Source organism: Actinomadura sp. NPDC000600 (assembly GCF_040492135.1).
GTDB lineage: Bacteria > Actinomycetota > Actinomycetes > Streptosporangiales > Streptosporangiaceae > Spirillospora.
On record NZ_JBEUPD010000009.1, the window covers coordinates 113,566 to 168,878 of the forward strand.

A 55,313-nucleotide genomic window follows, 5' to 3' on the forward strand; every position below is an offset into this window, starting at 1 on the left:
AGGCGATCGCCTCGCCCTCCCGGTCCTCGTCCGTCGCGAGGAAGAGCTCGTCGGCCTCGGCCAGCAGCTTCTTGAGCTTCTGCACCTGCTGGCGCTTGTCCGCGTTGACCACGTACAGCGGCTCGAACTCGCGCTCGACGTTCACGCCGAGCTTGGCCCACGGCTCGCCCTTGTACTTGGCCGGCACCTCCGAGGCGCTTCCGGGCAGGTCCCGGATATGGCCGATACTGGACTCCACGATGTAGCCGCGGCCCAGGTAGCCCGCGATCGTCTTCGCCTTCGCGGGCGATTCGACGATCACCAGGCGCGTCCCCACGCCGTTGCCGCGGCCACTGTTCGCGGTGCCGTTCTTGGCTGGCACAGTCGCTCCAACCTCGCTGTCTCGGTCCTCTGGTTCAGGCTCTTCCTACCGGCTTCGTACAACGTCGCGTGACGGCGTGTTTGTGCCCGCGCCCTCCGCCACCGTCTCGCGATCATCGCTGCCGCCCCCGCCGGGAGGCGGGATTCTCACCGCCGCGCGCCCCCGACAGGATTGCATGCCGCCGGACGGCGCGCGGACCGGGACGCCACGGTACGGTGCCGCACGGCCGGTAGACCAAGTAATAATGGTCGCAATGGCGGAGTACACCTACCTCGTCCTGTCACTGCCGCGCGGCACCACCCGTGACACCGCCCGGCAGATCATGACCGAGCACGCGGAGCACGGCGGCTGGGAACTCGATCGCTTGCGCCTGTACCCGGACGGCCGCCGTCGTATTCAACTGCGCCGCAAGGTCATCCGAGCCGTCCGTACGTTCTGACCGTTCCCAGCGGCCTGTCGGGAGCGTAGCACTGCGTACGGATTCCTTGACGTGACGTTACTGTGCCCACCCCCGCCACGCCCCCACCCCAGCCACGAGCCCGCCACCCCCTGCGGACACGGGCTTCGCCCCGCCTCCAGCCACGAGCCCGCCTGCGCGAGGACCAGCACCGCCGCCTGCCGTCCCCGCTCACCCGCCTCGGACACAGAACGCCCAGCTCGGGTTCGGCCCCGCCTTTGGCAGCCGGGACCTGCCTGTGTGTGGACGCGGCTTCGCCCGCCCCGGTCCGCGCCTCCGGGACGGGCGAAGGTCTTCCGCTGCCGGCCGTGCGGCCGACTCACCCGCGTTCTGACGGATCTAGCGGCGACCCACCCGGATGCGCCGCGCCAGCACCGTGATCCCGGCCGCCGCGGCCAGCAGCCCGGAGACCGCCGTCAGCAGCGCCGCGCCGGTCCTGGACTCCGGCGTGATCGTCTCCGTGGCCGCGACGTGCCGGGCCGGGCCGATCTCGCCGGGCACGTCCGCCGCCTTGGGGGCGGGCACGCCGTGGACGCCGGCCGGGACGACCGGCTTCACGGGCACCGGGAGCGTGACCGGCGTCCCGCCGTCCTGCCGGACGCGCTGGGCGGCCCCGGTCTTCGGCAGCAGGGCCGTCGCGCCCGTCTGGGACACGGCGTTCAGCACCGGCGACAGGGGCGCCGGCGCGCCGTCACCGCCGAGGGACGGGGCCGCGGTGCGCTGGTTCGGCGCGGCGACGGGGAGACTCGGGGCCCCGAGGCCGCCGACCAGCCCGCCGGCGAGGCCGCCGACCAGGGGCACGTCGATCGACGAACCGGGGCGCGGGGCGGTGCCCGCCATCCGTGAGGGGGAGGGCTCGTACCCGCCGTTGTCGCCGGGGTCGTCGCACTGGGGGGCGGGGGAGGCCAGGCCGATCACGGCGGCGCCGTTGCCGCACACGTCCACCGGGGCCTCGACCGGCACGTCCGCCTGGTTCCCGGAGCCGACGCCGCCGGTGCCGGACGTCGTGCCGCCGGAGCCGCTCGACCCCTTGACGGCCGCCTTGCCGGTGCATGCGCCCGTCGCCTGGCCGACGACCGCGACGGCGTTGCCGCACACGTTGACGGGGATGGAGATCGGGGCCAGCACCTGGTTCCCGCCCAGGACGCTGCCCTCACCGGAGGTGGTCTGCTGCGCGCCGCCGGTGCCGTTCTGCTTGACCGTCGCGCCACCCTCACAGGCGGCACCGGCCTCCCCGATGACCGCCGCGGCGTTGCCGCACACGTTGACCGGGATGGAGATCGGCACGTTGGCCTGGTTGCCGGACAGGACCCCGCCCGCGCCCGAGGTGGTCTGCTGCGCGCCGCCGGTGCCGCCGTTCTGCTTGACCGTCGCGCCGCCCTCGCAGGCCGCCACCGCGTTGCCGATCGCGTTGCCGCAGACGTTCACGGGCACGCTGATCGGGACGTCGGCCTGGTTCCCGGACAGGACGCCGCCCTTGCCGGACGTCTCCTGCCTCGATCCGGTGGATCCGGTGGTGCCGCCGTCCGTGACCTTGGCACCCCCCTCGCAGCCCGCGACCGCCTGGCCGATGACCGCGACGGCGTTGCCGCACACGTCGACGGGGGCGGAGATCGGGGCCTTCACCTGGTTGCCGGACAGGACGCCGGCCTTGCCGTCCGTGACCTGGCCGCCCGTGCCGGTGTCCTGGCCACCGGTGTTCTTGACCTTGGCGCCGCCCGTGCAGCCCGCCTGCGCGATGCCGAGGACGGCGACCCCGTTGCCGCAGGCGTTCACCGGGACGGAGATGGGGGCGTCGACCTGGTTCCCGGACCCGACGCCTCCGGTGCCCGAGGTGGTCTGCTGCGCGGCGCCGCCGCCGTTCTGCACGACCTTCGCACCGCCCTTGGACGTCGCCTGGGCGATGCCGAGCACGGCGACGGCGTTGCCGCTCACGTTGACGGGGGCGGAGATCGGCGCCTTCACCTGGTTGCCGGACAGGACGCCGCCGTCGCCGTTGGTGACGTCGGCGAAGGCATTGGCGGGGACGGCGCTGACACCGAGGGCGACGAAGCCCGCGGTGAGCATGGCACGTGATGTGCGTCGCATGATGCTCCTTAGGGGAGTTTGGTGGAGATGAGACACGTGTGTCTCGGGGGAAGGCCGTGCATGAGGGCACGGCAGGAGACCGGATCGGCGCGCCCGAGCCGCACGGGCACACGTCCGGAGAGTGGGATCAGGGACTAGTCGGGCGCGAAGGACGGCTCGTCCGCAGCGGTGCGGACGGCCGGCAGCACGGCGCCGAAGACCTGGCGCAGCGATGCCTGCCGGGGCGCGGGGACCCACGCCCCGGCCGCCGGGAACCCGACGGCGATGCCGGTCGCGATGAAGCCGCCGGTCACCGAATGCGTGCCGGGCCTTTCGGGGGCCGGCATCGGCTCGGGCCGGTGCTGGACGGCGACATGGCGGACCTCATGACCGGCGCTCGGGCGAAGCCGGGAAACGCTGCGGGACACGTGCGGCCGGCGGTGCGTCCCAGGCGCGGCCGCGACCTTGGTCACGTGCGGCCTGGGCTTGCGCTTGACCACGGGCTCGACCCGTACGTCCGCCTTGGGCGGCGACACGTCCCGCGGGGCGTTCTCTTCACGCGGCGGCGCCTGCGTCACCGCGCGCACGACCTCGACCAGCTCGGTGACGCCGCTCGCCTCCCGCACCGGTGGACGCTCCTGGACGGTCTGGACCGCGTCTCCCAGCACAGGCGTCTTCGCGACGACCCCCGTCACGAGCTCGGGCGGCTGTTCGTCGGCGTGCGCGGACTGCGCCGCGCACCCGAGGAGCCAACCGGCGATCAGCAGCCCGCCGAGGACCAGCAGGCGCCGGACGCAGGGGCCGACGGCGACGCGGCGCGGCAGGGCGGAAACCGCCCCTACCCGCGCCGCGCCACCTGCCACCGGACACCCTCCGTTGCGACTGCTCCGTCCTCAACGAATGGTGACGATAGCACCACGGAAAGCTCCGGGGATGGCAAATTCAAGAGCGATCAAGGAATTTGTCGAGAACCCTGACTCCGAAGCGCAGTCCGTCCACGGGAACGCGCTCGTCCACCCCATGGAACATTCCGGAAAAGTCCAACTCTGGAGGCAATTTAAGCGGCGCGAAACCGAAGCACCGCATGCCCAGCGTGGAGAACGCCTTGGCGTCCGTCCCGCCGCTCAGGCAGTACGGCACCGGCAGGGCGCCCTCGTCCTCCGAGGTCAGCGCCGCCTCCATCGCCGCGACGAGCGCGCCCTCGTAGTCCGTCTCGACCGCGCGGTCATGGTGGATGAAATCCCGCTGAACGTCCGGACCGAGAAGTTCGTCCACCACCGCGAAGAATTCCGACTCATGTCCGGGAAGGAATCGTCCGTCCACCTGAGCCGTGGCGGTCTGCGGAATGACATTCGCCTTATAACCGGCATCCAGCCGCGTCGGATTGAGCGTGTTCCGCAGCGTCGCCCCGATCATTCGCGCCAGCGGCCCGATCTCCTCAAGGCACTTTTCCGGACGTTCCGGGTCGAATTCGACGCCGTACGCCATGCACGCCCGCTCCAGGAACGCCCGCACCGACTTGGTCAGCCGCACCGGGAACTCGTGCGCCCCGAGCCGCGCGACCGCCGCCGCGAGGGCGGTGACGGCGTTGTCCGGATGCACCATCGACCCGTGCCCGGCCGTCCCCTTGGCGGTCAGGTTCATCCACGCGATGCCCTTCTCCGCCGTCTCGATGAGGTACATCCGCCGGTCCCCGGGCACCGTCAGGCTGAACCCGCCGACCTCCCCCACCGCCTCGGTGCACCCCTCGAACAGCTCCGGATGCTCCCGCACCAGCCAGTGGGCGCCCCACTTCCCTCCGGCCTCCTCATCGGCCAGGAAGGCGAGCACCACGTCCCGCGGCGGCCTGCGCCCCTCCCGCAGCCGCTGCCGCACCACCGCGAGGATCATCGCGTCCATGTCCTTCATGTCCACGGCCCCGCGCCCCCAGACGCACCCGTCGGCGATCTCCCCGCCGAACGGATCGCGCGTCCAGTCCTCCTTGCGCGCCGGCACCACGTCGAGATGCCCGTGCAGCAGGAGCGCGTCCCGGCCCGGATCCTCCCCCTCGATCCGCGCGACCAGGCTGGCCCGCCCCGGATGCGATTCGAAGATCCGCGTCTCGAGCCCGACCTCCTCGAGCTTATCCGCGACGTACTCCGCGGCCGCCCGCTCCCCCGGCCCCGAGTGATCACCCGGGTTGCTGGTGTCGATCCGGATCAGCTCCTGGCAGAGCCGGACGACCTCGTCCTCGGCGGTCGGCTGGTCGACCACAATGATCACCTCGCGTCCTCGGCTACCGTCCCATGGTGCCCCGCCGATCGACTTCGCCGCGACTCGCCACCTTTGGTATGGTGAACTCCGCCGCCGCAGCCGCGCTGCGGCCTGCGACCGGTCCGGGTGGCGGAATAGGCAGACGCGCTAGCTTGAGGTGCTAGTGCCCTTTACGGGGCATGGGGGTTCAAGTCCCCCCTCGGACACATCGCAACAAAGTGGGACAGACAGCAGTCTGTCCCACTTTTGCTTTTGAGGTGAGGTGGGCCGACCGGATGCCGGCCCCTCACGGACCGCCTGGCCCGCGCGGGTCGGCGGCATCTGTTCCGAGCTGCCGGGGTGCTTCTCGTCCTAGTCGGTCTCGCGCGATGCGGTCGCGCAGGCTCGGTGGCTTCATGCCGAGCGGGCCGGGCTCCGGCGGAGCGAGGGGGAGGCGTTCCGAACCCACCACACCCCTCCCGAAAGGCTTCCTGGGCAATGGCGGGTTCTGGTCCGGGCCCGACGCGGAGGGCGCGGTCCAGACGCCGGATGTGCGCCGGGACGGCCGAGTGGACCTGGTCCGCTCGTGACGGGGGAGGAACCAGACGGCCGCGAGATTCAACAGCAGACCGCCCGTCAGGCTTGCCAGGGGAGCGGCTCGTGGCTCCCATCCGTGCCCGTACAGTGCCGTCGTGACGAGCAGCATCTGCGGGTTGGCCGTCATGATGACGAGGAATCCGACGATGAGCAGGCGGCAGCGCTGAAAGGCGATCTGTATCTGCCCTGCGGCCAGCGCGGTCGCGGCGATGAACAGGTAGGGGTTGGGAGAGGCGGCGAGGTCGTCGAGTGGGGCCTTGACCGTCGCCATGCCCGTGAGCGCGACCTCGGCCGCACCGATCAGCATCCCGGTGCTGATCCCGTAGGTGATGCCGCTGAGCGGCCGTTCGTGCGCACCCTTGCGCCTCAGGTCGCTGACCAGGAACAGGACGGCGGGGAGGGCGAGCGAGGGGGAGATCGCGGCCACCAGCACCGGATCCGCCGGCACCCGGTCGAAGGAGTCCGCGCCGTCGGCGGCGTCGGCGTAAAGGACGATGGCCGCGGCGGCGAACGCCATGCATACCGCTTCACGGAGGCCGAGCCGTTCGCCCAGCCCGATGCCCGCGATGAGGGGCAGGAGCGCCAGCCCGGCGAGCATCGCAGGCTGGACGGCGGACAGCGGGAGCGCCGTCAGTGCGGTGTACTGCAGCGCGAATCCCACGCCGACGACGGTGAAGCCGATCGCCCAGGTCCGGCTGGAGAGCATCGCGGCGGCGAGCGCGAAGGGCCGAGCGCCGTACAGCGAAGGCATCCGGTTTGTGGCGGTCTTGAGGAATGCCATGCCGACGAAACAGGCGCCGGTCGACAGGAACGCGACGATCGTCGCCCAGTGCCCCAGTTCCATGCTGCGCGTCCCCTCGCCATTGAGGTTCCGGGAGCGGGCACCGGGCCGGGGACCCGGTAACGGAGCCCCTGCCCTTGATCACGCCGCGGAGGCCGGTCGCGGCGTGACGCGGCGCGATCGCGGCAATGCTCGAGGATCGAACCTGGACGATCATCTAGCCTGCCCTCCCGGCACCCTTAACCTACGATGGTGTCGGTTATTCGGACGGTAGCACCCGCGGTCGGCGACGTGAAGACGCGAAAGCAGGGCGCCGCAGATGCCGAGAGCGCTGACATGAGGGATGCCGCTGGCTATTTGCATCCAGTGGCCGGCGTTGGAGGCTCAGCCCGTCGGCCGGTCACGGCACGTCGCGATGCGTGAAAGCATATTCGCAACCGACATTACTGTCAGATATATCCACACCGACGCGCGCTCGTCGGGCAACTCGGCCAGGGGCGCCCCCGTCGTCAAAACGCCGGACCGGCGGCGCCGGCCGGCGGTGGCTCGCCGCCCGTTCGGTCGGGAGAACGGGCGGCGATGCGCGGCGGGTTCAGCTCCCCCACTCCTGGAATGCGGCCACGTGCCGCTGCGAGGTGGCGATCAGCCGGTCGTAGAGCCGCTTGACGTCCGCCGCCTTGGCATCCTGGGCGGCCTTCCGCATCGTCGGGAGCTGCGTCTTCTCGGCCGTCGCGCCGACCTGGAGGGCGGCCTGCTCGTTCGCCGACCCCTGGGCCAGCAGCCGGTCGTACTCGGCCTTGACGTCCGCCGAGGCGAACTGCCCGGCACTCCTGCCCTCGGTGGGATCGCTGATCCCGTACCGGTCGAGCAGCGTGCGGACCGCGCTCAGGTGGTTACTCTCGGCCTTGGCGATCCGGTCGAAGACGCGCGCGTCGTAGCGTGCGGCGAACGCCGTGTACAGGTCGTGCGTGAGCTTCTCCTCCTCCGCCTGCGCGGCCAGAGCCGTCTTCTGCTCGGCGGTCACGGTGCCGCTGGGCGCCGTCAGGCAGGTCCCGTCACCGGGGCCGCGCTCGGACCGCCCCATCCCGTCGCCGTGCTGGAACCGCCCCATCCCGTCGCCGTGCTGGAACCGCCCCATCCCGTCGCCGGCTCCCCGCGGGCGGGGGTCGGCGGCCTGGCTCGCCGCGGGCGGTCCGCCGGGTCCGCCCGGCCCGGCCCCGGCCAGGACGGGCGCCGCGACGGCGATCCCGCCCAGCGCCAGCGCACCGCCGGTGGTGAGCGCGATGGCCGTCTTTCCGATGCGCTTCATGGCCTCTCTCCTGTCTTCAGTCGGTCCCTTTCGCCGTCGTCTTCAACCTGCTCCTGCGCTCTGCAGCCGGGATGTGGGACATGTGGAGACCGTATGGAGCTGCGGGAACACCCTCTGGTCCCTGGCAGGGAACGGGCGCCGCGGGGTATCCAGGAGGTGTGAGAGGCGTGCGGCGGAACGGCGGCGGGAGCCTGAGGCGGCGCCTGTTCGCGGCCTTTCTTCTGGTGGCGCTGACCTCACTCGCCGTCCTGACGGCGGCGGCTCTGATCGGCACCGACCGGGGGCTCGGCGCCGCCCGCCAGTCCGAGCGGGAGCGGACGGCCGAAAAGGCCGCCGCGGCGGCCGCCGCCTCCTACACGGCGGCGGGCGGCTGGGCGGGAGCCGACCTGCGGGAGGCGCGCGCCATCGCCGCGGGAGCCGGCGCCGGCCTTTTCGTCCGGGACGCCGAGGGAAACATCATCGCCTCGCCGGAGAATCCGGGTCCTGCCACGCGGCCTGGTGGACGACCGGGGGGTGGTCACGGCCCGGGCCTCGGCGCCGGCCAGGGCACGGTGGCGAAGCCCGTACGGACCGCCGGCAGGACGGTCGGCTCCGTGCGGCTGGCGTTCGGCGCCCCTGCGGCCTCGTCCGGGCGGGACGTCGCCTGGGCATGGATCCTGCCGGCCGCCGCCGCGGCGGTGGCGGCCGCGGCGGCGGCGAGCTGGTACGTGAGCCGCCGGCTCACCCGGCCGCTGGCGCGCCTGGCAACCGCGGCGCGGGCGCTCGCCGCGGGCGACCGCTCGGCCCGCGCCGGGGCGAGCGCGCCCGGTGAGCTGGGCGAACTGGTCACGGCCTTCGACCGCATGGCCGACGAGCTGAACCGGGCCGAGCTCGGCAGGCGGCGGCTGGCCGCCGACGTCGCCCACGAGCTGCGCACACCCCTGGCGGGCCTGCAGGCGGGGCTGGAGGAGCTGCGGGACGGGTTCACCGAACCGGATCCGGCGCGCCTGGCCGCCCTGCACGACCAGTCCCTGCGGCTCGGCCGGATCGTCGGCGACCTCGCCGAGCTGTCCGCGGCGGAGTCGGCCGCCCTGTCACTGCGGCCGGCGGACGTCGACATCGGCGCCGTGGCGCGCGAGGCGGTCGCCGCCCGCCGCGCCCAGTTGGACGCGGCGGGTCTCACCGTGCACACCGGCATCGCCGACGGCGTCGTGATCCGCGCGGACGCCGACCGGATCCACCAGGCGCTCGGCAACCTGCTGTCCAACGCGGCCCGCTACTGCCGTCCCGGCGACTCGGTGACGGTGCGGGTCCGGGCGCAGGGAGACGAAGCCGTCATCGAGGTGGCCGACACCGGTCCCGGCATCCCCGCCGCCGAGCGCGCCCACGTCTTCGAACGGCTCTGGCGGGGGTCGTCCGGGCGCCGGGTCGCCGGCTCGGGCATCGGCCTGGCCGTGGTGCGCGAACTGGTCGCCGCGCACGGCGGCACGGTCACCGCCTCGTCACCGGACGCGGGCGGCGCGACCTTCACCATCCGCCTGCCCGTGCGCCGGTGAGCCGCCCACACGTTGAGCCCGTGCCGGGCCGTGCTACGTGTCGCGCTTGAGCCCGAGGCGGTAGCCGACACCGAGCACGGTCTCGACGACGCCGGCGCCGGCCGGACCGAGCTTGCGGCGCAGGTTCTTCACGTGCGAGTCGATGGTCCGCTCGTAGCCGGCGAACTCGTATCCGCGGACACGGTTGACCAGCTCGTACCGCGAGTACGCCCGTCCCGGGACGGCCGCGAGCGCGGTGAGCAGGCTCCATTCGGTCGGAGTGAGGTCGAGCGCCGCACCGTCCAGGGCGGCCTCGTGCCGCTCCTCGTCCAGCAGCAGCCGCCCGTCGCCGTAGCTCGCCGCCTTCGGCGCGACGGTGCCCCGGGCCGCGCGGTTCAGCACCGCCTGGACCCGCAGCACCACCTCGGTCGGGCTGAACGGCTTGGTCACGTAGTCGTCGGCGCCCGACTCCAGGCCCCGGATGCGGTCCTCGACGGCGCTGCGGGCGGTCAGCACGACCACCGGGACCTCGCCGTCAGCGCGGGCCGCGCGCAGCACGTCCAGTCCGTTGACGTCGGGCAGCCCGAGGTCCAGCACCATCAGCCGGACGGAGCGCTCGGACACCAGCCGTATCGCCTCCGCACCCGATCCGGTCGTGACGACCGCGTATCCGGCACGTTCCAGATAGCGGCGCAGGAGCTCACGGATCTCCCTCTCGTCCTCCACGACGAGCACGCTGGCGGTCATGCTTCCTGACTAGCTCGGGCCGGGCGGTTCCGCGAGAGACGAAGGGCTCGCCCCGGACGGGACGTTCGCCTCCTGCGGGCCCGGCGCCCGCACAGCGAGCACAATGATGCCGGTCACTAGCGTGCTCCGGCCGTTTCCCGGCCATGGCTATGGCGCACGCCCCGGCGCGAGCCCGGCGAGACTCACGGCGCGTTCGCCGCGGCCCGCGAGGACCATGGCCACCGTGAGACGCACACTCCCCCGGTTGTTGCCGCTGGACCCCCAGGCGTCGTTGGCGAACGTGTAGAGGTAGCCGCCCTTGCGCACCCGGCACCGCGTCCCCGCGCCGATCGGTATGCGTTCATGGTCGGTGATCTCGCCCTTGACGCTCACCGCGTCGTTGGCGACGACTCCCACGAGCGACATCCACGGAAGGCTCACCTCGCGGCGTGCCCCGATCGAGTGGGCCGCCCGGTTCCCGGTCGCCGCACGGAAGAGCCGCTCGACCCCGCCGAGGAGGGTTCTCGCGAGGCGGAGGCGCTCGGTCAGCGGGTTGAAGCGGCGCAATCCGCCGGTGCCGGCGGGACTCGACACGATGCCGCCGTCCAGCCACGTGCCCTCGGCGGTGAAGTCGTACTCACCGGCCTCCAGATAGAGCCCGGTCTCGTTCCACGGCTCGCCGGCGAACACCTCGACGGTCTCCGGGCGCCCTGGGGTGAGGACCCTGGTGGGCCGGTAGGGCCCCGTCGTGATGTGCGGCGTCCGCTGCCGGTCGTACACCGACCGGTGGACGTCCGGGTCACGCGTGCTCGGGTCGATCTTGGGAACCGCGCGCGGCCGCGGCTGAAGCGCGATCTCGAGCAGCGGCCGGAGTCTGAGGTCGGCCAAGGGCTGGGCGACCGCGATCATGCCGCGGTCGTCGTCGTGCAGAAGGTCGAGGGGATCGGGCCGGATCTGGTCCAGCATCGTCCTGCGGAAGCCGAGCGGGAGCTCACCGCCGCGGACCTCGTCGATCATCCACTGGAGCGCACCGTCGCTCAGGCCCGTGCGAGGGTGGCCGCCGCCCACGTCCTTGTGGCTGCCCGGGAACCACACCTGCTTGACGTCCTGCCCGCTGGTGAACGGCTCGGCCCACAGTGTCGGGACGTAGGGGCCTCGGCGCTCGTCCATCGCCACCGCGTGCCGCGCGTGCTTGATGTACGGGTTGAGCTTCAGGTCGTGAAAGTCATGACCTCGGGACGGGTCGAGCAGGTTGAGCCAGCCGAGGTAGTCGGGGACGCCGAGCGAGCCGACGGTGTCCCACACTCCGACGAAGTGCACCGGGATCCGTTCCCGGTCGTCCGGGTCGTACTGGAAGGCCAGGCCCTGCCGCCATCGCCGGCCGGTACCGCGCTTCCGGTAGCCGTGATCGTAGATGTGCTGGATCCTCCCGCGGACTGCCGCCTCGTCCAGCGCGGTGGGGTCGATCAGCCCGCAGGCCGAGATCATGCCGGCGAGGCTGCGGGCCGTGTACGCGCCGCGGCTGAAGCCGAACAGCCAGATGCGGTCGTCCGGGCGGTATTCGCCGACCAGCCAGCGGTACGCCTCCAGCACGTTGTCCGACAGCCCCAGCCCGAACGCGCCTCCCAGCAGCCTGTTCCGCAACGTGCCCACACCCGGCTGATAGCAGGACAACTGCCGGTGACCATCCTCGTCCGTGCGGTCGAGGGCGTTGTACAGCCGTCGCACGTTGGTGACGGAATCCATCTCCGGCGTGTTCCATGTGCCGTCGCAGCACACGATGAGATGACGCATGCCGTCCTCCGTAAATGGCATCATCGGTCGCGGAAGCGTTTCTCGAAGAGCTCGACCATTCCGGCGATCACGCCCTCGGGCGAAGGGCTGTAATGCGGAACGGCCCACCGGGTGATGGCGGCGTCGATGACCGTGGGGCGGCCCGAGGCCAGCGCCGCGCTGAACGCTTCCTCGAACTCCTCCAGCGTCTCCACGCGGTATCCGTCGGCGCCGCATGCCCGGGCGTACGCGGCGAAGTCCGGATTCTCGAATTCGACGAGCCCGGACTCGCCGTAGGTGGCGACCTGGAAGATCTTGATCAGCTTGAACTCCCGGTCGTCGAAGATGATCCAGATCACGGGGACGTCCTGTTCGACCGCGGTCATCAGCTCGAAGCCGGACAGCGAGTAGCAGCCGTCGCCGCAGCCGACGACGACGGTCCGGTCCGGCTGCGCCAGCTTCGCCCCGATGGCCCCGTTGACGTGCCCGGCCATCGGTCCGAACGAGCCGGCCTTGCGGAAGTTCTGGCCGTCCTCGAGCTCCACGTAGTAGCCGAGCCAGGCCAGGTGCGCGCCGGCGTCGGCGAGCAGGATCGCGCGCGGTGGCAGCATCCGGCCGATCGCCTGCGCGAGCTCCCCGGGATGGATCTTCCCGGTCAGGTGGACGATGTGCCGCGCCTCCCAGTCCCTGCCGTCGACTTCGGCGGCCGGCACCTCGCCCACCTTCTCCTCCAGGGCGTCGGTCAGGGCCGCCACCGCCGGCCGGGCGTCGGACAGGAGTTCGTGGTCGGGCCTGAACGCCTTGCGGAACTCGACGTCACTGATGTTCACGTGGATGAGCGTCTTGCCGTCGAACAGGTCCGGGCGGTAGTTGAACGTGGCGTGCTGGTTGAGGGAGTTGCCGATGCACAGCACGACGTCGGCCTCCCGGAACGCCTTCCAGGCGCTCGCATGGCCGCTGTCGGCGAAGACGCCCACCGAGAGCGGGTGCCCCTCGGACACGATGCCCTTGCCGTCGAGCGTGGTCAGCAGCGGGATCTGGAACCGCTCGATGAGCCGCCTGACCTCCTTCCCCGCCCCGCTCCGCACGGCGCCGAACCCCACCAGCGCCACGATGCGCCTGCGGTCCGCGATCGCGTCCGCCAGGACGGTTGCGATCTCCTCCACGCGGGACGGGTCGGGAAGCACGGGCGCGACGTCGAGCCGGACGGGCCGGGTCTTCTCGACCTCCGCCCCCCGTTCGGTCAGATCCTCGGGCACGTGGATGTGCACCGGACCCGGTCGCCCGGCGAACGCGGTGTTCACCGCCTCCTCGACCACGTCGCAGGTATCGGCGGCATCGGTGAGCAGGAACGACTTCTTGGTGGTGGCCGCGAACATGGCCTGCGAGTCCGGCGTCCCGTTCAGGCCGGAGGTCTCGTTGAGCGACCCCCACCCCTGCCAGTGCCGGGAGGCGTATCCCGAGACGGCGAGGACGGGGTAGGAGTCGGACAGCGCCACGGCCAGGCCGGAGAACAGGTTGAAGGCCCCGGGCCCGGCGGTGGCGAAGCAGAAGCCCAGCCTGCCGGTGTACATTGCGTACCCGCACGCCATGAAGGACGCGGCCTGCTCGTGCCGTGCGATGACCGGCCTGATCCGATCCGAGTGCTTCAGCGCCAGCATGAGACCGGCGGCGTTCTCCCCGGCACCGCCGAAAGCGGCGCCGACGCCGATGTCCTCCAGGCATTCGACGATGGCCTCGTAGACCCGCATCGTCCCCGTCCCCCTTCCGTCAGCCGGCCGCGACCGCGGGCCGCCCGCGCCGATTCACGCGGGCCGCCCGTCACCTGGCGTGCCGTGCCACCGCTCCGCATGCCGGGCGTGCGCGTCGGTCGTCCCGTTCCTGAAGAAGCGTTCGTAGTATTCGGCCTCGATATGGTGCGTTTGCAGCCATACGCCGGGCACGTAAATGGCGTCAGCATGTGCCGGGAACCGCCCGTGCGTGTCGTGTATGTACGTACAGACGTCGCGCGCGCAGTCGATCACCCGCTGGTCGTACGCGCTCGCCTCGGCCAGGTACCGCTGCCCGTAGTCGCCCTTGTAGATGCGGGCGAAGAGGTCCTTGTCGGCGTAGACGCCGTCCGGTCCGAACTTCGCCGCGACGACGGCGTCGACCGCCTTCCGCATGGACGGGTAGTTGGGCGGGCAGGCGGCTTTGATGAGGTGCTCTCCGCCGACCCTCAGCCCGATCGGATGGGAACGCGCTGAGGCGTACTTCGGCAGGGGAATGTGCCAGCGCAGGACATCGGCCGGACGGAAGCGCGGCGTGACGAAGTCGAATCCCAGCATCCGGCCGTAGGTGCGGGAGAACTTCGGATCGCCCAGCGCGATGAGCGGGTGGATCGTGGCGTGGATCCAGGCGCCGAGGCCCATCGCGTCCGAGACCAGCATCATGTTCTGCAGGAGCAGGTCGGCCTCGATCTGGGTGCGCATCGGCCCCAGAGCGCCGAGCGTCAGTTTGATGTCGGGGTTCAGGAAGCCGTTCCGCACCCATTTCCGCACGCCCGCCGGGCGGTGGAAATTGCGGTCGTCGAGGATGACGGGCCTGGCCCCGTCCGGCTGGGTGAGCAGATACATCAGCGCGTTGATGTACTGGTGGGAGAGGTCGACGACCGGCAGGAAGACCGTGGTTCCCGGAATGTTGGACAGGAAGCGGTTGGAATCCAGATAGGCCGGGAAGTCGCGCTTGCCCTCCGCGACGTCCAGCCGGTGGTCCAGGACCTTCACCTTGGCCTCGCGCGCCCGCTCGACCAGCGCGGCGGCGTCGAACGGCCGGTCCGGGGCGGGCGGCAGCTTCCGCAGGTAGTAGGTGCCGGTGTCATTGATCATGAAGAAGTGGGTGCCCTGCGCGTTGTCGGGGCTGCCCGCCGTCCGCCCGGCCATGGTGAGGTTCGGCTTGGCCATGATCGACGTCCCGTCCCGCGGGTCCTCGAACAGGCGGTCCGGCATGGTCAGGCCGGAGCAGCCGGTGAGCGCGATCAGCACCGCCTCCTCCAGTTCCTCCAGCGGCATCGGCCGGTGCGGGGAGCGGTAGCTCATCGAACCGGCGGGGACGTCGGCGCCCCGGCTGACCCGGTGGGTCCGCCGCCTCCAGATGGTCTCCAGCACCGGCTGGGATCGGAGGGCCTCCAGGCCCCGGTGACCGGTCAGGTGATCCACGGACATGTCGCTCTCCCTCTCAGCCGTGCCGGACGCCGGGCGCGGACCCGTCCGCGGCGGCCCGCCGCCAGGGCGCGAACGCGCTGGCGGTCCTGGGCAGGACGGCGGCCAGTTCGGGGCAGTGGCGCAGGATGACGCTCGTCATGCCGTTGCGTTCGATCCAGTCCATGCCGAGCGGCGTGTAGATCTCAGGCCGGAAGTCGACGGTGAGGAACCGGTCGCTCTGCAGCCGGCGGCTTGCCATGAGGATGAAGACGCGGAAGGCCGTGTCGCTGAAGCCGAAGCCCTCGGGCGGATTCTCGGCGAAGAGGCCGACCATGGTGTCGATCTCGTCGACCGTCCGGTACAGGTCCCGGAGCCGGGCCACCGTCTCCGGGTCGGTGCTCACGTCCTCGAAGCGCCGGACGCGGGGCTTGTGCAGGCCGGTCCGGAAGTCGTTGTAGCGGGGGACCCCGCGCCGGCGGGTGCGCACGAGGTCGACGACCGACAGGTCGATCACCTCGCCGTCCCGTTCGAACGCCTGCAGTGCGCGCGGGTAGTTGTACAGGGTGATGGCACCCGGGTTGGCGATGCCGAGCGAGTAGAGAGAGTCCGTCAGCCCGACGTCGCGCATGACACCCTCGGTGGCGCTGCCCTGGAGATCGGTGAAGCCCAGGGTGCGGAGCGTCCGGCCGGATCCGTGCCCGGCCAGCTCGAAGTCGTCCGGGATCAGCGGGTGCATCCGGTAGACGGTGACGAAGTCCTCGGTGAGCGAGTAGGGCGTGCCGTGGTGGTCCGGCAGCGTCTCGGGGATGCCGGTGAGCGCGTGCTCGTCGACCAGCCACAGCCCCAGCCGGGTCAGCCAGTTCCGCGGCGGGCCCGACCAGTTGGCCGTCAGCCCGATCTCGATCAGGTCGGTGGCGAGGATGGCCGGGGTCCACTCGATGGTGTGGATCTTGGCGATGAGGGCGGAGACGATGAGCCGCGCGGTGTGGTAAATGCTCTCCTCGTCCATGCGGGGGTACTCGCTCCGCAGGGCGTCGCACACGGTGTTGTGCTCGCGGGCGAAGAGGGTGTGCATGGCGCTGAGGCCGAGCCACCAGTTCTCCCTGAAGCCGGTGAGCGGGATGCCGTCCGCGCCGCTCGGCAGATGGCCGTTCTCCAGGCGCAGGGCGGCGCCCCCGTCCGGCTCTCGGAGGGACCGCGCCATGGTCTCGTCGCCGCCGTAGACCTCCGAGCCGTCCCACCAGTGGGAGGCGGTGTTGGAGAACAGGATCGGCGGCTGCCCGGCCGCCGGTCCGCCGGGCTGGACGCCCTCGTTGTCCGCGAAGCGCATCACGTTCTCCGCCTCTCCGCCCGGGCTGTTGCGCCATGTCATGCCGGGAGGCAGCGGCACCTCGACGTTCTTCGTCCCGCTCGCGTACCGCTTGTGCGCGACCCAGTCGTGCACCTGGAACTGGATCCACGCGGCGGCGATGATGTTCAGCGACCGTGCCGGGATGAAGGACCTGCGGTGGAGCAGTTCCCTGCTGACGGCCACCGGGTTGGGCTCGTCGAAGAGATGCGGCTGGTAGACGGGGGCGAGATTGCGGCCGAAGGGTGAGCCGACGGCGCCCATCGTCGGCGCCGAAAGGTCGTTGCAGCTGCCGTCGTAGCTGCGCCTGACCCGCATTCGCTCATCGACGGGCGGGGGCACGGGGTGAGCGTCCGGAGGGGCCTCGCGGGCCTCGACGTCGATGAGGTTGCGGCGGCGCAACTCCTGCCGGACGGCTTCGAGGTTGAGGAGGCCCGCCGGCGTGGGCAGCCTGTGCCAGGGAACGCGCTTGTTGAGCACGCGGAAGCCGGCCTGGAGGAGCCCCGCGGCGACGGCGTTGCGCTTCGGGGTCGGCGTGCTGAACCGAAGCCCCCGGCGATGGGCGCTGGACGCCTCGTACACGGCCTTGCGGGCACGGTTCATGTTGCCGAGCGGCCGGAACTCGTCCGTGGTGTTCCAGGGGTCGAACGCGAGCTCGTCGACCCGGGCCGCGATGGTGCGCGCGTCCGCGGTGTCGAGGTCCTGCCTCGGGATCGTCAGCGTCCCCACCACGACGGGCGGTGCGTCTTCGTCCGCCCAGTCGGCGGCGCCGTCCTCGATGGGCGTCCGCCGGGGGTCCACGTAACGCTGCACGGCCAGTTCGAAGCTGATGTCCGCCCCGGCCAGCCGTGCCGAGATCTCGCGCGTCAGGTAGTCGGGATCGGTCTGCGACGGTGGAGGCGCCGGCGCCGCTCCCGCGGAGGGCCGGAGCCGGTAGCGCACCGGTCCGGCGTCGCCCCACAGGATCGCACCGCGGCTCCAGTACGTCTCCATCGCGAGGCTCCGCACCCTGTGCCGGACGCCCGCGGTCACGTTCCGCCGCATGCGCGTGGCGGTGGACCATCCCACCGCCACGGGCAACTTCACGAACAGCGCCACGCCCTTGCGCAGACGGGTGTTCGCGCCCGCCATCGCCTGCGCGAACGCGACGAACTCGCGCGCGTTCCGCGCGTGCGAGACCGGGTAGTTCGTCATGAGGAGGTCATGGGCCTCGTCGGGGCCCGCCTGGATCCGCAGTGCCGCACCGCGCAGGTCCGGCGCGAAGTCCGGTTGCCGCGCGCCGCCCGCGTTGGACAGCCTGACGACGACCGGGTAGGAGGCGCCGGGCCGCGCGAAGCCGGCGCACAGGTCGTCGGGAAGATCGGGACGGAACGTCAGCCTGGCGTTCTCGACACCGAGGATCGCCTTGGCGTGGAAGGCGCGCTCGATCCCCGCCGCGCCGCCGCGCTTCTTGATCTTCAACTGGACCCGCATGATGTCGCGGGCGAGCTTCTCGAAGAGCACCCGCTCGACCTCGGGGCCCCCTCCCACGTAGCGCTCGTACCCGCCCGCCGGGGGAGCCTTTCCCACAGTGCGCTCGTGCCGCTCGGTCTCGTACATCCGCCCGCCGCCGATCATCTCATCGAGCCGGAATTTCCCCTTTTCGTCAACGCCGATCCTCACATGCGGCGAAACGGATTCGAATAACACTACGGCAAGATCCTGGAAATCATCCTTTAGATGCACATTTAAACTAAAGACCTCCACCGCATTACCCAAAGGCCGGCATACGCCAGCAACTGTGCACGGGGTTCGACGGCGCCAGAACGCCCGCGCACACGAACTCGTCGGTCGGCGGAACTGCGGGCAGCCGCCGTACGTCCCAACTGGGAGACTCCTGATGTCCTGGAGTGGAATACATGGCAAAAGACCGGATATCTCTCGGCCTTGCACTCTTCGGGCTGGCCGGGCTCTGTGCCCTGGTGGCCTGGTTCTGGTGGCCGGATCTGTTGGGGAAACTGGCTCTGTGGTTCGGCGCGGCGTCCTTCACCTGGAAGGGCTTCCGCGCCTTGCTGGGTAAGGCCAGTCCCTCGCGGGTACCGGCCGCTGCCCAGCCGGACCCGCCTGCTCGGCCTGCGCTCGACACTCCGGGCCCCGACGAATCCCTGCGTCCGCAGGGGCTGCCCGAGGCCCCTGCGCCTCCGTCCGCTCCCCGGGACGGCGGGATGCGATACCCCGACGCGTCCCCGCCCTCCGCGCATGCGGATCACGCAGTCAGACAGGCGGTGCGGGGCGCCGCCGAAGACACCCTGCACAGCATGCGGCGGTTCGGGGCCGTGCTCGCCTTGGTCCTCTTGGTGCCAATGACGCTGGCCATGGCCATCGGGGGGATCGTCCTGCTCAGCAAAGGCGACGTGCCGATGGCCGGTGTCATGTGCGCGGTGGCCGGCTTCCTGGTGTGGTACTGCTGCGGACCGCTGCGGCGCTTCTGGAAGTCAGGTGAGACCGAGGTGGATGACTTGAACGCTGTTGTCGACGGTTCGGACGAGTGACGCCGGCCATTCGCCGTCGCCGCGCCGAGCGGCACCCCGTTCAACTGGTGGGACGCCAGTCCAGGACGGGGGCGAGGGAGCGGAGCATCGCACTCGGTGGGGTCAGGCCCATGACCCGGTTGCGCAGGGCGACCGCGGGGCGGCGGCTCCATTGGGCGACGGCGCCGACGCGGCGCGAGCGTCGGGCGATCATCTGGCTGCGCGGGCGGCGTTCCCGGTCGTAGGCGTCCAGCGCGGCCTCGACCGTCGGGTGGCGGTCCAGGAGGGCCGCGAGTGTGACGGCGTCCTCGAGTGCCTGGCAGGCGCCCTGTCCGAGGTCGGGGGTCATCGCGTGGGCGGCGTCGCCGAGCAGGGCGGTCCGGCCGGAGACGAAGGTCTTCAAGGGCGGCAGTTCGTACAGATCGTTTCGCATCACGGCGTCCTCGTCCGCCTGGTCCAGCAGCGCCGGGATCGGATCGTGCCAGCCCGCGAAGCGGCGCCGCAGCTCGGCCAGCTCCCCGTCCGGGCTGCGCTCACCCGCCGGCGTGCCGGCGACGCCGAACATGTAGATCCGCCCGTCGGGCAGCGGGGCCAGCCCCATCCGTTCGCCGCGGCCCCAGCTCTCGCCACCCGCGCGCAGCCGTGCGCCGGGGTCGACGAGCAGCCGCCAGGCGGTGTAGCCGGCGTAGCGCGGTTCGGGGGCCTGCGGCCACAGTGAACGGCGGACGGCGCTGCGGATGCCGTCGGCTCCGACGACCAGGTCGGCGCGGGCGACGCCGGAGTCGTGCGCGACCTCGACGTGCCGCCCGGCGGCCCGTACTCCCCTGACCGTGACCCCGGTTCGCAGGGCGGCGCCGGACGCCGCTTCGTGCAACAGCGCCAGGAGGTCGGCGCGGTGGATCATGACGAGCGGGCCGTAGCGGCGGGTCATCTCCTCGGTGTCGGTGCGCGACAGCCACTTGCCCGACGAATCGCGGATGCCCGCCTGCGTCTCGCTCATGGCCCGCGTCCTGACCTGCTCCCCGACGCCGAGCGCGGCCAGGGCGCGCACGCCGTTGGACCACACCGACAACCCGGCGCCGACCTCGCGGAACTCAGGCGCCCGCTCCAGGATTTCGACGCGCCAACCCCGGCCGGACAGGGCGACGGCCGCCGCCAGCCCGCCGATGCCGCCGCCGACGACGATCGCCGTGCGCTGCTCACCCATCGCCTACCCCTCTCTCTACACCTGTAGCGGACATCAGCTACTCTACATTTGTAGAGAGGAACGGGAGAGACAGTGACGGAGAACACATCGCCCCCCTCCAGGCGCGAGGAGCTCGCGGACGCGGCCATCACGACCCTGGCCGAGGCCGGCATGCGGGGCCTCACCCACCGGGCGGTCGACAAGGCGGCGGGCCTGCCCGAAGGCTCCTGCTCCTACTACTTCAGAACCCGCCAGGCGCTGCTACAGGCGGCGGTCGAGCGGCTCGAACAGGTGGACACCGCCGAGCTCACCGCCCGGCCCGCACTGTCAGGCGCGGACGCGCCGGGGCACGAAGGGGTGGCCGAGGCGGCGGCCCACCTGGTCGAGCACTGGACCACGGCCGGACGCGAGCGGATGCTGGCCCGCTACGAACTCGCCCTGGAGGCCACCCGCAGGCCCGAGCTCCGCACCGTGCTCGTCAGGGCGGGAGCACGGTCCCGACAACTGGCCGAAGCGATGCTCACCGCCATCGGCGCCCCCGCCCCGGCAGTCCAGGCCCCGCTGCTGGTGGCCTACCTCGACGGCCTGATCTTCGACCATCTCGCCGGCGCGGGCGCCCTGGCCCTCACCCACGCCGAACTCAAGGCCGCACTCCTCGACCTCCTGCACGCCTTCACCACGCCCGGCCCGTCCGGCTCAACCGCCGCCACCGGGCGCGCGGAACGCGGCGCAGGATGATCCGCCGGCGACCGGTGGGCGCCGGCACCGGCACGGTGGGCGCCTGCCTTGCGGCCCCCGCCTGTGATCGGGATCACTCTCTCGACTGTCACGCCGAGGCAGGCCGGCCCGTCTGTTCGCCGTGAGTACGGCAGCCCGGCGTCCGCCGGGACGGACAAGGGAGTGATCATGCGGGTTCTCATCGCGGGAGCCACCGGGGTGATCGGCAGCCGGTTGGTTCCGCTGCTGACCGCCGTGGGGCACGAGGTGCTGGGTCTGGCCCGGCCGGGAAGCGACACCGCCGCCCTGGAGGCGGCGGGTGCACGGGTGGTGGTCGCCGATGCGCTGGACCGGGACCGGATGCGGCGGGCGGTCCGGCGAGCGGCGCCGGAGGCGGTGGTGAACCTGCTCACCGCGATCCCGGCCGAGATCGATCCCAGGCACCTGGCGCGGGACTTCGGCCCCACAAACCGGCTGCGCATCGAGGGCACCCGGAACCTGATCGAGGCGGCTCCCGGAGCCCGGATCATCAGCCAGGGGTTGGCCTACGGCTACCAGCCCGGCGAGGGCCCGGCCGACGAGGACGCCCCGCTGTGGCGGACGGGCACTCCCAAGCAGTTCGTGCCGGTACTGGATGCGCTGGACGAGCTGGAACTCCAGACCACTCGGGCGGACGGGCTGGTGCTGCGGCTGGGACACCTGTACGGGCCCGGCTCCATCTACGCCGCGGACGGATCGTTCGTCCGGCAGGTGCGGGCCGGGAAGGTGCCGCTGGTCGGCGGCGGGAACGCGGTGTTCTCCTTCATCCACGCCGACGACGTGGCGACCGCCGTGGCCGCCGCGTTGGACAAGCCCGAGGTCGCCGGCGTGGTGAACATCGTCGACGACCAGCCCGTGCCGTTGCACCGATGGCTGCCCGAGATGGCCGCCGTCCTCGGCGCCCCGGCACCGAAGAAGGCGCCCGCCGCCCTGGCCCGGCCGGCGGTCGGGACCTGGGGCGTGGCGTTCATGAACCGGCTGCGCGGCGCCGCCAACACCCGGGCCCGGCTGCGCCTGGACTGGCGCCCTCGTCATCCGTCGGTGACCGAGGGGTTCGCCGCCGAACACGGCGGCGGAACGGCCCGGGCGTCCGCCTCGACGTCGATCCGAGGAAACCGGTGATGAAGGCTGTGCCGAGTGCGCTGCTCGTCCCCCTGGCCGCCCTCGCGTCGGCGGCCGCGATCGTCACCCCGGTCCACGCCGACGCGGTCTGTGACGACTGGTGCCAGGCCGCCTGGGTGCAGCAGCGCGCCAACGCCCTACCTCGAACCGCCTTCTACGACGTGCCCAGCCCGCTGCCGCAGGCACCGGCCGGAACCATCATCCGGCGACAGGTCACAACCGGCTACACCGTGCCCGCCGGGACCCGCGCCACCCGTCTGCTGTACCACTCTCGCACCTCCAGAGGCCGGGACGTCGCCGCGGCCGCCGTCGTGCTGACCCCGTCCGGCACTTCCCCGCAAGGCGGCTGGCCGGTCGTACTGGACGCCCACGGCACCAGCGGTATGGCCCGTGACTGCGCCCCGACCTTGATGAGGGACCTCTACCACGGCGACCAGATGGCGCGTTTCCTGGCGCGGGGCTATGCCGTCGTCGCACCCGACTATGCCGGGCTTGGAACCGACGGCGCGCACGCACTCGGCGACAAGACGGCCGCCGCCAACGACGTCGTGTACGCACTGCGGGCCGCCCGCGCCGCCGTGCCGGCACTTTCACGCGGTTGGGTCCTCTGGGGGCACTCCCAGGGCGGCGCCGCCGCGCTCGCCGTCGCCGAACGCCAGATGTGGCGCCCCGTGGGGGGCTACCGCGGCGCGGTGGTGACCTCACCCGCCGCGAACCTGAGCAGGATCGCCGGGCATGCCGCCGCCCGGCCCGGGCTGGGCGGCTTCATCGCCCTGATCGCCTCCGGCGCGTCCGTGAACGATCCCATGATCCAACCCCGGCGGCTGCTCACCGCCGAGGCGCTCGATCGCCTCGAGGCCACCCGTTCCGGCTGCCTGGGCGTAGTGAGCGCCGTCTTCCGCGACTTGACCGGGCCGGAGCTGGTGCGTCCCGGCGCGTTGACCGAGCCGCGCTTCGCCCGCTTCCTGAAGGCCAACAGCACCGGCACCCGGCGCGTGGCCGGGCCGGTCCTGCTGCTCCAAGGCCGAGCCGACAGCGTCGTACCCGCATGGATGACCGACGACGTCGCCGCGGCGCTCCGCCATACCGGCTCCAGGGTCGACTACCGCACCTACCCCGGGCTGGAGCACGACACCTACCCCGGTCAGACCGTCGGTATCGACGACGGCGCCATGCCCGACATCCTCACCTGGATCGCCGGCCGATTCGCCGGCGGAACGGGCGCGTCGCGGTGACCGTCGCGGCGGCTCCATCGCCGGCCCGTGAAAGCCCTCGACGGCCGAGCCGCCGACCAAGGAGGGAGTACGAGGTGGATGAGACCTTCGAAGAACACCGGCGGCTGCTGCTGGGCCTGGCGTACCGGCTGCTGGGCAGCATGTGGGATGCCGAGGACGTGGTGCAGGAGGCCTTTCTGCGCTGGCTGCGAACCGACCGTTCCCAGATCCGCGAGCCACGCTCGTACCTGGTGACGGTGGTGTCCCGCCTCGCCCTCGACCAGCTGCGTTCGGCGCGGGCGACCCGCGAGGCCTACACCGGACCATGGCTCCCCGAACCGGTGGACGGCCAGGCGTTCGGACCGCTGGAGACCGCCGAAATGCGTGACACGCTCTCCTACGCGACGCTGCACATGATGGAACGGCTGTCACCGCCCGAACGGGCGGTGTTCGTACTGCGCGAGGCCTTCGACCTGCCCTATGACCAGGTCGCCGAGATCCTCGGCAGTCCCGCCGCGACCTGCAGGCAGTGGCACCACCGCGCGGTCGCCTACCTGGCCAGGGATTCCGAACGGTTCACCGCCGAACCCTCCGATCACGCCGAACTCCTCACCCGGTTCCTGGCCGCGGCGCGGGACGGCGATCTGGCCGCCCTGACGGAGCTGCTGGCCGAGGACGCGATCGCCTACAACGACGGCGGCGGAAAGGTCCGTGCCGCTCTGCGCCCGATCACCGGACGCGACGACGTGCTGGCGTTCGTGATCGGGCTGCTGTCCCGCTTCCCACTGCAGGAGGTCCACCTGACCCAGGCCAACGGCGAACCGGCGATCTGGACCGTGATCGGCGGGCAGCGGCAGCTGGCGACCTTCGACGTCCGTGCCGGACGCATCCACGCCATCTTCGGTGTCCTCAACCCCGACAAGCTCACCCGTATCCGGACCACCGCCTGTTCATCACCGCGACCACGCCACCGCGCTCCCTGGTGATGCCGGCCACCGGTGCCCCTCGGCTCTGAGCTACGCCGCAGGACGAGGACGCAACGACAGCGACCAGAGAGGTCAAGATCATGGAAGCCAGGATGTTGGGGCGCACCGGAAGGCGGGTCGGAGTGATCGGGCTCGGAGCCTGGCAGCTCGGAGCCGACTGGGGGCGGCTGGAGGAGTCCGAGGCCCTCGGCACGCTGCACTCGGCGCTGGAGTCGGGAGTGGACTTCGTCGACACCGCCGACGAGTACGGGGACGGGCGCAGCGAGCAGATCATCGGCGAGTTCCTGCGGTGGTGCGCGCGGACGGGAGCCCGGAAACCGACCGTGGCCACGAAGATGGGCCGAAGGCTGCCCCAGGAACCTGAGAACTACAACGCCGCCAACTTCCGCGCATGGACCGACCGCTCGCGCCGCAACCTCGGGGTCGAACGGCTCGACCTGGTCCAACTGCACTGCCCCCCAGATCCCGTGTACGCCTGCGACGAGGTGTTCGACGCCCTCGACGCCCTGGTCGCCGACCAGGCCATCGCGGCCTATGGAGTCAGCGTCCGCACCTGCGAGCAGGCGCTGGCCGCCATCGCCCGCCCCGGTCTGGCCACGGTCCAGATCGTCCTGAACGCCTTCCGCATGAAACCGCTGGAGCGGGTGCTGCCGGCCGCAGCCAGGGCAGGGGTCGGCGTCATCGCGCGCGTCCCGCTCGCCAGCGGGCTGCTCTCGGGGCGGTACACCGCCGCGACGGTCTTCGGCGCCGACGACCACCGCTCCTACAACCGGCACGGCGAGGTCTTCGACGCCGGTGAAACCTTCTCCGGCGTGGATTTCACCACCGGTCTGGAAGCGGTGGAGCGCCTGCGTCCGCTGGTGCCCCAGGGGACGTCTCTGGCTCAGTTCGCGCTGCGCTGGATCATCGACCAGGAAGCGGTCAGCGTCGTCATCCCGGGTGCCCGCAACGCCCGGCAGGCGCACGGCAACGCCGCCGCGGCGGCACTGGCCCCACTGGATCAGGACACGCACAGGGCCGTACAGGAGGTCTACGACCAACTGATCCGCCCACAAATCCACCACCGATGGTGAATGCCGGCAACGATTCATTCGCCGGTGCGGCCCGGGCTGGTGAACGCGAAGACGGACAGCGGGTCGTAGCCGGAGAAGAGCAGGCGGATGACGACGATCGCCATGGCCTCCAGGTGGCGCGCCTGCCTGATGTCGCCGGCGTCCAGCGGCTCCGCGCCGAGGTCCGTGATCAGGGCACGTGCCGTGGCCTTGCCATTCTCGTCACCGGCGAAGGGGACGGCCAGAGGCCGGTCGTCGAAGACCGGCGGCCGCATCCGCCATACGGCGGCATGCGCCTGGTTGAAGGCCTTGATGACGTGGGCGCCGGGGGACAGCCGGGCCACCTCCTCGGCCATCGAGGCACCGCCCTCGTAGGTGACCTGCGAGAAGTCGGAGACGTCGACCGCGTTACCGCAGTCGATCACCGTCTTGCCGGCGAGTGAGCCTTCGGGGGCGCCGGCCGCGCGCAGGGTCTCCTCCACCCCGGCGAGGCGGACGGCGATCAGGACGGCGTCGCCGAACTCGGCGGCCTCGCGCAGCGTTCCGGCGCGGGCGCCGATACGTTCTGCGAGGTCGGCGGCCTTCTCGGGCGTGCGGCCGCCGATGAGCACGTCGTGTCCGGCCGATACCCAGCCGGCCGCCAGCGCTTCGGTCATCATCCCGGCCCCGAGCACACCGATCTTCATGACAGTCCTCCTGTGAGGTTCGAGGTTCTGTCCGAAGACGCTAGAAGGCCGTGGGGAACCAGCTGGTTCCCTACGCGGAGGCGGCTGCGCGGGCCTCGAGCAGGGCACCGGTGTTGTCCTCGGCCCACCGGGACAGCGCAGCCAGCGGTTCGAGAAGGCTGCGGCCCAGCTCGGTGAGGCGGTACTCGGTGCCGGGCGGAGCCGTCCGCAGTGCGCGCCGCTCGACGAGGCCGTTTTCGCCGAGTCGACGCAGCGTCTGAGTCAGCATCTTCTTGCTGATGCCGCCGACGTTCTCACGCAGTTCGGTGTAGCGGGCCGGGCCGCGGCCCAAAGCGACCACGACGACCACCGACCAGGTATCGGCGATCAGGTCGAGCGTGGTGCGGGCCGGGCAGTCGGCGAGGAAGACGTCATAGGCGACCACTCCGGAATCGTAGGCACGGCCCGCCCACCGGTCCAGGAGTCCATCAACACGAGGTCGGAGGCGCGGGCGCGGACGTCGGCCCGGGTGCGGCCGGGGTGGTCGGCGGCGAGGAACCGGCTGCCTATGGCCAGACAGAAGGCCAGGAGGCTGCGGGCCTCGATCTCGTCGGGGTCCGAGCAGAAGGTGCCGATCAACTCGCGTGCCAGGGCGATGCGCTGGTTGTCGACGCGGCGCAAGCGTTCGGAGACCGCCTCGTCACGTCGCGCCCAGTCCCTGACGGCCAGGTCGATCGGCAGCAGGCGGTCGCCTGAAAGCGTCAACCGGCCGGCGAGTCTGATCTTGGCCCGTGCATCGCCGTCCTCGTGTGCCACGCGTGCCAGGACGTCGTCGACGCTCTCACGCTCCCAGACGTCCAGCATCGCCTCCAACAGCGCGTTCCTGTCGGCGAAGTACCCGTAGAACCCGCCCTTGGTCACGCCGAGCCTCTTGGCGATGGCCTCGACGCGCACGGCGTCGGGCCCGCCGGCGGCCAGCGCCCGCAACCCTTCCTCGATCCACGCGCCCCGTGGCGTGCGAACGGTTCCCATATGTGATCCACTTCATTCGAGGATGATCTATACGCCACCGTATAAATCAACTTAGGCTCGTTTTATACGCCAGCGTATACTTGGCCTCGAGGAGGAGACCATGTCGCCACGACTCCCGCACACCGAACACACCTCACGCCCGTGGCGGATCCACGAACTCACCCCCGGTTTCCGGGTGGAGGACGTGTGGCGGTATCGCACTCCAGGCGCCGGCCCGGACGACTTCCCCGTGATGCTCGACGCGCTCGAGGCGCTCGCCGGACCCGCGAACTCTGGTCTCGCGGTGCGGGCCCTGTTCGCGGCCCGCTGGAAGCTCGGCGCCCTGCTCGGCTGGGACAAGCCCAAGCAGAGCCTGGGTACGCGGGTCCGCTCGCTGCGGGAGGTCCTCCCGCCCGACCTTCCCGCCGCCGGGGACGGCCACGCCGTCCCCGGCACTCCTTTCAAACGGCTGTACATCCTCGACGACGAGTACGCCATGGAGTTGGCGAACAAGACCGTGCATACGGTCTGCCACCTCGGATGGGTGCAGGCCGACAACGGCGACTACGAGTTGCGCATGGCCGCACTCGTCAAGCCCAACGGAACGTTCGGGCGCTTGTACATGGCCTGCATCAAGCCGTTCCGGTACCTCATCGTCTACCCCCAGATGACCCGGCAATGGGAACGCGCGTGGCGCGACCGCCACCGCCTCGTCCCGAACGCCGGCAACCGCACGGCCCGACACTGAGGGGAACGGCAGTGCCCCACGTGCGCATCACACGCGGCGGCGTCGATGTTGCCGGGCGCCGCCGCAGTTACACGCTGGTCGCGCCTCCCGACGCGATCCCCGGCGGCCCGCTCGTCCTCGTCTTCCATGGCTCCGGGCAGAGCGGCGGCAAGTTCCGCGCCTTCTCCGGCGGTTCCTTCGACTCACTGGCCACCGCGGCAGGGGCCGTGGTCGCCTACCTCGACGGTTACAAGGGCCAATGGAACGACGCGTGCGCCGACAGCAGTGTCGGCGCACGCGTCGAGGACGTCGACGACGTGGCCTTCGCCACGGCCATGGTCGGCGCGCTGGAAGGCAGTCACCGCATCGACCGCTCGAAGGTCCAGGCGGTCGGGTTCTCCAACGGGGGCGGGATGGTGATCCGGCTCGTCCACCAAGAGCCCGGCCTGCTGGCCGGCGCGACCGTCATCGCTGCCACCCAGCCGGCGCCGGAGAACTTCCTGCTCGGCGCCGTGCCCGCCGCCCCGCTCCCGATGCTGCTGATCCACGGGACGGACGACCGGCTCGTTCCCTACGGCGGCGGAATGATCGGTGGAAGGATGCACCGATTGGCCCGGTGGATGTTCCACACCGGCGGGCGGTTCCTGTCGGCACCGCAGACCGCGGCCTACTTCGCGGCCCGCAACTCGATCGACCGGCCGCCCGGGACGCGGAAGCTGCCGCACAGTGTCCGATCCCATACCGGATCGCGAACCACCTCGGTCACCGCCACGGACTACCGGCAAGCCGGCACGCCACCGGTCTCGCTCTACACGGTGCACGCCGGGGGCCACACGGTCCCCGGCGTGCGGCCCGCCCCACGCGTCATGGGCCGAACCTCCAGCCTGAACACCGCCGAGGCGGTCGCGGAGTTCTTCGGCCTCGTACGCCGCTGAAACCACTCGCGCCGGTGATCCCGACTAACATTCTCTACCGTACGGAAGTTCACGGTATGGGCCGGACGGATCGGCGGGCATCCGGCGACTCTGCGGGTTCGCGCCTCAGAGGGCGAATGGCAGGTGCTGTTCAATGCACACGACAGAGCTGACAGAGGCCTGCATCGATGATGCGAGCAACGTTCTGGTCGCACCTTCGACGCTTCAAGGCAATGGCTCGATCAGGGATTTCTTCGGGTCCCCGATCACACCGGAGGACCTCGATTCCGGTTCGCCCGACCTCGCTCAGAAGACGGTCTACTTGTGCGGCGACGTGTCAGGGATCAGCGCCCGCCGACTGCGTGCGGCGGCCCGGGTGTTCGTCATCCGGGAGCTGTCGCGCGGTTGCGATGAGGGCATCGACGAGCTCTGGACCGTCATCGGCCTCGGCCGAGTTCCCATCCGCGTGCATGGCGCCGGCGTTTACTACCGCCGCTTCTTCGACCCCGGAGCCGATCACTTCGGGCGGATCTCCACGGAGCACGCGTTCCAGTCGCTGACGGAGTCCACCAAGCCCGGGACAGCCCGTCGCAGCGGAATCTATCTGACGCCCGTCACCCGTGAAGGCGACGAGCTGCATTTCCGCCTGCTCCGGTGCTCCACCAATCTCTCGGGGCCGACCGAGGGCTTTCGCCCGACCGACACGCACATCGTCGAGGCTCTGAACCGGGAGGCGGCCGCCGTCTTCCGGAACCAGGCGCCGCTGAATCACGTCCTCGCTCAGATCTACCACAACACCCCCGCCACGACCGAGCGCAAGCAATCCAAGGCCAAGATCTCGGCGCATGCCGACAAGACCAAGGACATGCCGGTCAACGGCATCATGGCCTTCTGCACGTTCTATGACCGGCTGGACGAGCTGCACCCCCTGCCCGAAGACGCCTTCGACTACGGCGTGAAGGGTGCCAGTGGGCTGACCAGGCTCAACTTCCGCCTCAAAGAGCCGACCGAAGGACGCGACGAGGCCGCGCTCCCCTCGCAGTTCAGCCTGACGCTCTATCCCGGCTCCGTGTTCCTCATGCCGCTGTCCACCAATCGCCTGTACACGCACGAGGTCCGCCCCTCGGGATTGGACGCCGAACTGCTCCCGACCCGCCTTGGATACGTGGTGCGCTGTTCGAGCGCCGAAGCCGTCCACAAGAACGGCCAAACGTTCCTCAAAGCGGGCGAAGGGCTGGTGAAGCTGGAGCCGCCCACACCGGCGGGCATGGACGAGCTGCGCAGGCTTTACGCCGAGGAGAACAGGACCTCGTCCTTCATCGATTACGGCGACGAGTTCCTCTTCAGCATGAACCAGGGAGACTACGTTGCCCCCCGGATCTAGGATCTCGGACGAGATCCTCTCGTACACCTTGGCGACCGAGGATGATCTCTTCGCGGAGCTGTCCGCGTCGGCACGCCTGGAAGATGTCGGAAAAGGCCGGCGCGGCGCGACGCTCACCAAGGTGGACGAGGCGGAGGGCGTGCCTCTCGTACGCACCACCACTCGATACGACAACCCGACACAGCGTTTCCGGGCGGTGCACGAACGGCTGGCGCAACGAATCCGAGAACGCGCGGCACTTCCGGTCGGCTTCAACAACGCTCTCATCGAGAGCTACACGAACGCGTACAAGACCATGGGCGGCCATTCCGACCAGGCCCTCGATCTGGCCGACGGATCGTTCATCGCCGTCTTCTCCTGCTACGAACGTCCCGAAGCGGACCCGCCGAGGAAGCTGATCTTCGAATCGAAGGAGTCCGACGGCGAGAAGTTCGAGATCCCCCTCGGCCACAACAGCGTCGTCGCGTTCTCTGTCGGTTCGAACCGGCGGCTCAAGCACAAGATCGTGCTGAACACGCCTGCCCAGGCGACGGACAACCAATGGTTGGGCGTAACCTTTCGCACGTCGAAGACCTTCGTCCGGTTCCGCGACGGACACGCGTTCCTCCCGCAGGGTGCGCGCCTCACGTTGGCCGACGACGAGCAGAGGCGCGAGTTCTACCGGCTACGGCGCCGCGAGAACAACGAAACGGACTTCGTCTATCCCCCGCTGACGTACACCGTCAGCGAGAGCGACCTGATGCCGCCCGCCTGACCCCTCCATGTCCGGGTGCGCGGTGGCCCGCCGTCGGCCACCGATCGGAGGACGCCGCCCAATCCGGGTCGAGATGAACCTCGACCCGGATTGCTGCTTCCGGCCCCGCGGTCGCTCAGGCCGCGCCCTCGGCGTGCGCGATCAGCAGCCGGGCGACCTCGTCGGGCTTCTCCAGCGCCACCGAGTGCCCCGCGGCCCGGACCGTCTCGTCCCGGCCGCCGGCCGCCTCGGCGATGTTGCGGCCGGAGATCGGCTGCGGGTAGGCGTGGTCCTCCTCGCCCGCGATCGCCAGGACCGGCACCCGGCACCCGGCGAGCTCCTCGACGAGGCGGCCGCGGTGGACGACCTGCCACGCGCAGTCACGGATCGTCGGCTTGAGGGCCGCCATCGACGCCCGCCACCGCTCGATCAGCGGACCGCCCGCGGCCAGGCTGGCATCGCCGAACATGATGTAGAGGAGCGTGTCGATCGCCCGGGCCGCCCCGCCCTCCTCTCCGAGGCTCTCGACGAGGGGGGCGAACTCGGCGAGCTTGTACTCCTCCTCGCACGAGGAGCCGAGCGCGGCCACCGTGCGCACCAGTTGGGGATGGCGCGCGGCCAGCCGGAGCGTGACGAACCCGCCCATCGAGTTGCCCACGGCGTGCACCGGGCCGACGCCGAGCGCACGGATCAGCGCGGCGGCGTCCTCGGCCAGCGCGTCCATCGACAGTTCGCCGATCGAGGCCGCGGGGGAGCTGGCGCCCTGGCCGCGGTGGTCGAAGGCGATGGTGCGGTAGCCCGCACCGGTGAGCATCCGCACCAGCGGCTCGAACATCGCGCTGTCGAAGAACAGCGAGTGGCTGAGCAGGAAGACCTCGCCATCGGCGGGGCCGTTGTCGTCGTAGGCGAGCCGGGCGCCGTCGGCCTCGACGTACCGCATGTGGATCAACTCCCGTCCAGTGGGGCGGTGGGACCGTCCCCGGCCTTGTCGCCGAGCTACCGCCATGCGTTGGACGTTAGTAATGTGGCCCTGAGCAGGTCTTACGGCTCCGCGCAACCGGCTGACGGCAGCGCGCAGGCCGCGGGCCGGGAGGTAGCGATGGGCCCGCCGGGATACGTCACAGCGGAAGCGGACACCGACGCCGTCCCGCGCGCGAGCCGCGTCGCGTTCTGGCGTGACCACGTGACGCAGAACCACGGGCGGCTGGACTTCGGTTTCCGGGACGCCGACCGCTTCGCGGGCGGCACCCGCGTGCAGCGCCAGGGGGACCTGCAACTCGTCGACTTCTGGTCGACGGCGATCGCGTACGAGCGCCTGCCCAGCGGATACGACGGCGACGGCGCCGACAGCCTGCGGATCGTGCTGCCGACGTCCGGTTCGATCAGCGTCGTCGGCCGCGAGGGCCATACCCGGATCGGGCCCGGGACCGCCGCCGCGGTCTCGATGAGGCTGGGCTTCCGGCTCGAACAGGACGGGTACGCGCGCGCCCTGATCCTGTCCTGCCCTGTCCGTCTCTGGACCGCGCCCGTCTCGGCGGGCCTGGTCCTGTGGGAGCTCGGCCACGGCGCGGGCGCGGTCTTCCGCACGATGCTGCGGGAAGCCTCCACCCAGGCGTCGACGCTGGACCGGTCGTCGTTCGCGTCCATCGTGGAGTCCGCCGTCGGGCTGCTGTCCCGCGGCACGGCGAGCACGGAGGACGACGTGCTCCTCCAGGCGCGCGCGGTCGCCCGCCAGTACTGCGACGACGCCGCCTTCGGCCCGGGCGAGCTGGCCCTGCGGCTGGGCTGGTCACTGCGTTCGGTCCAGTACGGGCTGCGACGCGCCTCGACCAGTCCCGCCTCCGTCATCAGGGAGGCCCGCCTCGAACGAGCGGCGAGCAGACTGCGGCACCCCGCCTGGGCGGCCCGCACCGTCAGCTCCGTCGCGCACGCTTCGGGCTTCGGGTCGCTCAGTGCCTTCAACGCGGCGTTCCGTGCGCGGTACGGCCTCACCCCGGTCGAGTACCGGGGCGAGGCCTGATCCCGTCGAACGTCGCGGTTCCGCGGGCGGCAGCCGAGTGGATCGGGGAACCGCCCCCGGCCAAACCCACTGGAACCTATCCGACATTTCGGTCATCTCACTCACTGACCAGGCAAGATTCACGTGGGGGACCCGAAGATGACGCACAGTACAAGCCGCCGATCTCTCGTCGCGCTGGCAGGGGCCGGGCTGATGCTCGCCCTCTCCGCCACCGGGTGCCGCATCGACGTCAACGCGGGCGGCCTGGAACCGAGCCCGGGCGAGACCGGGCAGGCGGTCCCCCGCTCCGCGTCCTCCCCCGGCGACGGCGGCGAGAAGCCCGCGTCGCCGCAGGCGGGCGGCGGCGACCCGGCCGTCTGCACGCCGCGGCAGCTGATCGCCGAGGTGCACGAGCAGCCGTCCGACTCCGAGGAGAAGGTGCTGGCGATCCTGACGCTGTCCAACAAGTCGGACCAGCGCTGCCTGCTCCCCAGGGGCTGGGCGCCGCTCGGGCAGGGCGGCGCGGGCGGCGCGTACTACGCGCCTGTGGAGGGCGCCCGCGAGGCCCACCCGGACGCCGGCATGAGGATCATCGTGCGCCCTGGAGCGACGGCCTACGCCGGGCTGAAGTGGGGCACGAGCCCGGACTGCCCGTCCGCCGGCGGCTGGGCGGTCTCGTGGGCCGGCACCTGGCTCCCCGCCGAGGTGACCTGGCAGAACGGACCGCGCGACATCTGCCCCGGCACCTTCACCCAGGGCACCCTCCAGCCCAGCCCGAACAACGTCAGCTACAGCTGATCCATGGCCCGACGGCCACCGTGCATGTGACCCAGGTCATATCCGCGGTCTTCAACACCTCTTCTAGGGTCCGCGTATCCCCCGTGACATATCGGCCGGTGCGGCGAAGGGGTGTTCCTCAATGGCGGAGTGCAGCCGGCAGGCGGCATGCGGCGGGCGGGTGTAAGGGTGGCCCAGCTCTGGAGGCTGGGCCGCCGGCCCGCCGCCCGGCAGGAGGCTCCTCCCTCCCTGCGCAGCGAGCAGGACGTACGGCTCGCCTATGACCGGCACGGCCAGGAACTGCTGGGTTTCGCGTGCAACGCCCTCGCCGACCGCCAGCTCGCCGAAGACGTCGTCCAGGAGACGTTCGTCAGGGCATGGCGGTCCGCCGCCTCCTTCGACCACCGCCGCGCGAGCCTGCGGACGTGGCTGTTCGCGATCGCCCGCAACGTCGTGATCGATGTCGGGCGGAACAAGGCCGCGCGCGTGCCGCTCGCCGCACCGGCGGACGCGGGCGAGCAGCAGCGCGACCCGCGCGACCCGTTCGACCAGCTGCTGACGCGCATCGAGCTCGACGAGGCGCTGCGCCGCCTGTCACCCGAGCACCGCCAGGTCGTCCTGGAGGTGTACCTCCTCGGACGCACGTGCGCTGATCTCGCCGATGACCTCGGCATCCCGGCGTCCACGGTGCGCAGCCGCCTCTACTACGGAGTGCGCGCCCTGCGCGGGATCCTGGACGAGAAAGGATGGCTGGCTCCGTGAGTCCCTCCTGCCACGCGATCCGCGTCGAACTCACCGAACTCCTCCTGCTGGACCGGCCGCTGCCCGCCCCGCTGGCCCGCCATCTCGGGTGGTGCGCCGGCTGCTCCGCCGAGGCGGAAGGGGTGCGCCGGCTGATCAGGACCTTCGAACGCGCCGAGCCCGTCGTCCTCGACGTCGACGTCCGGGAGCCGCAGCCAGGGGCGCCGAGGCGCGTGCGGCGGCGGGTCGCGGCCGCGGCCGCCGGGCTGGTCCTCGCCGCCTGCGCGGTGCTGACGACCGTGCTCCCCGGTGACGGCCACGGCAGGCCGCCCGCCGCGGCGGTCACCCTGTCCCGGCCGGAGCCGATGGTCGAGCACAGCTGGGGTACGGAGGTCCCGGTGTCCCTGTCCGGGCTCCGACCCGGACAGACCTACCACCTGCTGACCGGTGACGCCCAAGGCAGGCGCCAGTCGGCCGGAACCGTGCGGGCGGGCAGCGGCGGCACGCCCATGCGCACCCGCATGGTGACGGCGATGCTCCGGTCGCAGATCACCACACTGCTCGTCCAGGACGAGAGCGGACGCATGGTCGCACGGCTGCCCGTGACGTCTCCGTCGCGCACGCCCGACTGACCGGACTCCCCGGAGACCCGCGACCGAGTCAGCGGGTCTGCTCCGGCCTGCCCATCATCTTCCGCGCACGGCGCCCCGCCGTGTGCTGCCCCGCCCTGCCATCCGGCACAGATCCCTTTCATGGAGGTTCATCCGTGTTCTCAGTCAGACACGCCATCGGCGCGGCCACGGTGCTGGCGACCGCGGGAGCCGCCGTCTTCGGCGTCACCGCCGCGGCCGGCGGATCGCCCGCCGCATCGCCGCACGGGGCCCGTCCGGTAGCGGCCGTCAAGGCGGCGGACCCGGCGCCGCTCTCGGGCCGGGACCGGGTCTACACGGCCGACCAGAGTTCCAACACGGTCACGGTCATCGACCCGGCCGCCGGCAGGACGCTGGGCACCATCCGTCTCGGCGACCAGCGGCTGGGCGCGACGCTCAGCCCGCAGTACCTCTCCAACTCGGGCGTCCACGGGCTCGGGTACTCCCCGGACCGCCGGCGCCTGGGCGTCGTCAGCGTGGCCAGCAACACCGTCGACATCATCGACACCGCCACGAACAAGGTGCTCAGCCACACCGACGCCGGCCGCGCCGCGCACGAGGGCGCGTTCACCGCCGACGGCGGCGAGTTCTGGGTCGCCGACCGCGGCCGGGACACCGTGACCATCGTCGACGCCGACCGCGGTGGTGTCGCCGGACGCGTCACCGTCGGCGCCGGCCCGTCGAAGGTCCTGATGAGCCCCGACGGCGAGCTCGCCTACGTCAACCACATCAGCGCACCCGAGATCACCGTCGTCGATGTGAAGTCCCGCAAGGTGACCGGCCGCATCACGGGACTAGCCGACGTCTTCTCCTCCGACGCCGCCATCTCCCCCGACGGCAAGGAGATCTGGGCGGCGCACAAGCGCGCCGGCAAGGTCAGCGTGATCGACGTGGCCGCACGGAAGGTCAAGGCCGTGCTGGACACCGGCCCGGACACCAACCACCCCAACTTCGCGACCAACGCGCTCGGCTCGTTCGCCTACCTCACCGTCGGCGGCCTCGACCAGACGCTCGTCTACGAGCGCACGGCGTCGGGGGCGCCCAAGTTGATCAATCGGGTGCGCAACCACGGGCATGCTCCGCACGGGTCCTGGCCCAGCGGCGACGGGACGCGCATGTACGTCGGCCTGGAGAAGTCCGACGCGGTCGACGTCATCGACACCACGACCAACAGGGTGATCGACACGATCAGCACCGGCCAGGAGCCCCAGGCCGTCCTCTACGCCCCCGGGGCGGTGCCCAGCCCGGACTCCGCCCCTGGACTCGGACGCCAGGGACTCGGGGAGCGGGTCCGGAACGTGCCGACCGTCCTTTCCGACGGCTCGGCCGGGGACGCGATGCGGCCGGGCGGCAAGGGCCGTGTGCTGGAGGCGACCGTCCGGCCGGTCGGCGGGCTCGACATGGTCCAGTTGCAGGCCCGCGACCTCAGGCCCGCCACGACGTACCAGGCGTACGCCGTCGGGGCGTCCGGGCGCGAGACTCCGCTGGTCTCCTTCACCACCGACGAAGGCGGCAAGGCGCCGCAGGTGCTGTCCTTCTCCGCGTTCACCGGGAAGCGGATCGCGATCAAGCCGAAGGGAAGGGCCTCGGCTCAGACCCTGGCGTCGTTGAAGCGGATCAGCACCGGCCACGAGCACAACGCCGCGGGCGGCCGCGACGCCGACCCGGCGTCCCTCGTGTTCTGCTGCTGCTGAGACGAAGGTGAGCGCCCGTGGAACGCACACGCCCCACCGCACGCCGGAACCGGCTGCCCGGCCTGGCGACCGCCGCGGCCATCGGCGCCGGGATGGTGATGCCGCTGTCGGCCCCGGCCTCCGCCCACGTACGCGTGCTGTCCGAGGGAGCCGAGGCGGGAAAGCCCGCGACGCTGCAGTTCCGCGTCCCGAGCGAGAAGGAGTTCAGCACCACGGTCCGGGTCGACGTCACGCTGCCCGAAGGGGTGACCGCCGGCTCCGTCCCGGTCGACGACGGCTGGACGATCAACCGGACGGGCGGCGGGAAGGGCGGTCCGCACGTCGTATGGACGGCCCAGGCCGGCCACGAGATCAAGCCCGCCGATACCCATACCTTCACCGTGCGCGTGAATCCGCTGCCGGACGAGGCCGTCCTGCGCTTCGACACGGCGCAGACGTACTCCGACGGATCGGTCGTGAACTGGAACCAGCCGGCGACCGGCGGGCAGGAGCCCGACTTCCCCGCCCCTGAGCTGGTGCTCGACCCGGCGGCGGTGAGCGAACCGCCGTCATCGGGAAGCGGGCCGGAGGGCGGGCCGCACCCGGCGGTGAGCGAGGGGTCGGGTCCCTCGGCGGCACCCCAGGTGAAGACGGCTGCGGACACGTCCGATGGGCAGGACATCTCCCTCGTCGTCTGGGCGGTCGCGGGCACGCTCGCCGCCGTCGGTCTCATCGCCCTAGTCCGGCGGCTGAAGCGACCGTCCACCGGCCGGCACGGCTGACGACCACCGAAGATCCCCCCACGCGTTGAGCCCGGCCACCCCCCAGGTGCCCGGGCTCAACCGCGCGGAGCGCCGCGACCCGGTCAGGTCAACCACTGCTCGGGCAAGGTGGGTACCAGGGCGTGGAGCGACTCCGCGGTGCGTCCGCGAAAGGTGATCTTGGCGGCGGTCCCGGGGCGCCGCCTCGGCCACGGATCCTTCTCCGACTCCTCCTCGGTCAGGACCATGGTGTGTTCGAGATGCACGAGGACGTCCGGGGCCAGGAACCAGCGATCGGGCGCCATGGGGACGATCCAGTCGTAGCAGGGCACGGCCGAGGACAACGCCAGCTCCTCGAAGCGCCCGGCCAGCTCGGCGATCTGCTCTTCCCGGAGCTCCCCGTGAACGATCAAGCGCTCGTCGTGCCACCAGTGCTCGCGCAGCACCAGGTCCATCAGCGCCACCGACAGGCGGTCGGTGAACGGCAGCAGCCGAGAGTAGTCGGCCCAATGCGTCTGGAAGGTCGGCGGGTCGTCCAGATGCATGTCTTCGAGGCGCACGTAGCGTTCCCAGACCCCCTGGTTCTCCGCCTGGTACATCAGCGCCCGCGTGTCCGCGTAGATGGAGAAGGCCTCAACGCCTATCAAGGGGTGCATGAGGCTGCGGTCCTGGTCTACGAAGCGGACGTACCGCCTGCTGAAGAGCTGCAACGCCTCCCTCAACGCCGCCGGGAAGGTGATCCCCAACCGCCGCTCGGCTTCCTGGACCTCCGCCGGGGTGTAGGCGTCGCGCGCGGACAGCGGAGTCGTCCACGCGGCGCAGTACCGGGAGATGAACCGGAACGCGGCCTCCGCGCTCCGCATGCCCGCGGCGAGTTCCTCAGCAAGATCGAACTGGGTCGGCATGACGGGGATCCTAGGCACGGCGCATCCGCCGAGAGCGGCTGTCGCCGCGATTCAGGCGGAACCACGCCGGCCGCCGTCGTCCGAATCCCGGCGAGAGGTCACCTATAGTGACCCACGAATCTTCATCGTGAGCAGGAAGGCCGCCCGGCATGCCGTCTCCGGTCCGTACGAGATCCGCGTGGTCTCGGCCGTTCCTGGTGCCGGCGGTTCTGGTCGTCCTCCTGATGGTCGGCTGCCTCATGCAGCTCGGCAAGGGCGCCGCCGTCTTCCGGTCCCCCTCCGCCTCGCCCGTATCGGCCGAGGCTGTGGTCACCGGATACGCGGCCTCTGGCGCGCTGGGGCTTCCCGGCGACGCGGTCACCACCGAGCATGCGGCGCCCGAGTCAAAGGATTCCGGGACGGAGCCGGGCACCGGCCAGTGCGGCAAGAAGACGGTGGCCGAGGCACCCTCGCTTGCGCCCGCCGCCCAGCCCTTGCCGGTCCCGGCCGTCATGGTCCCGGCCTCGCTCGCCGAGACGGCGGCACCGCCGGGCGCGGCCCTTGCGGGAGCGCCCCCAGGGCCTGCGCCGTCCCCTCCCGACCCCGCCGGGCTCTGCGTTCTGCGGATCTAGAGGCCCCGTTCACCCGGGCCTTCAGATCCGACCGAACGGAGTCCATCCGATGATCTCTGCTCGCCCGCCCGTGCGGGCGTCCGCCGGCATGTGCGCCAAAGCCGGTCGTGCGCTGGCCTTCTGGCCGGTACGCCGCTGGGCAGTGGCCGCCGCCGGAGCCGCCGGGACCGCGCTCGTGGTGGGAGCGCCCACCGACGTGATCCCCAACCCGCTGTTCGGCCGGTCCGTGCCGGTGCAGTGGTGGAACTACCCCGTACTCGGCATCACCGCCCTGCTGGCCGGGCTGGTCCTGGCCACGTACATCGGCCGGCCGGCCGCCGCGGATTCCAGCGCGGCCAGGCGTCTGGGGCCTCTCGGCAGCGTCCTGTCGTTCTTCGCGATCGGGTGCCCCGTGTGCAACAAGGCGGTGCTCCTGCTGCTGGGCACTTCCGGCGCCCTGACGATCTGGGCCCCGCTCCAGCCGGTCGTGGCCCTGCTGTCGATCGCGTTGCTGGCCGCGGCCGCCGTGAAGCGCCTCGCCGGCGAGATCGACTGCCCCGCCGGAACGCCCGGCCCGGCCTGATCCCCTACACGTCCATCCGCGCCGCGCGGTCGATCCGCCTGCGCTGACCACGGGCCAGGCCCACGCCTGTCGTTCGGTCAGCGGCGCGCGCTCTTCGAAAGGTTCTGTCCGCCATGTCGGCGTCACATGCCAAAGCCCGCTCCCGCCGTTCTCTCACCATCGCGGGCGTGCTGCTCGCAGCCGCCCTGCTCCTCGGCCTGGCCGCCATCGGCGGCCGGGGCGGAAAGGAAGCCGAAACCGCCGGATCACCGTCGGCGTCGGCCTCACCCTCACGCTCCCGGGCCGGTGGTCCCGACCTGGCCCGGCGCAAGAACGGCGACCCCTTCGCCCTCGGCCGCACCGACGCCCCGGTCGTCATGATCGAGTACAGCGACTTCCAGTGCCCGTTCTGCGGCCGGTTCGCCCGCGAGACCGAGCCCCGGCTGATCCAGAAGTACGTCGACACCGGCGTGCTGCGGATCGAGTGGCGCAACTTCCCGATCTTCGGGGACGAGTCGAAGGCCGCGGCGCAGGCGTCCTACGCCGCGGGGCGGCAGGGCCGGTTCTGGGCCTTCCACGACCGGGTGTACGCCGAGCCCCGGCGCCGCAACTCCGGCGACCTCGCCGACAAGCACCTGGTCGCCTGGGCGCGCGAGGCGGGCGTGCCCGGCCTGGCCCGCTTCCGCGCCGACATGAAGAGCGGCGAGGCCGAGGACGCCATGATCGCCGACCAGGTCGAGGGCTACCGGGCCGGCGCCGCCAGCACCCCCACGTTCCTGGTCAACGGACGGCCGATCCTCGGCGCCCAGCCGTTCGAGGTGTTCGCCCAGGCCGTCGAGGAGGCCCGCGGCCGATGAGCATCGGTTACCTGGCCGCCTTCCTCGGCGGCGTCCTCACCCTGTTCAGTCCTTGCAGCGCACTGCTGCTCCCGGCGTTCTTCGCCTACTCCTTCACCGGACGCACCCGGCTCGTGTCCCGCACGGCGGTCTTCTACCTCGGGCTCTGCACGACGCTGGTCCCGCTCGGCGCCGCCGGAGCCATGGCGGGCCGGCTCTTCTACGGGCACCGCGACCTGCTGGTCGCCCTCGGCGGTTGGACGATCATCGCGCTCGGCGCCGCCCAGATCGCCGGTCTCGGCTTCGGCTCGGCCCGGCTCCAAGGACTCGCCACCAGGCGCGGCCACGCGGGTTCCGCCTTGTCGGTCGGGCTGCTGGGCTCCGTCTACGGGCTGTCGGGGTTCTGCGCCGGCCCCCTGCTCGGCGGCATCCTCACCGTCTCCGCGGTCGGCGGGAACGCGCTGTACGGAGCGTCGCTGCTGGCGCTGTACGCGCTCGGCATGGCCGTCCCGCTGTTCGTGCTGGCCCTGCTGTGGGACCGCTTCGACCTGGGGCGGCGCCGCGGGCTGCGCGGCCGACCGGTCAGGCTCGGGCCGCTGCGGGTGCATTCCACGTCGCTCGTCGGCGGGCTCTTCTTCATCGTCCTGGGAACGGTGTTCCTGGTCTTCGACGGCACCTCGGCCCTCCCCGGCTTCGTGGACCCCGACACCGAGTTCGCCATGGAGGAGTCGGTGGCCCGCATCGGCGCCGCGGTACCCGAGGGCCTGCTCCTCGGCGTCCTGGCGGCCGTGGCCGCCGCCGCGGCAGGCGCGTTCCTGTGGCGCGGCCTGCGGGGCGGCCGCCGCCAACGGACCGGCGAACGGGCCGACCCCGGCACCCCGGACAGGTCACCGAGCGCGCGTTGACGGCCGGCGCCGCCGTGGCGCCCGCGTGCGCGGCGGCCCTGGCCTGCTCGGTCGCCAGCGGGGACCCGGGCGAACGCGAGAGTACGGAGCCGAGTTCAGGACGAGGGGATTCGCAGGTTCGAGTAGTGGGGGTGGGTGAAGGGGTAGTCCCTGGCGGTCCAGTGTTGTAGGGCCTGGTGGAGCTTGGTGTAGTAGCCCGCCTCGTACGCGTCGGGGGTCACCCACCAGCTGACGTCGACGTCGTGTGCTGCCAGGTCTTCGGTCAGCGGTTGCCGGACGCCCATCGGATAGAGGTAGGCGCAGCCGATGTAGCCGCGGCCGTCGGCCTCGACGCAGAAGGCGAACGACTTGCCGTCCCGGAACTCGCACTCGTGCCAGACGAGGTCGACGTAGTTCTCGTCCTCGGTGACCGGGCCGGTCGGCCAGTCGCCGCCGCGGGTCTCGCGGATCAGGTCGAGGCTCGCGTTGACACCGCGCACGTCGGCGACCAGGTCGTCGCGGGTGAGCGCGTGAGCGGTGACGTCGTCGTACCGCAGCAGGCGGGGCGCGTCGAAACCCTCCGGCAGCGCCAGCTTCTTTGTGTATCCGTTCAGGTCGGTCATCGGCGCAAGGTAGCGCAGATGGAGCCCCCGGTGGCCCGCGAACTCCCGCGCCCCGGCCGGAGGCGAACCGCCTGCGCGACAGATACCCCTGGGGGTATTTGCCACATCGTCCACCCGTCGCCTACTCTCTGAGACATACCCCCTGGGGTATCACTAGTTCGTCGGAACCCGCCAGCTCCCGGACCCGCAACCCGCGAAAGGAACCGCAGCAATGGAGAGTCGGCTGTACATCGCCCAGCACTATCTGGAGTGCCTGTCGCAGGCCTCCTACCTGATCGGCGACAAGGAGACCGGACGCGCCGTCATCGTCGATCCGCGCCGGGACATCTCCGAATACCTGGACGACGCCGCGGCCAACGGCCTCAACATCGAAGGCGTCATCAACACCCACTTCCACGCCGACTTCCTCTCCGGCCACCTGGAACTGGCCGCCCGCACCGGAGCGTGGATCGGCTACGGCGCGCGGGCCGAGGCCGAGTTCCCGATCCGGAAGCTGCACGACCACGAGCGCATCAGCCTCGGCGACGTCACCCTGGAGATCCTCGAGACCCCCGGCCACACGCCCGAGTCGATCAGCGTCCTCGTGTACGAGCGCTCCGGCGACACCGTCCCCTACGGCGTGCTGACGGGGGACGCGCTGTTCATCGGCGACGTCGGCCGCCCGGACCTGCTGGCCTCGATCGGCGTCACCGCCGACGAGCTCGGCAGGATGCTCTACGACACCGTCCAGCACAAGCTGATGGCCCTGCCGGACCAGACCCGCCTCTTCCCCGCGCACGGCGCCGGTTCGGCCTGCGGCAAGAACCTCTCGGCCGAACTCCAGTCGACCATCGGCGCGCAGCGGCTGAGCAACTACGCCTGCCGCCCCATGAGCGAGCGGGAGTTCGTCGACATCGTCACCGAGGGCCAGCCCCCGGCGCCGAAGTACTTCGTCTACGACGCGATCCTCAACCGCAAGGAGCGGGAGCTGCTCCAGGTCGACGAGCACCTGAAGGCGCTGTCCTTCACGGACGTCCTCGCGCGGCGCGACGCCGGTTCGGTGGTCGTGGACGCCCGGGACCCGCGGGAGTTCGCCGCGGGCCACCTCGCCGGCTCGATCAACATCCCCGCCGACGGCCGGTTCGCCGAGCAGGCCGGCATGCTCGTCGAGCCCGGGCAGGAGATCATCGTGATCGCGCCCGAGGGCCGCGAGGAGGAGCTGGTCATCCGCCTCGCCCGGATCGGCCTGGACACGGCCGCCGGCTACCTGGCCGACGCCGAGGAGGCCTTCACGCAGGCACCCGAGCAGATCGTCCAGGCGGAACGGCTCACCTTCGCCGACCTGCGCGCGGAACTCGACGGCGCGGAGCCGCCTCTGGTGGTCGACGTCCGCAACGCCGGCGAGCTGGCGAACGGCCGCATCGAGGGCTCGGTCAACATCCCGCTGGCCCAGCTGCCCGGACGCATGGACGAGGTCCCCGCCGACCGGCGGATCGTCGTCAACTGCGCCGGCGGCGCACGCTCCTCGGTCGCCGCGAGCCTGCTCCGCAGGGCCGGCCGCGCCGACGTGGCCGACCTGCTCGGCGGCTACGGCGCCTGGGCCGCGGCGTACGCCCCGGCCGAAGCCTGATCCATCCCGGCGCGCCCTGCCTGGAACCGGTCCCAGGCAGGTGCCAGGCAGGGCGCGCCGCACCCACCCGGAGGGAGCAACCTCATGTCCACCACCCCGCACCGGCACCCCGTCCTGATCATCGGTGGCGGTACCGCCGGGATCACCGTCGCCGCCAGGCTGCGCCGCAAGGGCGTCCGCGGCATCGCGATCCTGGAGCCGTCCGACACCCACTGGTACCAGCCGCTGTGGACCCTGGTCGGCGGCGGCCGGGCGACCGCCGAGCTCACCCGCAGGCCCGAGCGGTCCGTCATCCCGCCCGGCGTGGAATGGATCCGCGACGCCGCCACCGCCGTCGATCCCGACGCCGAAACGGTCACCACCGCGAGCGGCGCCGAACTCCGCTACGAGCACCTGGTGCTGGCCCCCGGCCTGCAACTCGACTGGAGCGCCGTCCCGGGCCTCGCCGAATCGGTCGGACGCGACGGCGTGTCCAGCAACTACTCCCCCGAGTACGCCCCCAAGACCTGGGAGTTCATCCGGAACCTCACGTCCGGCACGGCCGTCTTCACCCACCCCGCCGGGCCGATCAAGTGCGGCGGCGCCCCTCAGAAGATCGCCTATCTGGCCGCCGACCACTGGCGCCGGGAGGGCACGCTGAAGGACATCCGCGTCGTCCTCGCCCTCGCCGAACCGGCGATCTTCAAGGTCGAGACCTACGCCCGCGAACTGGAGAAGGTCGCGGCCCGCTACGGCATCGAGGTCCGCCTGCAGTCGGAGCTCCTCTCGGTCGACCCCGAGCGCCGTGAACTGACCCTCGCCGACCGCGCCGCGGGTGACACGGAGAGGATCTCCTACGACTTCCTCCACGCGACGCCGCCGCAGAGCGCTCCGGACTGGCTGAAGACGAGCCCTCTCGCAGACCCGGCGAGCCCTTACGGCTACGTCGAGGCCGACGCCCACACCCTCGTCCACCCGCGTTACCCGAACGTCTACGCTCTCGGGGACGTCGCCAACCTGCCGACGTCCAAGACGGGCGCGGCCGTCCGCAAGCAGGCCCCCGTCGTCGTCGAGAACCTCATCGCCGGCATGGCGGGCCGCTCCGGCACCGGTCGTTACGACGGCTACACCTCCTGCCCCCTCGTCACGGCCCGCGACAAGATGCTCCTCGCCGAATTCGACTACGACCTCGCTCTCGCCCCCTCCTTCCCCGTCATCAATCTGAAGAAGGAGCGCCGCGACATGTGGTATCTCAAGCGCTACGGCCTGCCCGCCCTCTACTGGCACGGCATGCTCAAGGGCCGCGCCTGAGCAGCGAATCAACGAGGGAAGACGGCTTTTTCGGCCCCGCGAACAACAAAATAGGATTCGGTGTTGGGAATGGCGTCAGAGGCGCACTGCGGTGACCGAGCCTCCGCCGGAGGCCTGCGGCAGTGCTCGCCCGTAGGAGGCGGCGATCTCTTCGAGGGTGCGGAACTCGGTCCGCCAGCCGTGCCGCTCCAGCCACTCCGGCGCGTCCGGGCCGAGTCCGCGCTCGCCGTCGACGGAGCGCGCCGTCATGCCCGGCATGACTCGGTCGGCGCCGGGCACCGTCCGGATCCGTTCGGCCATGGCCTGCAGCGGGATGTGCCCGAACCCGAAGCGGCTGCCGGACATCGAGAGCTCACCGATCGTCGTCGCGATCCGCCGGGCGTCCCGCCTCGGCAGGAAGCCGAGAACGCCCGCGTCCACCCAGTGGGTGGGAAGCGCGGCCCGGAAGCCCGCCTCCAGCAGGGCTTCCGACCAGTTCTGACGCAGGTCGGCCGCGACGACGCTGCGCTCACATGACGGCACGGCCCCGAGCGCGTCCAGGATCGGCTCCTTGAAGGCGAACATCTCCGGGAGGTCGATCTCGAACAGGTGCACCGATCGCGGCAGGCCGAGCCTGAAGGCGTAGGTGTCCAGGCCTGCACCGAGCAGGACGATCTGCCGGCGGCCGGCGGCGACCGCGTCGCGGAGCCCGTCGTCGCCCATCCGCACTCCGATGGTGCGTCCCGGGTAGAAGGTCTCGACCAGTTCCTGCACACCGGCCCAGGTGCCGGCGGCGCCGGCCGGCGCCGAGGGCGCGAGGAACTCCCGTTCGGCCGCGTCGGCGAACGCCTGCGCGTACGGGTCCTCGTACAACCGGTCGGCGCGCGCGGTCTCCCGCGCCCTGATGAGGGCGACCCCGATCGCCGTCACCCCGACGCCCGCCAACGACTCCGGCAACGTCACGGCCGCCATCCGCCGCCTCCCTCGCAGTCGGCACGGCGCTCCGTGCGCCGGTCAGTCAGACACTACCGTCTGCATGAGGACGGCGATCGTCCAGGCCTCGCCACCGCCCGCACATCGTGGCCGTTGTCGCCTGTGTTCACGAGAGAAATCCGTACGGCGCCCCGTCCCTGGAGGGCGCGCCTGGCGATCCCGCAGGTCAAGGTGACTTTTGGGGCGTTTCCGGCGGGATGGAACGGAAACGCTGCGGCGTGTGGGGCGAACCCATGGGGAGGGAACATGCTGATCAGCAACGTGTACCGGCCGGGCGTCCTCGGCTGCCAGGCGGAGGACCGGCTGGACCAGGTGGCGCGGAGAATGGTGGAGGACGACGTCGGCGCGCTGGCCGTGCTCGACGGGGAGCGGGTCGTCGGGATCATCACCGAGCGGGACCTCGTCGGCGCGCTGGCCCTTACGGCGGATCCGGCGTCCCGGGCCACGGCGTACGCATCGACCAGGCTCAAGACCGCCGCGCTCGACGAGGACTCGCGGGAGGTCGCCCGCCGGATGCTGGAGGAGGGCATCCGCCACCTCCCGGTCGCCGACCGCGGACGCCTGGTCGGCATGGTGTCGATGCGGGACCTGCTCGCCCTGGAGACCTGGGCCCTGTGACGGGCGTGGGCCTTCGGTTCCGGGGTCAGTGCCTCGGGGCCAGGCCTGTGTAGATCGACTTCACGTAGTCCGGGGCCTTGGCGCCCCGGCGGGGGCGGAAGTCGAACGCCGAGCCGTCGGTGAAGTCGATCCGGATGAACCACTCCGGCCGCGGGGTGCGGCCGAGCGGCACCGCCCGCAGGCCCCGGACCGCCGCGGACGGGATCTCCCAGCAGGTCGCCAGGGGCCCGGCGGGGTCCTGCGAGTCGCCGAAGGCGCCGCGGACGCGACCGCGCAGCCCGCCCGGCCTTTCGGCGGGACGCGCGAACCGCGACTCCACTGACACCGCGAGCCGCCGGTCCGTGAGCAGCAGCCACGCCTCGTCGGCGTACCCGGCCATGTGGGCGGCGACCGCGGCCGCCGCCGCGTCCGGTCCGGGCGCGTGCGCCCACCCCCACACCACCGGGTCCTCGGCCCATTCGTCGTACCAGAACCGGCCCGTCCGGACCGGGTCGGTCGGGAGGGGCCAGGACGGGTCGGGCACCTGCGAGCCGCCCGGGACGGCGGGCGGGTGCGGGGCCGCGCTCACCCCCCGGACGGTCGCGCCGATGTGGCCGGCGGCGTGGTCGCCCATGACCAGCCTCTCGCCCGGCGCACACCAGTGCGCGCGGGCGATCTCGTACAGTTTCTGCTCGTTGCGCGGCACGTGGTCACCCGTCAGGAGCGTTGCGCGGCGAGGTGGGCGAGCCGTCCCGCCGCCTCGTCGTCTGGTGCGGTGATGTCGAAGCCGGAACCGTCGTGAAGCCCGATCCGCAGGACCGGGACCTTGCGGGGACGGTACCCGGAGGGCAGCTTGCGCCGGTCCAGACCGATGTGCGCGATCTGCGCCGCCGGGATCTCGGCGAGGCCCGCGACGCGTGACAGCGGCACCGGTTCGCCCGGTGGATAGGGATGGTCGCGGGCGAGCGCGCGCCCGATCTCCGCCGCCCCGGCGGCGATCCTGCGGGCCCGCGAGAGGACGCCCCCCTGCGGTTCGTCCGGCGCTCCGGATTCGGCGGCCTCGGCCTGCAGCATCGCGACGACGCCGATCCGGTGCGGGGTGAGGACCCAGTAGCGGGTCTCCTGGGAATCGGGAAGCGCCACCCGCGCGGCCAGGCCGCTGCTCGGCCCGTGGACCACCATCGCCGGCGGGTTGAGGCCGTCTTCGCGGAACGCCGAATCCATTCCTGCTCCGACGGCGTTCAGCACGGCGCGTCCGGCCCCGCCCGGGATGCCCCGCCAGTCGTGGCCGTCCACGTCGAAGCGCAGGGCGGTGCCGTGGCAGTACAGGCACAGCAGGACGGGCTCGTCCGGACGGCACCAGTGCCGCCGCAGCGCCAGCGTCCCGCCGAGTTCCCGCCCGCTCATCGGTGCGCCTTCCCGATCACCATGGCGAGATCATAGTGAGGGAGGCGTGCGCCGCCTTCCGAAACTCGTCGACGGCCCGCCCCGTTCGACCGCATCCGGGTCGCAGTGAGGGGCGGCCTCTCACCGAAGCCGCCCCTCACGCTTTCTCCGCTACCTGCGGCGCGCCACGTCGTAGAGGGCGCAGCCGATCAGTTCGAGGGACACTTGCAGCCGCTCCAGGCTGACGTTCTGGGCGATCGTGTCCTCGGGGGTGTGGTAGAGGGGCTCCAGCTGGCTGGGCGCCTCACCGCCGCGCCAGCTGAAGTTGCCCGCCGGGATGCCGCGCTCGTAGAAGGCCTCGTGGTCGCTGGAGCCCCGGGCCGTGGGGCCCTTGGTCTGGTCGGCGTAGCCGAGCCGCTGCGCGGCGGCGTTCACGGCGGCCGTGGTGGTGTTGTCCGCGCCGTCCACCGACAGCAGCCAGTACGTGCCCGCGGGCGGATGGCTGGTGGCGACCATGTCGTTCTGGAAGCAGCCGGTGATCTGCCCGACGCCCGCCTCGTCGAGCTGCTTCACGTAGTACCGGGCGCCGACCAGGCCGTTCTCCTCCGCGCCCCACAGGCAGACGCGGACCGCCTGCTGGGTGGGGAGCCGCTTCAGGACGCGCGCCAGTTCCAGGCACAGGACGGTGCCGCTGCCGTCGTCGTTGGCGCCGGGCGAGCCGGGGACGCTGTCGTAGTGCGCGCTGACGATGACGGCCTTGCCCGCGGGGTTGGGCAGCGACGCCTTCCGCTCGGCCAGGACGTTGTACGAGGTCAGGCCCGTGTGGTGGGTGATCTTGAAGGACAGCCGCCGGGCGCCCGCGCGGATCCGCTCGCCGTGGTACTCGGCCAGGCCCAGCACCGGGATCGCGACCGTCTCCTTCAGGTTCGGGACGAACGTGCCGGCCTTGCGCTCCGGATAGGTCGTCGAGCGCGCGTTGACGATGAGCGCCGCCGCGGCGCCCGCGGCGGCGGCGGCCTTGGCCTGCTCGGTCTCCATGCCGGGGACGCGGTCGAACAGCACGAGTCGGCCGCGCACGTCGCCGGTCACCTCGGTGGCATTGCCCATGTCCGCCACCGTGCCGTCCACGGACGCGACGGCGCCCTGCGGGGAGGCACTGCACTGCCAGTCCCGCTCGCCCCGGGAGCGGATCTCCGCCAGGTACTTGTCGGCGATGGGGAAGGGCTGCAGTTCGACCGTGTAGCCGAGTTCGCGCAGATAGCCGGCGATGTAGCGGGCGGCGCGGTGCTCGGCCGGGGTGCCGGAGACGCGCCAGCCGATCTCGTCGCTGAGCACCTTCAGGTGCCGCAGCGCGCGGCGGGCGTCGACCCGGGCGACCACGGCCTTGTCGCCGGCGGTGAGGGAGGGCGAGCGGAGGGCACCGGGGCGCTGCCGGGTCGCGGCGGCGGCGGTGCCGGGGAGCAGGCCGACGGTCGCGAACCCGGTGAGGGCGGCGACCCCGGCCAGCAGATCACGGCGTTTGACCTCGGACATGGCGTCTCCTCAAGGAGGTCGAGGCCACCGCCCGCCGGCCTCGGATCTCGAGTCGGTCGCGGACGGCGGCGGGACAACGGATCATCCCCCGATTGGGGCGAACCTACGAAATCGCCACTAAAACGACAAGCCTCGGACCGTCCGCACACCAAACCGTGATCAAGATCGCAAAATGTCCACAGACCGATGGACCACCGCTTTCCAAGGCACCGGCCGACCGGCGGAAGGCCAATAGATGACCTGATTCGCGATTTTCACCCGCATTACCAACAGGTAGATACCTCGACCCCGGCAAAGGCCAGCGCGGCATTCGGCAAAATGCGGCCGGAACCTTCGGGCACGCCGGGCGGCGTTCGTCTCAGGCGGGCAGTCCTTCGTTTTCGGAGAGCACGTCCAGTGCGTCGTGCAGTGCGGCGCGCTGGCGCGGGGTGAGCGGGGCGACGAGTTCCTCGTCCACCTCTTGCGCCGCCGCCGCACACTTGGCGAGCAGTTCGCGGCCCTGGTCGGTGAGCGTGAGCACCTGCCGGCGCCGGTCGGCCGGATCGCGCCGCCGCTCGATCGCGCCCAGGTCCACCAGGTGGTCGGCCAGCGCGACGACCAGGCTCGGCGCGACCCCCATCCGGGCGGCGAGGTCCTGCTGCGAGGCCGCGACGCCCGCCTCCAGCGCCGCCATCAGCCCGGCGTGCTTGGGCTTGACGCCGTAGCCGGCGATCTTGCGGGCCAGCCGGTCCCCGACGATCGCACCGAGGGTCCCCAGCCGGAAGGCCACCGTCCCCGGCAGCGGCTTGACGTCGCGCATGGCTCGAATCATACTCACACTCAATCATTCAAAGCATGAATCATTTGAGAGGTGAAGAGATGGGCGCCATGGAGGTCACACTCGTCACGGTCAACGCGGTCGCGGCACTGGTGTCGGGCGGGTCGAGCGCGCTCGGCGCCGCCCGCCCGGGCCTGGCGCTTCCCTCGGGTGAGGCGGTCACCGCCGGGGTCGACTTCTACGCCCGCGTCTATGCCGTCCGCGCGATCCCGCTGAGTCTCGCCGTCATCGCGGCGCTCGTCACCGCCGACGCCGCCGCGATCGTGCCGCTGCTGATCGTCGCCGGCGCCGTCCAGGCAGGGGACGCGGCACTCGGCATCACGCGCCGCGTGCCCGGAATGGCCGTCGGCGGCGGCGTCCTCATGCTCGTCCACCTGCTGTCGGCCCTCTGGTACGCCACCCACTGAACAGCGGACGCGGACTGGTGCCGCGTGCGCGGATCTCCAGGATCAGCGAACCGTCCGGGTCCATGCCCTTCGGGCCGCTGAGCCCCGCAGGTCAGCGCTGGGAGGCGGGGAAGTCGGTCGAGCTGCTCACGTCGGCCCACTGCTCGGTCTCCGCGGCGCGGGCCTCCGCGGACCTGCGGGCGGAGGCGAGGGCGTCGCTGCCGAGAAGGAGGCGGCGGGGCGGGTCGTCGGCGCCGACCACGTCGATGACGGCCTGGGCCGCGCGGGCCGGGTCGCCCGGCTGGGTGCCGTCGTTGGCCTGGCGGTAGCGGTTGATGGCGCCGACGCTCTCCTCGTAGTCGGGGCCGACCGGGTGCAGCCGCATGGACGAGCCCTGCCAGTCGGTGCGGAAGGCGCCCGGCTCCACGATGACGACCTTCACCCCGAAGGGCGCCGCCTCGTTGGCGAGCACCTCCGAGAAGCCCTCCACCGCGAACTTCGCGGTCTGGTAGGCGCCCATGCCGGGGGTGCCCCCCACGCGTCCGCCGATGGACGAGACCTGAACGAACACCCCCGAGCGCTGCTCGCGCAGGACGGGCAGCGCCGCCCGCGTCACGTTCACCACCCCGAACAGGTTGGTCTCGACCTGGGCACGGAAGTCCTCCTCGGCCATCTCCTCGATCGGGGCGCTGTTCGCGTACCCGGCATTGTTGACGACCACGTCCAGGCGGCCGAAGGCACCGGTGGCCTCCTTCACCGCGCCGACGGCCGCGGCGGGGTCGGTGACGTCCAGCGCGACCGCCCGCACCCGCTCGCCGAACCGGGCCACCACATCGTCCAGCTGCTCCGGACGCCGGGCGGTCGCGACGACCTGGTCACCGGCCGCCAGGACCGCCTCGGTGAGATGGCGTCCCAGACCCCGCGACGCCCCCGTGATCAACCATGTCCTCGCCATGAGCCCCTCTCCCCCTTCGGACGTCGGCAGTCGGCCGCCGCTCGCTCTCGTCCCGTCCACCGAGACGGAGCCGACCTTAACTGCCCCATACTTGTGACATTTAAGCTAGCATTCTCGACAGCTCTGTGTCGATAGACCAACCATGTGCCCTGGTGATGGGTATCTTTGGGCGGGTGAGATCAGACGCGGCGCGCAACCTGGAACTCGTCCTGCACACGGGCGCACGCCTGCTGGCCGACGACCCCTCGGTGAGCATCGCCGCCATCGCCGCCGCGGCCGGAGTGGACCGGCGCACCGTCTACCGCCGTTTCGCCTCCCGCGAGGAGCTGCTGCTCGCCGTGTACGGCGCCCGGTACGACGCGGTGGAGAAGGCCATCGCCGCCGCCAGGCTCCGCGAGGCCCCGGTGGAGGTCGCGCTCCACCGCCTCGTCGAGGGGATCGTCGCGGTGAACCGCGAATGGCCGGTCGAGACGAGCCGCATGCTCCGCGACGAGACCCTTCGGGAGCGCCGCCGGCCCCTCATCGACGCGGTCGACGCCTTCCTCCGGCGCGCTGCCGACGAGGGCCTGGTGCGAGGGGACCTGCCGTCCGGCTGGGTGGCGTCGCTCCTGCCGCCGCTGATGCTGCACGCCGCGGAGGAACTGCCCGAGCTGAGCCCCGCACAGGCCGCCGACGTGGTGGTCGAGACGCTGCTGCGCGGCGTCGGTGCCCGCTGAGGCGCACGTCGGCGGCGGGGCGACGGTCCTGGTCCGGCGGTTTCGGCGGCGGGGCCGGGTTCGGGGAACGTTCATGGCCCCATCACGCCACGTCAATCAAGGGTGCCGGCCCTCGCTCTAGCGTCGCGGGGGTTGATCGGAGCATGACCGAGCGGAGGACTCCATGTCCGTGCGCCTTGTCCTGACGAGTCTGGCCCTCGCGGCCACGGTGGCCGCGCCGGCGGCCGCCAACGCGTCGACCACCGGGAGTCCCGGCGTACTGCCACAGAAGACCCAGTTCGACCTGCAGGCCCACCGCGGCGGCATCGGCATGACGACCGAGGAGTCGCTGGAAGGCTTCGGCAAGGCCATGCGTCTGGGCGTCACCACCCTGGAGCTGGACACGCACGTCACCAAGGACAAGAAAGTCGTCGTCAACCACGACCGGCAGATCAGCGCGCAGAAGTGCCGCGACACCGCGCCGGCCACGCCGGGCGACCCGATGTACCCCTACGTCGGCAAGTACATCAAGGACCTGACCCTGGCCCAGATCAAGACCATGGACTGCGGCTACCAGCAGCTGCCCGGCTTCCCCGAGCAGGAGGTCGTCCACGGTTTCCGGATGGTGGAGCTCAAGGACGTCCTGGGCCTGGTGAAGCGCTACCGCGCCGAGCAGGTCAAGCTCAACATCGAGACCAAGGTCGAGGCGGGCGCGCCCGAGCAGACCGCGCCGCGTGAGCTGTTCGTCCGCCGGGTCTTCGAGGAGATCCGCGCGTCGGGGATCGAACGGCAGGTCACCATCCAGTCCTTCGACTGGGGCGCGCTGAAGGTCATGCACCGGTTCGCGCCCAGGTGGCCGCTCGTGGCGCTGACGAACTACGACTTCCTCCAGGTCGGACGCCCCGGCGCCTCCCCCTGGCTGGGCGGCCTGGACGTCGACGACTACGACGGCGACTTCGTGAAGGCGGCCGCCGCCATCAAGGGCGTCACGGCCCTGTCGCCCAACTACGGCTTCCCGCAGAACGGCAAGGTCGGCGAGCCGGGCTTCCGCTTCTACCCCGACCGGGCGATGGTCACGCAGGCCCACGCCCGCGGTCTGAAGGTCGTCCCGTGGACCTGCGACGACCCCGCCACCGTCGAGGCGCTCATGGACATGGGGGTCGACGGGATCATCACCAACTACCCGAACCGCGTCCGCAAGATCATGGCCGACCGCGGCATGCGGCTGCCCAAGGCCTACCAGCCGCGCTGACCGGCCCAAAGGGCGCGGCCGCTTCGTTCACGGCACGGAACGGCCATCGGATCGACATCGTCGGTGCGGTGGCCGCTTCCGTGCCGGAGCAGGTTCACGGGACGGCCAGGTACTTCACCTCCAGGTACTCGTCGATGCCCTCCAGACCGCCCTCCCGGCCGAGGCCCGACTGCTTGACGCCGCCGAACGGCGCGGCCGCGTTGGAGACCAGGCCGCGGTTGACGCCCACCATGCCCGCCTCCAGCGCCGCCCCGACGCGCATGGCGCGGCCGAGGTCGCGGGTGAAGAGGAAGGCGACCAGACCCGCCGGGGTGGCGTTGGCCGCCGCCACCATGCTCGGCTCGTCGGGGTAGGCGGCGACCGCGGCGACCGGTCCGAAGATCTCCTGCCGCGTGATCGCGGCGTCTTCGGGGACGCCGGTGAGGAGGGTGGGCGGGTAGAACCAGCCCGGCCCCGCATGCGGGGCGCCGCCCAGCCGGATCTCGGCGCCGCGCCGCTTCGCGTCGCCGACCAGCCCGTCGACCCGCTCCACGGCGTCCCCGTCGATCAGGGGGCCGACCTCCCGGCCCACCTCCAGTGCGGCGAGGCGTTCGCGCAGCGCGCCGGTGAACTCCTCGGCGACGGCCTCGTGGACGAGGAAGCGGTTCGCCGCCACGCACGACTGCCCCGAGTTGCGCATCTTGGCCGTCACGGCGCCCTCGACGGCCGCCGCGACGTCGGCGTCGTCGAAGACCAGGAACGGCGCGTTGCCGCCCAGTTCCATGGAGGCCCGCAGGACGCCCCCGGCGCTCTGGGCCAGCAGGAGCCGGCCGACCTCCGTGGAGCCGGTGAAGGACAGTTTGCGCAGCCGCCCGTCACCGAGCAGCGCACCGGTGACCTCGGCCGGCGCCGTCGTGGGGACGACGTTCACCACCCCGTCGGGCACGCCGGCCTCGGCGAGCAGTTCCGCCAGGGCGAGGGCGGACAGCGGGGTGGCCTCGGCCGGTTTGAGGATCACCGTGCAGCCGGCCGCCAGGGCGGGCGCGACCTTGCGGGTCACCATGGCCAGCGGGAAGTTCCACGGCGTGATCAGGTAGCACGGCCCGACCGGGACGCGCGCCGTGACGATCCGGTAGTCCCCGGACGGCGCGGTGCGGTGCTCGCCGCCCACGCGCACCGCCTCTTCGGAGAACCAGCGCAGGAAGTCGGCGGCATAGGCCACCTCGGCGCGCGACTCGGCGAGGGGACGGCCCAGTTCCCTGGTCGCCAGCCGGGCGAGCGCCTCCGCGCGCTCGGTCACCAGTTCGTAGGCCCGGCGCAGGATCTCGGCCCGTGCCCGGGGAGCGGTGGCAGCCCAGGACGGCTGCGCGTCCGCGGCGGCGTCCAGCGCCTGGAGCGCGTCCCGCGCGGTCGCGTCGGCCACCCGGGCCGCCACCCGGCCGGTCGCCGGGTCGAGCACCTCGAACGCGGAGGCCGCCTGCCGCCACGCGCCGCCGATGAACAGGCCGTCCGGTGCCATGTCGCCGCTCATCCGGCCGCGGCCAGGATCGCGGTGATCTCGTCGGCGGACGGGAACCGCGGCGTGTTCACCGTGACCTCGTCCTCCAGCGCGTCCCTGGCCAGCAGGTCGTGGTCCTCGCCGGTGACGCCGTGCTCGGCCAGCCCGCCGGTCAGACCCACCCGGGCCCCCAGGGCGCGGACGGCCTCGATCGCGGCGTCGGCGTTCCACGCGTCGGGTTTGGCGGTGTCGCCGACGCCCATGGCGAAGGCGACCTGAGCCGTCCGCTCCAGCCGTACCGGCAGGTTGAAGCGCAGGACGTGCGGGAGCAGCGCGGTCAGCGCGACGCCATGGACGATGTCGAACCGTCCGCCGAGCGGGTGCGCGATCCCGTGGCACAGGCCCAGCCCCGTGGCCGCCATGCCGACCCCCGCCATGTGGGCCGCCAGCAGCATCTGCGAGCGGGCCTCCAGGTCCTTCCCGTCGTCGTAGGCGTGCGGCAGGTGCGTCGAGACCATCCGGACGACCTGCAGCGCGAGCCCGTCCGACCAGGGGTTGGCCCGTACGGAGGAGAACGATTCCAGCGCGTGGGTGAGGGCGTCCATGCCGGTGGCCGCGGTGGGGCCGGGCGGCAGTCCCACGGTGAGCTCCGGGTCGAGCACGGCGGCCTCGGGCAGCGTGCTCGCATGTCCGACGTAGAACTTGCGGTGGGTCTCGACGTCGGTGATCACGCCGA

54 protein-coding genes and 1 tRNA gene (2 of these 55 only partly in view) are annotated in these 55,313 nt (G+C 71.6%); 29 read left to right on the top strand and 26 right to left on the bottom strand.

The genetic code is table 11. The features are described 5' to 3' along the window. Positions 1–361, bottom strand: partial view of a type I DNA topoisomerase gene (gene topA / locus ABWI07_RS15710; RefSeq protein ID WP_200841914.1) — the start only. 2,333 nt of this gene lie to the left of the window's left edge; 361 of the gene's 2,694 nt are visible here — the first part of the coding sequence; it begins with the start codon at positions 359–361; its stop codon lies beyond the left edge, outside the window. 253 nt (positions 362–614) lie between these two features. On the opposite strand from topA, the gene ABWI07_RS15715 reads away from it, so the two are divergent. After that, a complete protein-coding gene (locus ABWI07_RS15715; RefSeq protein WP_141580137.1) occupies positions 615–800 on the top strand; it encodes a DUF5703 family protein in 186 nt (61 codons plus the stop codon). A gap of 357 nt (positions 801–1,157) precedes the next feature. Here ABWI07_RS15715 and ABWI07_RS15720 read toward each other — a convergent pair whose 3' ends face one another. The 3 genes from ABWI07_RS15720 to ABWI07_RS15730 form a co-directional block, all read right to left on the bottom strand. Then, the gene (locus ABWI07_RS15720) at positions 1,158–2,906 is read right to left on the bottom strand and encodes a chaplin family protein (RefSeq protein WP_353818953.1); all 1,749 of its coding nucleotides are present in this window, start codon (positions 2,904–2,906) and stop codon (positions 1,158–1,160) included. Positions 2,907–3,040: 134 nt separating this feature from the next. Further along, positions 3,041–3,748, bottom strand: coding sequence for a hypothetical protein (locus tag ABWI07_RS15725; protein ID WP_353818954.1), 708 nt, complete (start codon positions 3,746–3,748; stop codon positions 3,041–3,043). A gap of 79 nt (positions 3,749–3,827) precedes the next feature. Beyond that, a complete protein-coding gene (locus ABWI07_RS15730; protein WP_353818955.1) occupies positions 3,828–5,147 on the bottom strand; it encodes a M20/M25/M40 family metallo-hydrolase in 1,320 nt (439 codons plus the stop codon). 111 nt (positions 5,148–5,258) lie between these two features. Between ABWI07_RS15730 and ABWI07_RS15735 the strand changes: the two genes are divergently transcribed. After that, positions 5,259–5,344: transfer RNA gene (locus ABWI07_RS15735), tRNA-Leu, on the top strand. Between the two features lie 80 nt (positions 5,345–5,424). Here ABWI07_RS15735 and ABWI07_RS15740 read toward each other — a convergent pair. Both ABWI07_RS15740 and ABWI07_RS15745 read right to left on the bottom strand, forming a co-directional pair. After that, positions 5,425–6,558 carry a hypothetical protein gene (locus ABWI07_RS15740; protein WP_353818956.1) on the bottom strand — a complete coding sequence of 378 codons (1,134 nt, stop codon included), beginning with the start codon at positions 6,556–6,558 and terminating at the stop codon, positions 5,425–5,427. 529 nt (positions 6,559–7,087) lie between these two features. After that, positions 7,088–7,804: a DUF2202 domain-containing protein gene (locus tag ABWI07_RS15745; protein ID WP_353818957.1), complete on the bottom strand. Its 717-nt coding sequence runs from the start codon at positions 7,802–7,804 to the stop codon at positions 7,088–7,090. 167 nt (positions 7,805–7,971) lie between these two features. On the opposite strand from ABWI07_RS15745, the gene ABWI07_RS15750 reads away from it, so the two are divergent. Then, entirely contained in the window at positions 7,972–9,339 is a 1,368-nt protein-coding gene (locus ABWI07_RS15750; RefSeq protein WP_200841915.1) for a sensor histidine kinase, read from the top strand. A gap of 33 nt (positions 9,340–9,372) precedes the next feature. On the opposite strand, the gene ABWI07_RS15755 is transcribed toward ABWI07_RS15750, so the two are convergent. The 5 genes from ABWI07_RS15755 to ABWI07_RS15775 form a co-directional block, all read right to left on the bottom strand. Continuing rightward, a complete protein-coding gene (locus ABWI07_RS15755) occupies positions 9,373–10,065 on the bottom strand; it encodes a response regulator transcription factor (protein ID WP_149259838.1) in 693 nt (230 codons plus the stop codon). 147 nt (positions 10,066–10,212) lie between these two features. Beyond that, the gene (locus tag ABWI07_RS15760) at positions 10,213–11,838 is read right to left on the bottom strand and encodes a T6SS phospholipase effector Tle1-like catalytic domain-containing protein (protein ID WP_353818958.1); all 1,626 of its coding nucleotides are present in this window, start codon (positions 11,836–11,838) and stop codon (positions 10,213–10,215) included. Positions 11,839–11,858: 20 nt separating this feature from the next. Further along, positions 11,859–13,568, bottom strand: a complete 1,710-nt coding sequence (locus ABWI07_RS15765; protein ID WP_353818959.1) for a thiamine pyrophosphate-binding protein — start codon at positions 13,566–13,568, stop codon at positions 11,859–11,861. A 54-nt stretch (positions 13,569–13,622) separates the two neighbouring features. Then, positions 13,623–15,020, bottom strand: coding sequence for a hypothetical protein (locus ABWI07_RS15770; protein WP_149259841.1), 1,398 nt, complete (start codon positions 15,018–15,020; stop codon positions 13,623–13,625). A gap of 13 nt (positions 15,021–15,033) precedes the next feature. Further along, positions 15,034–17,946: a peroxidase family protein gene (locus tag ABWI07_RS15775; protein ID WP_353818960.1), complete on the bottom strand. Its 2,913-nt coding sequence runs from the start codon at positions 17,944–17,946 to the stop codon at positions 15,034–15,036. 299 nt (positions 17,947–18,245) lie between these two features. Here ABWI07_RS15775 and ABWI07_RS15780 point away from each other — a divergent pair, with 299 nt between their 5' ends. Next, on the top strand, positions 18,246–18,878 hold the full coding sequence (locus ABWI07_RS15780; RefSeq protein ID WP_149259843.1) for a hypothetical protein: 633 nt from the start codon (positions 18,246–18,248) through the stop codon (positions 18,876–18,878). A 40-nt stretch (positions 18,879–18,918) separates the two neighbouring features. On the opposite strand, the gene ABWI07_RS15785 is transcribed toward ABWI07_RS15780, so the two are convergent. Next, positions 18,919–20,064: an FAD-dependent monooxygenase gene (locus ABWI07_RS15785; RefSeq protein ID WP_353818961.1), complete on the bottom strand. Its 1,146-nt coding sequence runs from the start codon at positions 20,062–20,064 to the stop codon at positions 18,919–18,921. 72 nt (positions 20,065–20,136) lie between these two features. Here ABWI07_RS15785 and ABWI07_RS15790 point away from each other — a divergent pair, with 72 nt between their 5' ends. From ABWI07_RS15790 to ABWI07_RS15810, 5 genes are all read left to right on the top strand, one after another. Beyond that, on the top strand, positions 20,137–20,781 hold the full coding sequence (locus ABWI07_RS15790) for a TetR/AcrR family transcriptional regulator (protein WP_353818962.1): 645 nt from the start codon (positions 20,137–20,139) through the stop codon (positions 20,779–20,781). Positions 20,782–20,949: 168 nt separating this feature from the next. After that, positions 20,950–21,921 carry an NAD-dependent epimerase/dehydratase family protein gene (locus ABWI07_RS15795; protein WP_353818963.1) on the top strand — a complete coding sequence of 324 codons (972 nt, stop codon included), beginning with the start codon at positions 20,950–20,952 and terminating at the stop codon, positions 21,919–21,921. After that, entirely contained in the window at positions 21,921–23,156 is a 1,236-nt protein-coding gene (locus ABWI07_RS15800) for an alpha/beta hydrolase family protein (protein ID WP_149259846.1), read from the top strand. The genes ABWI07_RS15795 and ABWI07_RS15800 overlap by 1 nt, the downstream gene beginning before the upstream one ends. Before the next feature lie 74 nt (positions 23,157–23,230). Continuing rightward, complete coding sequence (locus ABWI07_RS15805) at positions 23,231–24,121, top strand: RNA polymerase sigma-70 factor (protein WP_353818964.1); 891 nt, start codon at positions 23,231–23,233, stop codon at positions 24,119–24,121. A gap of 80 nt (positions 24,122–24,201) precedes the next feature. Beyond that, positions 24,202–25,194, top strand: a complete 993-nt coding sequence (locus ABWI07_RS15810; protein WP_353818965.1) for an aldo/keto reductase — start codon at positions 24,202–24,204, stop codon at positions 25,192–25,194. A gap of 14 nt (positions 25,195–25,208) precedes the next feature. Here the strand turns inward: ABWI07_RS15810 and ABWI07_RS15815 are convergent, their stop codons facing one another. The 3 genes from ABWI07_RS15815 to ABWI07_RS15825 form a co-directional block, all read right to left on the bottom strand. Further along, positions 25,209–25,859, bottom strand: a complete 651-nt coding sequence (locus ABWI07_RS15815) for an NADPH-dependent F420 reductase (protein WP_149259849.1) — start codon at positions 25,857–25,859, stop codon at positions 25,209–25,211. Between the two features lie 70 nt (positions 25,860–25,929). Beyond that, positions 25,930–26,283, bottom strand: coding sequence for a winged helix-turn-helix transcriptional regulator (locus ABWI07_RS15820; protein WP_149259850.1), 354 nt, complete (start codon positions 26,281–26,283; stop codon positions 25,930–25,932). Then, positions 26,226–26,870, bottom strand: a complete 645-nt coding sequence (locus tag ABWI07_RS15825) for a TetR/AcrR family transcriptional regulator (RefSeq protein WP_353818967.1) — start codon at positions 26,868–26,870, stop codon at positions 26,226–26,228. Before ABWI07_RS15825 ends, ABWI07_RS15820 begins: the two co-directional genes overlap by 58 nt. Positions 26,871–26,970: 100 nt before the next feature. Between ABWI07_RS15825 and ABWI07_RS15830 the strand changes: the two genes are divergently transcribed. From ABWI07_RS15830 to ABWI07_RS15845, 4 genes are all read left to right on the top strand, one after another. Beyond that, a complete protein-coding gene (locus tag ABWI07_RS15830) occupies positions 26,971–27,597 on the top strand; it encodes a DUF2867 domain-containing protein (RefSeq protein WP_149259852.1) in 627 nt (208 codons plus the stop codon). A 20-nt stretch (positions 27,598–27,617) separates the two neighbouring features. After that, positions 27,618–28,511, top strand: coding sequence for a CE1 family esterase (locus tag ABWI07_RS15835; protein ID WP_353818968.1), 894 nt, complete (start codon positions 27,618–27,620; stop codon positions 28,509–28,511). Between the two features lie 133 nt (positions 28,512–28,644). After that, the gene (locus ABWI07_RS15840; RefSeq protein WP_353818969.1) at positions 28,645–29,874 is read left to right on the top strand and encodes a hypothetical protein; all 1,230 of its coding nucleotides are present in this window, start codon (positions 28,645–28,647) and stop codon (positions 29,872–29,874) included. A 28-nt stretch (positions 29,875–29,902) separates the two neighbouring features. Next, on the top strand, positions 29,903–30,628 hold the full coding sequence (locus ABWI07_RS15845) for an alpha-ketoglutarate-dependent dioxygenase AlkB (protein ID WP_353818971.1): 726 nt from the start codon (positions 29,903–29,905) through the stop codon (positions 30,626–30,628). 115 nt (positions 30,629–30,743) lie between these two features. On the opposite strand, the gene ABWI07_RS15850 is transcribed toward ABWI07_RS15845, so the two are convergent. Further along, positions 30,744–31,547, bottom strand: coding sequence for an alpha/beta fold hydrolase (locus tag ABWI07_RS15850; RefSeq protein WP_149259856.1), 804 nt, complete (start codon positions 31,545–31,547; stop codon positions 30,744–30,746). Between the two features lie 159 nt (positions 31,548–31,706). Between ABWI07_RS15850 and ABWI07_RS15855 the strand changes: the two genes are divergently transcribed. From ABWI07_RS15855 to ABWI07_RS15880, 6 genes are all read left to right on the top strand, one after another. After that, positions 31,707–32,627, top strand: coding sequence for an AraC family transcriptional regulator (locus tag ABWI07_RS15855; protein ID WP_353818972.1), 921 nt, complete (start codon positions 31,707–31,709; stop codon positions 32,625–32,627). Between the two features lie 138 nt (positions 32,628–32,765). Continuing rightward, positions 32,766–33,404 carry a DUF4232 domain-containing protein gene (locus ABWI07_RS15860; protein WP_149259858.1) on the top strand — a complete coding sequence of 213 codons (639 nt, stop codon included), beginning with the start codon at positions 32,766–32,768 and terminating at the stop codon, positions 33,402–33,404. A 168-nt stretch (positions 33,405–33,572) separates the two neighbouring features. Continuing rightward, the gene (locus tag ABWI07_RS15865) at positions 33,573–34,145 is read left to right on the top strand and encodes a sigma-70 family RNA polymerase sigma factor (protein ID WP_235036852.1); all 573 of its coding nucleotides are present in this window, start codon (positions 33,573–33,575) and stop codon (positions 34,143–34,145) included. After that, positions 34,142–34,756: a hypothetical protein gene (locus tag ABWI07_RS15870; RefSeq protein ID WP_149259859.1), complete on the top strand. Its 615-nt coding sequence runs from the start codon at positions 34,142–34,144 to the stop codon at positions 34,754–34,756. Before ABWI07_RS15865 ends, ABWI07_RS15870 begins: the two co-directional genes overlap by 4 nt. Before the next feature lie 134 nt (positions 34,757–34,890). After that, positions 34,891–36,468: a beta-propeller fold lactonase family protein gene (locus tag ABWI07_RS15875; protein WP_353818973.1), complete on the top strand. Its 1,578-nt coding sequence runs from the start codon at positions 34,891–34,893 to the stop codon at positions 36,466–36,468. A gap of 17 nt (positions 36,469–36,485) precedes the next feature. Next, positions 36,486–37,229, top strand: a complete 744-nt coding sequence (locus tag ABWI07_RS15880; RefSeq protein ID WP_353818974.1) for a DUF1775 domain-containing protein — start codon at positions 36,486–36,488, stop codon at positions 37,227–37,229. Between the two features lie 83 nt (positions 37,230–37,312). Here the strand turns inward: ABWI07_RS15880 and ABWI07_RS15885 are convergent, their stop codons facing one another. Then, positions 37,313–38,113 (bottom strand): SMI1/KNR4 family protein, encoded by an 801-nt coding sequence (locus ABWI07_RS15885; protein WP_353818975.1) that lies wholly within the window; start codon positions 38,111–38,113, stop codon positions 37,313–37,315. 197 nt (positions 38,114–38,310) lie between these two features. Between ABWI07_RS15885 and ABWI07_RS15890 the strand changes: the two genes are divergently transcribed. The 4 genes from ABWI07_RS15890 (at position 38,311) to ABWI07_RS15905 (ending at position 41,006) form a co-directional block, all read left to right on the top strand. Then, entirely contained in the window at positions 38,311–38,724 is a 414-nt protein-coding gene (locus ABWI07_RS15890; RefSeq protein ID WP_149259863.1) for a hypothetical protein, read from the top strand. Positions 38,725–38,773: 49 nt separating this feature from the next. Further along, positions 38,774–39,286, top strand: coding sequence for a hypothetical protein (locus ABWI07_RS15895; RefSeq protein ID WP_235036853.1), 513 nt, complete (start codon positions 38,774–38,776; stop codon positions 39,284–39,286). A 167-nt stretch (positions 39,287–39,453) separates the two neighbouring features. Next, positions 39,454–40,122: a DsbA family protein gene (locus tag ABWI07_RS15900; RefSeq protein WP_353818976.1), complete on the top strand. Its 669-nt coding sequence runs from the start codon at positions 39,454–39,456 to the stop codon at positions 40,120–40,122. Continuing rightward, positions 40,119–41,006 carry a cytochrome c biogenesis CcdA family protein gene (locus ABWI07_RS15905; RefSeq protein WP_353818978.1) on the top strand — a complete coding sequence of 296 codons (888 nt, stop codon included), beginning with the start codon at positions 40,119–40,121 and terminating at the stop codon, positions 41,004–41,006. The genes ABWI07_RS15900 and ABWI07_RS15905 overlap by 4 nt, the downstream gene beginning before the upstream one ends. 95 nt (positions 41,007–41,101) lie before the next feature. Here ABWI07_RS15905 and ABWI07_RS15910 read toward each other — a convergent pair whose 3' ends face one another. Further along, a complete protein-coding gene (locus tag ABWI07_RS15910) occupies positions 41,102–41,608 on the bottom strand; it encodes a hypothetical protein (RefSeq protein ID WP_353818979.1) in 507 nt (168 codons plus the stop codon). A 211-nt stretch (positions 41,609–41,819) separates the two neighbouring features. Between ABWI07_RS15910 and ABWI07_RS15915 the strand changes: the two genes are divergently transcribed. Continuing rightward, on the top strand, positions 41,820–43,217 hold the full coding sequence (locus ABWI07_RS15915) for an MBL fold metallo-hydrolase (RefSeq protein ID WP_502912826.1): 1,398 nt from the start codon (positions 41,820–41,822) through the stop codon (positions 43,215–43,217). Positions 43,218–43,301: 84 nt separating this feature from the next. Further along, on the top strand, positions 43,302–44,507 hold the full coding sequence (locus ABWI07_RS15920) for an NAD(P)/FAD-dependent oxidoreductase (protein WP_353818980.1): 1,206 nt from the start codon (positions 43,302–43,304) through the stop codon (positions 44,505–44,507). 75 nt (positions 44,508–44,582) lie between these two features. On the opposite strand, the gene ABWI07_RS15925 is transcribed toward ABWI07_RS15920, so the two are convergent. Further along, positions 44,583–45,458, bottom strand: coding sequence for an SAM-dependent methyltransferase (locus tag ABWI07_RS15925; protein WP_149259868.1), 876 nt, complete (start codon positions 45,456–45,458; stop codon positions 44,583–44,585). A gap of 267 nt (positions 45,459–45,725) precedes the next feature. On the opposite strand from ABWI07_RS15925, the gene ABWI07_RS15930 reads away from it, so the two are divergent. After that, positions 45,726–46,097 (top strand): CBS domain-containing protein, encoded by a 372-nt coding sequence (locus tag ABWI07_RS15930; protein WP_149259869.1) that lies wholly within the window; start codon positions 45,726–45,728, stop codon positions 46,095–46,097. 25 nt (positions 46,098–46,122) lie between these two features. Here ABWI07_RS15930 and ABWI07_RS15935 read toward each other — a convergent pair whose 3' ends face one another. The 4 genes from ABWI07_RS15935 to ABWI07_RS15950 all read right to left on the bottom strand — a co-directional run bounded on the left by ABWI07_RS15935 (position 46,123) and on the right by ABWI07_RS15950 (position 49,794). Further along, positions 46,123–46,782, bottom strand: a complete 660-nt coding sequence (locus ABWI07_RS15935) for a hypothetical protein (RefSeq protein ID WP_353818981.1) — start codon at positions 46,780–46,782, stop codon at positions 46,123–46,125. 11 nt (positions 46,783–46,793) lie between these two features. Then, positions 46,794–47,483 carry a hypothetical protein gene (locus tag ABWI07_RS15940; protein WP_353818982.1) on the bottom strand — a complete coding sequence of 230 codons (690 nt, stop codon included), beginning with the start codon at positions 47,481–47,483 and terminating at the stop codon, positions 46,794–46,796. Positions 47,484–47,633: 150 nt separating this feature from the next. Next, a complete protein-coding gene (locus ABWI07_RS15945; protein WP_149259872.1) occupies positions 47,634–48,995 on the bottom strand; it encodes a M20/M25/M40 family metallo-hydrolase in 1,362 nt (453 codons plus the stop codon). A gap of 358 nt (positions 48,996–49,353) precedes the next feature. Further along, on the bottom strand, positions 49,354–49,794 hold the full coding sequence (locus tag ABWI07_RS15950; RefSeq protein WP_353818983.1) for a MarR family winged helix-turn-helix transcriptional regulator: 441 nt from the start codon (positions 49,792–49,794) through the stop codon (positions 49,354–49,356). A gap of 35 nt (positions 49,795–49,829) precedes the next feature. On the opposite strand from ABWI07_RS15950, the gene ABWI07_RS15955 reads away from it, so the two are divergent. Next, positions 49,830–50,219 (top strand): hypothetical protein, encoded by a 390-nt coding sequence (locus ABWI07_RS15955; protein ID WP_353818985.1) that lies wholly within the window; start codon positions 49,830–49,832, stop codon positions 50,217–50,219. A gap of 91 nt (positions 50,220–50,310) precedes the next feature. Here ABWI07_RS15955 and ABWI07_RS15960 read toward each other — a convergent pair whose 3' ends face one another. Next, a complete protein-coding gene (locus ABWI07_RS15960; protein ID WP_353818987.1) occupies positions 50,311–51,153 on the bottom strand; it encodes an oxidoreductase in 843 nt (280 codons plus the stop codon). Between the two features lie 173 nt (positions 51,154–51,326). Between ABWI07_RS15960 and ABWI07_RS15965 the strand changes: the two genes are divergently transcribed. Both ABWI07_RS15965 and ABWI07_RS15970 read left to right on the top strand, forming a co-directional pair. Beyond that, positions 51,327–51,869: a TetR/AcrR family transcriptional regulator gene (locus tag ABWI07_RS15965; RefSeq protein WP_149259875.1), complete on the top strand. Its 543-nt coding sequence runs from the start codon at positions 51,327–51,329 to the stop codon at positions 51,867–51,869. A 163-nt stretch (positions 51,870–52,032) separates the two neighbouring features. Continuing rightward, positions 52,033–53,100 carry a glycerophosphodiester phosphodiesterase family protein gene (locus tag ABWI07_RS15970; RefSeq protein WP_353818988.1) on the top strand — a complete coding sequence of 356 codons (1,068 nt, stop codon included), beginning with the start codon at positions 52,033–52,035 and terminating at the stop codon, positions 53,098–53,100. Between the two features lie 94 nt (positions 53,101–53,194). Here the strand turns inward: ABWI07_RS15970 and ABWI07_RS15975 are convergent, their stop codons facing one another. After that, positions 53,195–54,598 carry an NAD-dependent succinate-semialdehyde dehydrogenase gene (locus ABWI07_RS15975; protein WP_353818989.1) on the bottom strand — a complete coding sequence of 468 codons (1,404 nt, stop codon included), beginning with the start codon at positions 54,596–54,598 and terminating at the stop codon, positions 53,195–53,197. A gap of 8 nt (positions 54,599–54,606) precedes the next feature. Further along, on the bottom strand, positions 54,607–55,313 hold the 3' portion of the coding sequence (locus ABWI07_RS15980; protein ID WP_353818990.1) for an iron-containing alcohol dehydrogenase family protein. Its footprint extends 430 nt past the window's final position; only the last 707 of its 1,137 coding nucleotides appear in the window; its start codon lies off the right edge, out of view; its stop codon occupies positions 54,607–54,609.

Excerpts from the sequence above, each read along its gene's own strand:
- ABWI07_RS15715 (WP_141580137.1), top strand. The coding sequence starts at position 615 with ATGGCGGAGTACACCTACCTCGTCCTGTCACTGCCGCGCGGCACCACC.
- ABWI07_RS15720 (WP_353818953.1), bottom strand. The coding sequence starts at position 2,906 with ATGCGACGCACATCACGTGCCATGCTCACCGCGGGCTTCGTCGCCCTC.
- ABWI07_RS15740 (WP_353818956.1), bottom strand. The coding sequence starts at position 6,558 with ATGGAACTGGGGCACTGGGCGACGATCGTCGCGTTCCTGTCGACCGGC.
- ABWI07_RS15745 (WP_353818957.1), bottom strand. The coding sequence starts at position 7,804 with ATGAAGCGCATCGGAAAGACGGCCATCGCGCTCACCACCGGCGGTGCG.
- ABWI07_RS15755 (WP_149259838.1), bottom strand. The coding sequence starts at position 10,065 with ATGACCGCCAGCGTGCTCGTCGTGGAGGACGAGAGGGAGATCCGTGAG.
- ABWI07_RS15760 (WP_353818958.1), bottom strand. The coding sequence starts at position 11,838 with ATGCGTCATCTCATCGTGTGCTGCGACGGCACATGGAACACGCCGGAG.
- ABWI07_RS15765 (WP_353818959.1), bottom strand. The coding sequence starts at position 13,568 with ATGCGGGTCTACGAGGCCATCGTCGAATGCCTGGAGGACATCGGCGTC.
- ABWI07_RS15770 (WP_149259841.1), bottom strand. The coding sequence starts at position 15,020 with ATGTCCGTGGATCACCTGACCGGTCACCGGGGCCTGGAGGCCCTCCGA.
- ABWI07_RS15775 (WP_353818960.1), bottom strand. The coding sequence starts at position 17,946 with ATGTACGAGACCGAGCGGCACGAGCGCACTGTGGGAAAGGCTCCCCCG.
- ABWI07_RS15780 (WP_149259843.1), top strand. The coding sequence starts at position 18,246 with ATGGCAAAAGACCGGATATCTCTCGGCCTTGCACTCTTCGGGCTGGCC.
- ABWI07_RS15785 (WP_353818961.1), bottom strand. The coding sequence starts at position 20,064 with ATGGGTGAGCAGCGCACGGCGATCGTCGTCGGCGGCGGCATCGGCGGG.
- ABWI07_RS15795 (WP_353818963.1), top strand. The coding sequence starts at position 20,950 with ATGCGGGTTCTCATCGCGGGAGCCACCGGGGTGATCGGCAGCCGGTTG.
- ABWI07_RS15800 (WP_149259846.1), top strand. The coding sequence starts at position 21,921 with ATGAAGGCTGTGCCGAGTGCGCTGCTCGTCCCCCTGGCCGCCCTCGCG.
- ABWI07_RS15810 (WP_353818965.1), top strand. The coding sequence starts at position 24,202 with ATGGAAGCCAGGATGTTGGGGCGCACCGGAAGGCGGGTCGGAGTGATC.
- ABWI07_RS15815 (WP_149259849.1), bottom strand. The coding sequence starts at position 25,859 with ATGAAGATCGGTGTGCTCGGGGCCGGGATGATGACCGAAGCGCTGGCG.
- ABWI07_RS15825 (WP_353818967.1), bottom strand. The coding sequence starts at position 26,870 with ATGGGAACCGTTCGCACGCCACGGGGCGCGTGGATCGAGGAAGGGTTG.
- ABWI07_RS15830 (WP_149259852.1), top strand. The coding sequence starts at position 26,971 with ATGTCGCCACGACTCCCGCACACCGAACACACCTCACGCCCGTGGCGG.
- ABWI07_RS15840 (WP_353818969.1), top strand. The coding sequence starts at position 28,645 with ATGCACACGACAGAGCTGACAGAGGCCTGCATCGATGATGCGAGCAAC.
- ABWI07_RS15850 (WP_149259856.1), bottom strand. The coding sequence starts at position 31,547 with ATGCGGTACGTCGAGGCCGACGGCGCCCGGCTCGCCTACGACGACAAC.
- ABWI07_RS15855 (WP_353818972.1), top strand. The coding sequence starts at position 31,707 with ATGGGCCCGCCGGGATACGTCACAGCGGAAGCGGACACCGACGCCGTC.
- ABWI07_RS15860 (WP_149259858.1), top strand. The coding sequence starts at position 32,766 with ATGACGCACAGTACAAGCCGCCGATCTCTCGTCGCGCTGGCAGGGGCC.
- ABWI07_RS15885 (WP_353818975.1), bottom strand. The coding sequence starts at position 38,113 with ATGCCGACCCAGTTCGATCTTGCTGAGGAACTCGCCGCGGGCATGCGG.
- ABWI07_RS15895 (WP_235036853.1), top strand. The coding sequence starts at position 38,774 with ATGATCTCTGCTCGCCCGCCCGTGCGGGCGTCCGCCGGCATGTGCGCC.
- ABWI07_RS15905 (WP_353818978.1), top strand. The coding sequence starts at position 40,119 with ATGAGCATCGGTTACCTGGCCGCCTTCCTCGGCGGCGTCCTCACCCTG.
- ABWI07_RS15910 (WP_353818979.1), bottom strand. The coding sequence starts at position 41,608 with ATGACCGACCTGAACGGATACACAAAGAAGCTGGCGCTGCCGGAGGGT.
- ABWI07_RS15915 (WP_502912826.1), top strand. The coding sequence starts at position 41,820 with ATGGAGAGTCGGCTGTACATCGCCCAGCACTATCTGGAGTGCCTGTCG.
- ABWI07_RS15920 (WP_353818980.1), top strand. The coding sequence starts at position 43,302 with ATGTCCACCACCCCGCACCGGCACCCCGTCCTGATCATCGGTGGCGGT.
- ABWI07_RS15925 (WP_149259868.1), bottom strand. The coding sequence starts at position 45,458 with ATGGCGGCCGTGACGTTGCCGGAGTCGTTGGCGGGCGTCGGGGTGACG.
- ABWI07_RS15930 (WP_149259869.1), top strand. The coding sequence starts at position 45,726 with ATGCTGATCAGCAACGTGTACCGGCCGGGCGTCCTCGGCTGCCAGGCG.
- ABWI07_RS15940 (WP_353818982.1), bottom strand. The coding sequence starts at position 47,483 with ATGAGCGGGCGGGAACTCGGCGGGACGCTGGCGCTGCGGCGGCACTGG.
- ABWI07_RS15945 (WP_149259872.1), bottom strand. The coding sequence starts at position 48,995 with ATGTCCGAGGTCAAACGCCGTGATCTGCTGGCCGGGGTCGCCGCCCTC.
- ABWI07_RS15950 (WP_353818983.1), bottom strand. The coding sequence starts at position 49,794 with ATGCGCGACGTCAAGCCGCTGCCGGGGACGGTGGCCTTCCGGCTGGGG.
- ABWI07_RS15955 (WP_353818985.1), top strand. The coding sequence starts at position 49,830 with ATGAATCATTTGAGAGGTGAAGAGATGGGCGCCATGGAGGTCACACTC.
- ABWI07_RS15960 (WP_353818987.1), bottom strand. The coding sequence starts at position 51,153 with ATGGCGAGGACATGGTTGATCACGGGGGCGTCGCGGGGTCTGGGACGC.
- ABWI07_RS15970 (WP_353818988.1), top strand. The coding sequence starts at position 52,033 with ATGTCCGTGCGCCTTGTCCTGACGAGTCTGGCCCTCGCGGCCACGGTG.
- ABWI07_RS15975 (WP_353818989.1), bottom strand. The coding sequence starts at position 54,598 with ATGGCACCGGACGGCCTGTTCATCGGCGGCGCGTGGCGGCAGGCGGCC.